The organism is Vreelandella salicampi, assembly GCF_013415105.1.
Taxonomy (GTDB): Bacteria; Pseudomonadota; Gammaproteobacteria; order Pseudomonadales; family Halomonadaceae; genus Vreelandella; species Vreelandella salicampi.
This window is the reverse complement of record NZ_JACCDF010000010.1, coordinates 1-57,671: the sequence shown is the minus strand read 5'-3', so window position 1 is coordinate 57,671 and position 57,671 is coordinate 1. Positions and strand designations below refer to the sequence as shown.

Below are 57,671 nucleotides of genomic sequence, written 5' to 3'. Positions count from 1 at the left end.
CTGCTCAAAAATAATGCTGGCGTCTAAGCGGGATAAGCCCAGACCGCCCACGCTCTCCGGCGCGTATAATGAGCAAAACCCCAACTCACCGGCCTTACGGATCACATCAACGGGGAAGATGGCTTCCTGATCCCACTCGGCAGCGTGAGGCTCTAACTCATTCTGGGCGAAAGAGCGTGCCATATCGGCAAAGGCGATTTGATCTTCGTTTAGCTCAAAATTCATGCGTATCTCCGCTTCTATCAGCCAGCGGCTGACAGGTTACTGTTATCGTTGTTGGCGTGCTAATTGACGTTTACGTTAACTTATTATTTTGCGCTTCTACAAGCAACGCCTTTGCATCTACAACCTTTGGCTAGGTGCCCAACAAAAAAAAGGCGCCGCAATGGCGCCAACACAATGGACAGACTAGCCAACTGATTTACTTAAAGTTTTTGTTATACATACGCGCCAGCTCACCGATGATCCCGCTACGGAAGCTCAACACGCAGACCACGAAGATGATCCCCAGGATGACACTCACCCAGTTACCCAAGGGCGACTGCCCGAGCACGTGCTGCAAGCTCACGACGATGCCCGCCCCGGTGATCGGCCCTAACAAGGTCCCGACACCGCCAAGTAGCGTCATCAAAATCACTTCGCCGGACATATGCCAATGTGCATCGGTCAATGAGGCGAGCTGAAACACCACGGTTTTGGTAGAACCCGCAAGCCCTGCTAGCGCGGCGGACAGCACAAAAGCCACCAGCTTGTACGCGTCGGTGTTATAGCCTAGAGACACAGCCCGCGGCTCGTTTTCACGAATCGCTTTCATCACCTGCCCATAAGGCGAATGCACCGTGCGCTGAATCACTGCGAAGCCAAATATAAAAATGGCAAACACAAAATAGTACATCGCGAGGCTATTACTGAGGTTGATGAAGCCAAAAAGCTCACCGCGAGGCACGCCGTGCAGGCCGTCCTCACCGCCGGTAAAAGGTGCCTGGATGTAGACAAAGTACACCAGCTGAGCGAGGGCCAAGGTCACCATCGCGAAGTAGATGCCTTGGCGACGAATCGATAGCACCCCAAATACCACCCCGACTACGGTAGCCACTAATGTCCCGGCAATAATCCCCAGCTCCGGCGTAAGCCCTGGATAGCTTGCCAGCAGGTAGCCGGTAATGTAGCCACCGGTTGCGAGAAATGCCGCATGCCCGAAGGAGAGCAAGCCCGCATAGCCCAATAACAGGTTGAACGCGCTGGCAAACAAGGCAAAACACAGCACCTTCATTAAAAATACCGGGTAGGCAACAAAAGGTGCCACAAGCCCAACCACCACTAAGGCAAGATAAAACAGGTTGCGGCGTATCTTGGCACGACGCTGGCGTTCCAACACAGCCGATGTTTTAGAAAATGCTTCTGACGGTGTTTGCGAAAGAGATTGAGAGTCAGCCATGGTTAAGCCTCCTTACCGAACAGCCCAACAGGGCGTAACAAGAGCACCAGAATCATCACTAAGAAGATCACGGTATTTGAGGCTTCCGGGTAATACACCTTAGTCAGACCTTCGATAATCCCCATGGACAAGCCGGTAATAATGGCGCCTAAAATTGACCCCATACCGCCAATGACGACCACCGCAAAGACCACAATCAAAAGGCTTGACCCCATAGTAGGGGAAACAGGATAAAGCGGCGCGGCTAGCACACCGGCAAACGCGGCTAACGCCACACCAAAACCGTACGTTAGCGTAATCAGAAGCGGAACGTTGACACCAAACGCCTGCATCAGCTGAGAGTTTTCAGTACCCGCGCGCAGGTAAGCCCCCAGTCGTGTGCGCTCGATCATAAACCAGGTAAACAGACACATCGCCAGTGCCGCGACAAGCACCCACGCACGGTAGGTCGGCAGGAACATGAAGCCTAAGTTCAAACCGCCCTGAAACACCTCAGGAGTTGGGTAGCGTGCGCCTGACACCCCAAAGAAATTGACCAGCGTACCTTCAAGAATGAGTGCCAACCCAAAGGTCAGCAGCAGACCATATAAGTGGTCAAGATGGGCAATACGGCGCAGTAAGTAACGCTCAAGCACCATACCGAAAGCCCCGACTACGAGCGGCACCAAAAGCAACGCCAGCCAGTAGTTGATGCCCAGATATTCCAAGCCTAACAGCGCGGCAAATGCCCCGAGCATGTACTGCGCCCCGTGGGCAAAGTTAATGATTTTAAGCAGGCCAAAGATAACCGCCAGGCCCAAGCTGAGCAGTGCATAAAAGGCGCCGTTTACCAGGCCCAGTGTTATCTGGCCCATAAACACCGCCAAGGGCACGCCAAATATCATCGTCATGTTATGACTCTCCTCGCCGTCAAGCAGGGGCAGTAAGGCCAACAGACCTTTACCGCCTCCCTTTTACTTATGACTTATGAATGGCTTTCCGGCTTAGTTCTGCACCAGGTCGCACTGGCTTTCAGACAGCGGACGGTAGGCTTCTTCGGCAGGAATGGTGCTCAGGATTTCGTACAGATCCCATTCACCCGTGGACTCTTCCGGCGTTTTCACCTGCGCTAGGTACATATCGTGGATCATACGACCGTCTTCACGGATCTGACCGTTACGGGCGAAGAAGTCATTGATCGGCTCTTCCGCCATCTGAGCGCGAACCACTTCAGGGTCATCGGTACCTGCCGCGTCTACCGCTTTGAGGTAGTGCATGGTGCTGGAGTAGATGCCCGCTTGCACCATGGTCGGGCGTGCGCCAACGCGGTCGAAGTAGCGATCTGACCATTCGCGCGCCTGGTCATCCATGTCCCAGTACCAGCCGGTGGTCAGCAGCAGGTTTTGCGTCGCCTGCAGCCCCAGTGCGTGCACGTCGTTAAGGAAGATCAACAGGCCGGCCAACTGCTGACCAGATTGCGTCAAGCCAAACTGGCTAGCGGTGGTGATGGCATTGACCGTATCCGAGCCGGCATTGGCAAGCCCCACGATCTTCGCGCCAGACCCTTGCGCCTGCAGAATGTAGGAAGAGAAGTCATTGGTGGGGAATGGGTGGCGAATCGTGCCCACAATCTCGCCGCCGTTTTCTTCCACTACCTTGGTCACATCACCTTCGAGTGCATGGCCAAATGCGTAGTCGGCGGTCAACATAAACCACGTATCACCGCCCTGCTCGACGACCGCTTTGGCGGTACCGTTAGCCAGCGGATACGTGTCATAGACGTAGTGTATGTGGTTCGGCGTGCAGTGCTCGTTGGTAATGCTAGAGGCTGCCGACCCCGACACGATGGCGAGACCGTCGTTTTCCTCAACCACCTTGGTGACCGCAATGGATACCGACGACGCCACTAGGCCGCCGATCATGTCGACGTTATCGCGGTCGATCCACGCACGTACGGTATTGGCGCCGACATCAGCGCTATTGCGATCATCGGCACTCAATACTTCGATGGGTGCGCCATTAACGCTGCCACCGAAATCTTCAATGGCCATTTGCATGGCTTCCAGACCGCCGGGGCCGGCAAGATCACGATACGTGCCCGACATATCGGCCAAGTAGCCAATACGCACTTCGTCATCGCTCATCTGTGCCTGAGCCGCGCTAACGGCGAATGTAGACGCTGCGGCAAGCGCGATGCTGGTGGTTAGTGTTTTTTTGATGAAAGTCATGCTCGTCTCCTACCCGTATGGGTATTTGTTGTTGTATTGCGACGCATTAAGCTGTTTTGCCGGATCGGCACGCCCTCTGCGCTCTTACGAATTGCGCTCTTACGAATTAGCTGCGTGGGCAGCTTTTTTACTTACAGCGCTAAACCCCTAACATGGAGTTGAGATGTTCACGCCGAGCTGGCAGTTGCGCCGCCGTAATCTCTTCAACGATTTGCCCGTGATCCATGACGTAATGGCGATCAGCTAGCGGGGCAGCAAAGCGAAAGTTCTGCTCCACCAATACGATGGTCATGCCGCGTTCTTTAAGCATCATCAGCACTTCACCGAGCTTCTGCACAATTACCGGCGCCAACCCTTCGGTGATTTCATCCAGCAACAAAATACGCGCGCCGGTGCGCAAAATACGCGCCATGGCCAGCATTTGCTGCTCACCACCGGAAAGACGGGTGCCCTGGCTTTTACGCCGCTCATAGAGGTTGGGAAACATGGCGTAAATTTCATCCAACGACATTCCGTCAGAACGCACCGTTGGCGGCAGTAGTAGGTTTTCGTGGACATCAAGGCTAGCGAAAATGCCGCGTTCTTCGGGGCAGTAGCCAATCCCTAAACGCGGGATATGGTGCGGCTTCATGCCGAGGGTTTCGTTGCCGTTGACCATGATCGAACCGGTACGACGCCCGACCATATTCATGATCGACTTAAGCGTGGTGCTACGCCCCGAGCCGTTGCGGCCCAGTAACGTCACCAACTCGCCGCGCTTCACATCAAAATCCACGCCGTGCAGGATATGCGACTCACCATAAAAGGCGTGCAGATCTTGCACCCGCAACATCTCTGCACTTTGCGGCCGCGTGGCGTCTAGCTGCTCTGGGGTTAATTGCTCGGCGGTATTCATGCTTGCGCTTCCTCTTCTTCAGCGGCGTCGCTGCCCATATAGGCTTCGCGCACTAGCGGGTTGCGCGAGACACTGTCGTAATCGCCTTCTGCCAATACTGAGCCGCGCGCTAGCACGGTAATGCGATCACACAAGCGACTCACCACACTCAGGTTATGTTCGACCATGAGTACCGTACGGCCCTTGGAGACGCGCTTAATCAATTCCACAATGCGATCCACATCTTCCGCGCCCATGCCCTGGGTCGGCTCGTCGAGCAGCATCATGATCGGGTCCAGCGCCAGCGTCGTCGCCACCTCTAACGCCCGCTTACGCCCATAAGGCATCTCGACCGTTAACGTATCGGCATACTCGCGCAGCCCAACTTCCTCTAGAAGCTCAAGCGCTCGCTCATTCAGGTGATCGAGGGTTTTTTCTGATTTCCAAAAATGAAACGACGTGCCTAATTCACGTTGTAGCGCGACGCGTACGTTTTCGAGCGCCGTCATGTGAGCAAACACCGCCGAGATCTGAAAAGAGCGCACCAACCCCATCCGTGCAATCTCGTTGGATTTCATGTTGGTGATGGGTTTGCCACGATAAAGAATTTCGCCACGTGTCGGCGGCAAAAATTTAGTGAGCAGATTGAATACCGTTGTTTTACCGGCACCGTTAGGGCCGATAAGGGCATGGATATGCCCTTCCTGCACCTGAAGGTTGACGTCATCTACCGCGGTGAAGCCACGGAATTCTTTTGTCAGCCCTCGGGTTTCGAGGACAAAGGCTCCACGAGCGTCTGTCTCACGAGCTTCGTCTGCACTCATAAAGTAACAAGCCTCTTTGTTGTTATTGTGCTGACTTTTCACCGACCGAGAGTTATTCGCATGTCGGCGCTCAGCCCTTACCTGAACGTAAGGTGTAGGTGCAAACTAGCAACGCTTGAGGGGGTGTGACAATTAGAACTTTGGTCTATCTAAATGATAAAGCGCATTGATAAGTCGCTCTATAGATTTAAAAATCAGAGAGTTACCGACTTTCAACGCAAGTCAACCTTACATGATTAGCACTTTACGTTAACGTGAACTTGTTTTAGCCTCGTTGACAATGTTCCATAGGGACATCTCCCCTATCGCGAGAAACATCATTATGTGCAAAACCTACTCTATTAGCGAACTGGCCAACGAATTTGACGTCACCACTCGCAGCATTCGCTTTTATGAAGACCAAGAGCTTCTGCACCCCTCGCGGCGCGGGCAAACACGTGTCTACAGCAGCAAGGACCGCGTGCGGCTTAAATTAACGCTTCGTGGCAAGCGCTTGGGTTTTTCTCTGGCGGAAATCCGCGAGCTGTTTGAGCTATGGGATGAGACGCGCAGCGGTAGTGAAAAACAGCTGCATCTCATGCTGAGCAAAATAGGTGAACGCCGCGCCGCCTTAGAGCAGCAGATGAAAGACATCACCATGGTGCAGCTAGAACTAGAGAGTGCCGAAATTCGTTGCCGCCAAGCACTCGAGGAGCTTCACCAAAAACTAGAAGAGGAAGAGCGCTCAATGGATAAAACCAAAACAGCCAGCACGAAACGCTCCTCCAGCTCCGCCACCATGCATTAACACGCCTATCAACCAACAATCTTCGCAAAGGTGATTGACCATGTTTACCCACTACTCAGAACTCAACTACGGCCTGGACGATGAACTCAACATGCTGCGTGAGCAGGTCAACGCCTTTGCTCGCGACGAGATCGCCCCGCGCGCCGCTGAAATCGACGAAAAAAACGAATTTCCCAATGACCTGTGGCAGAAATTCGGCGACATGGGCCTGTTGGGCATTACCGTCTCAGAAGAGGATGGCGGCAGCGGTATGGGGTATCTCGCCCACTGCATCGCCATGGAAGAGATCTCCCGGGCCAGCGCGTCTGTCGCGCTGTCTTACGGCGCGCACTCTAACCTTTGCGTTAATCAGCTAAAGATCAACGCAAGCCCTGAGCAGAAGAGCAAGTACCTGCCCAAGTTAATTAGCGGCGAGCACGTCGGTGCGCTGGCGATGTCAGAACCAGGCGCTGGGTCGGACGTTGTTTCCATGCAGCTGCGAGCGCGTAAAGAGGGCGACAAGTACATCCTCAACGGCAACAAAATGTGGATCACCAACGGCCCGGATGCCGATGTTCTGGTGGTTTACGCCAAAACCGACCCGGACGCCGGCTCAAAAGGCATTACCGCGTTCATCATTGAAAAAGGCATGCCGGGCTTCTCCACCGCGCAAAAACTCGACAAGCTGGGCATGCGCGGCTCCAACACGTGTGAGCTGGTGTTCCAGGATTGCGAAGTCCCCGCGGAAAACGTGTTGGGCGACGTCGGCAAAGGCGTGCGCGTTTTGATGAGTGGCTTGGATTACGAGCGCACCGTGCTAGCGGCAGGTCCCATTGGCATTATGCAGGCCGCCATGGACGTCGTATTGCCCTACATTCACGAACGCAAGCAGTTCAACCAGTCAATTGGCGAATTCCAGCTGGTGCAGGGCAAAATCGCCGATATGTACACCACCATGAACGCCTGCCGCGCTTACCTCTACGCGGTAGCTGGCGCCTGTGACCGCGGCCAAACCTCGCGCAAAGACGCTGCCGGCGTCATCCTCTACTGTGCCGAAAAAGCCACTCAAGTGGCGCTCGATGCCATTCAGCTGCTGGGCGGCAACGGCTATATCAACGAGTACCCCACCGGACGCTTGTTGCGCGACGCCAAACTTTACGAAATCGGCGCCGGCACCAGCGAGATTCGCCGTATGCTGATTGGCCGCGAACTCTTCAATGAGTCCAAGTAAGGGTGTCACGATGAGTACGCTAACCACACAAGTGAATCCCAGAAGCGACGTTTTTCAGGCCAACGAAAAAGCGATGCGCGGCGAAGTGATGAAACTTCGCGAACTCACCGCCGCCATCAGCCAGGGCGGCGGTGAGAAAGCGCGCACCCGGCACGAGTCGCGCGGCAAGCTTTTTGTCCGCGACCGCATTGATCACCTGATCGACGAAGGCTCGCCTTTCTTGGAGTTTTCCGCGCTGGCCGCGCACAACGTTTACGAATCTGACGTGCCTGCTGCGGGCGTGGTCACGGGCATTGGTCGCGTCTCCGGCGTGGAGTGCGTGATTGTCGCCAATGACGCCACCGTCAAGGGTGGCACCTACTTCCCGATGACGGTGAAAAAGCACATCCGCGCCCAAGACATCGCCCGCAAGCACCGCTTGCCGTGTATTTACCTGGTCGATTCGGGCGGCGCCTTTTTGCCGCGCCAGGATGAAGTCTTCCCCGACCGCGACCACTTCGGGCGCATCTTCTACAACCAAGCGACGATGTCTGCCGAAGGCATCCCGCAGATCGCCGTGGTAATGGGCTCCTGTACCGCCGGCGGCGCCTACGTGCCGGCCATGGCGGACGAGTCGATCATCGTCAAAGAGCAAGGCACGATTTTCCTCGGCGGCCCGCCGTTGGTAAAAGCCGCCACCGGTGAATCCATCAGCGCGGAAGATCTCGGTGGCGCCGACGTTCACGCCAAAAAAAGCGGTGTGGCCGATCATTACGCCGAAAACGATGCCCACGCCCTGCAACTGGCACGCGCGTGCGTCTCACGCCTGAATTGGCAAAAGCGCGGCGAGCTCAACATGCAGGCGCCCAAACCGCCCAAGCTCGATCCCAGTGAGCTTTACGGCATCGTCGGCACCGATCTGAAAAAGCCCTATGACGTGCGCGAAGTCATCGCCCGCACGGTCGATGACTCCGACTTTGACGAATTCAAACGCTACTACGGCGATACGCTGGTCACCGGCTTTGCCCATATTCACGGCTACCCGGTGGGTATCGTTGCCAACAATGGCGTGCTGTTTTCCGAATCCGCCGTCAAAGGCGCGCACTTTATTGAGCTTTGCGCTCAGCGCAAAATCCCGCTGATCTTTTTGCAAAACATCACCGGCTTTATGGTCGGCTCCAAGTACGAGCACGAAGGCATCGCCAAGCACGGCGCCAAACTGGTCACTGCGGTGGCCTGCGCCAAGGTACCCAAGTTCACCGTGCTGATCGGCGGCAGCTTCGGCGCCGGCAACTACGGCATGTGCGGTCGCGCCTATGACCCGAACCTATTATTTATGTGGCCCAACGCGCGTATTTCCGTAATGGGCGGCGAACAGGCGGCGGGTGTCCTCGCTCAGGTCAAACGCGAACAGATCGAGCGCGAAGGCCGCGAGTGGAGTCAAGCGGACGAGGAAGCCTTCAAACAGCCCACGCGCGAGCAGTACGAGCACCAAGGCCACCCCTACTACGCCAGCGCACGACTGTGGGATGACGGTGTGATCGATCCGGCCCAAACCCGCGACGTGTTGGGGCTTTCGCTTGCCGCCGCGATGAATGCCGAAATCGAAGAGACACGCTTCGGCGTGTTCCGGATGTAAGGAGCAAACCATGGCTTTCTCATCTCTTGGCATCGATGCCAACGGCGTTGCTTGGCTGACGCTCAACCGCCCGGACGTTCACAACGCCTTCGACGACCACTTGATTGCCGAGCTCAACGCCCACCTCGATGAGCTGCACACCTTGGCAAACCAGGGCGAGGTGCGCGCGGTGGTACTGGGCTCGGAAGGCAAAAGCTTCTCAGCGGGGGCGGACCTTAACTGGATGAAGCGTATGGTCGATTACGACCTCGATGATAACCTCGCCGATTCACGCAAGCTGGCAAAACTCATGCACGGGCTCGACAGCCTGCCCTGCCCCAGTGTTTGCCGCGTCCAGGGTGCGGCTTTTGGTGGCGCGGTAGGGCTGGCGGCATGCTGCGATGTCGTGGTCGCCTCCGAGAAGGCCAAGTTCTGCCTCTCAGAGGTCAAGATCGGCTTATCCCCTGCCGTCATCAGTCCTTACGTGCAGCGCGCCCTTGGCGAGCGTCAAATGCGCCGTTACTCGCTGACCGCTGAAGTTATGGACGCCCCCACTGCCTTGGCGCTTGGCCTCGCGCACCAAGTCGTCGCAGCGGAAGAGCTCGACGTTGCGGTTGACGCAATGCTGACCACGTTACTGGGAGGCTCCCCGCAGGCCCAACGCGCCACCAAGGCACTGCTGGCCAGTGTCGCCAAAGCGCCCGACGCTGAGGCCACCCGTGAGCATACTTGCCAGGTGATTGCGCGCCTGCGGGTAAGCGACGAGGGGCAAGAGGGCTTGGCCAGCTTTTTCGACAAACGCCGCCCGGCCTGGACGGAACAAGGCTGGGCTGCACACAACAACAACGCCACGGAGCCCCGTTCATGACCACTAAAGTGAACAAGTTCGACACCCTACTGATCGCCAACCGTGGCGAAATCGCTTGCCGCGTTATGCGCACCGCTCGCCGCATGGGGCTGAAAACTGTCGCGGTCTATTCGGACGCCGACGCCAACGCCCGCCACGTGCGCGAAGCCGATGAAGCCGTGCGCTTGGGGCCGGCCGCCGCGCGGGAGAGCTATCTAAAAGTCGATGCCGTGATTGAAGCGGCCAAACGTACCGGCAGCGGCGCGATTCACCCCGGTTACGGCTTTCTTTCCGAAAACGGCGCTTTCGTCAACGCCCTTGATGCGGCGGGCATTACCTTTGTCGGCCCGCCCGCCTCGGCAATCGCCGCGATGGGCGACAAGTCCTCTGCCAAAGCGCGGATGCACAACGCTGGCGTACCGCTGGTACCGGGCTACCACGGCGACGATCAGGATGACGACTTACTGCGCGCCGAAGCCGATAAAATCGGCTACCCGGTGATGCTCAAAGCCAGCGCCGGTGGTGGCGGTAAAGGCATGCGCGTGGTCGAATCCACCGAGGCCTTCCAAGCCGCGCTCGACGGCTGCCGTCGCGAGTCCAAAGCGGCCTTTGGCGATGACCGTATGCTGATCGAGAAGTACCTCGTTCAGCCGCGTCACGTCGAAGTGCAAGTCTTCTGCGATTCTCACGGCAACGGCGTTTATCTCTTCGAGCGCGACTGCTCGGTACAGCGCCGCCACCAAAAAGTCCTCGAAGAAGCACCCGCGCCGGGCATGACGCCCGAGCTGCGCCGCGAAATGGGCGAAGCGGCCGTTCGCGCTGCCCAAGAGATCCACTATGTGGGCGCGGGTACGGTCGAGTTCCTGTTGGATGCCGACGGCTCGTTCTACTTTATGGAGATGAACACGCGCCTACAGGTCGAACACCCGGTCACCGAAATGATCACCGGGCAAGATCTGGTCGAGTGGCAGCTGCGTGTGGCCATGGGCGAGCCGCTTCCGCTGAACCAGGAAGCGCTTACCATCACTGGTCACAGCTTTGAGGCGCGTCTTTATGCCGAAGACCCCGAGCAAGACTTCCTGCCCGCTACCGGTACACTTGAACGCTTCGCGCTGGATTTGGCCGGCGCTGGCTTAACGCCCGACCAAGTGCGTTTGGATAGCGGGGTCGAAAGCGGTGATGTGGTCTCCATGCACTACGACCCCATGCTCGCCAAATTGATTGTTCACGGCGTCGACCGCGATGCGGCGCTCGCTACCCTCAACCGCGCGCTGGCCGCGCTGGATGTGCAGGGCGTGGTGACCAACCGGGCGTTCTTGCAGCGCTTGGCCACACACCCCGGCTTCAAAAACCTTGAACTCGACACGCGTTTTATCGAACGCAACGAAGCGACCCTGTTTGCACCCAAAGTGTACCGCCTGGAAGAGTATGCCAGCGCGGCGCTGATTGGCCTTGGCCAGCTCGCCCGCGAATGCGAAAGCGACTCGCCTTGGGACCGTCACGACGGTTTCCGCCTGAACGCCCCGCACACCATTCGCATTGCCCTTTGCGATCCGGCACGCGTACAGGAGGTCGATAGCGACGCCGTAGTCGTCGTGGAAGGCACCCGCGAGAGTGACGCCGACCCGTGGAACTTAACGCTTCACGGCGGCAACGTGGATGGAGAGACCCTGACCGCCCGGCTTCAGCAGCTCGATGGCGACGCGGTCGCGGTCACGCTCAACGGCCATCGTCGTCGCCTGCAGGCGCGCCGCGACGGCCACGTGGTGGTGCTGTCTGACCCGGCGGGCGAAACGCGGCTATTCTGGCGGCGCATCGATGCCATCGACCACGGCCACCACGAGGCGGAATCCACGCTCACCGCGCCAATGCACGGCACTGTGGTAACGCTTCTGGTCGCCCCGGAACAGCGCGTCGAAAAAGGCATGCCGCTGATGGTGATGGAAGCGATGAAGATGGAGCACACCATGACCGCGCCTGCAGATGGCTTTGTTGAGACATTCCACTTCGCCGCTGGCGATACCGTTGGCCAGGGCGATGTGCTCTTGGACTTCGCCGCCGACGCGTAAGGAGATCAACCATGACACTGCCCTCTTCCGTACGGCTTTTTGAAATGTCACCGCGTGACGGGCTGCAAAACGAGCCCGGCACGCCGGTGCCCACGCGTACCAAAATCGAGCTGATCGAGCGCCTGGCAAAAGCCGGTATGTCCCACATCGAAGCGGCGAGTTTTGTCTCGCCCAAGTGGGTGCCGCAAATGGGCGATGCCAGCGAGGTCATGACCGGCATCAGCCGCCACTCTGGCGTGGTGTACTCCGCACTCACCCCCAACCTAAAGGGCCTGGAAAACGCCCTAGAAGCCAAGGCGGATGAAGTCGCGGTGTTCGGTGCGGCCTCGGAGGCGTTTTCGCAGAAAAACATCAACTGCTCGGTGAGCGAATCGCTTGAGCGATTTGAACCGGTACTAGCGCGCGCCCGCGGCGCCGGTTTACGTGTGCGTGGCTACGTTTCCTGCGTGCTCGGCTGCCCCTACGAAGGCGAGATTGCCCCAACCAAGGTCGCAGCCGTGGCTAAAGCGCTGTATGACATGGGCTGCTATGAAATCTCCCTGGGCGATACCATCGGCGTAGGGACGCCACTGGCCGCCAAGCGCATGATAGACGCCGTAAGCCGCGAGGTACCCATGGAATGTTTAGCGGCGCATTTTCACGATACTTACGGGCAGGCGCTGGCCAATCTCTACGCCGTGCTGGAAGAGGGGGTAAGCGTGATCGACGCCTCGACCGCTGGTCTTGGCGGCTGCCCTTACGCCAAAGGCGCCTCGGGCAACGTCGCCACTGAAGACGTGCTTTATCTGCTCAAAGGGCTAGGCATTGAGACGGGTATCGACCTACAAGCCGTCATCGATACCGGCTACTGGATCACCGCCGAACTTGGCCGCACGCCGAGTTCCAAGGTCGCGTTAGCCATAGGCTGCCGCCAGTAGGCAGAGCCCGAGAAGATACAGCGACCATAATAAAAAACGACGCAACGAACGTTAGGCGGACAACAGCAGCTTTCTAAGACAGCATTACGAAGACAACAATACGTTGGAGAGACACTCATGGCTTCACAACCACACGCGCCCATTCTACCCAGCTATACCAGCAGCACGGCGGATAAACCGCTGCTGGGTATGACCATCGGCGATAAGTTCGACGAGATTGTCGCCCAATACCCGGATAACGACGCCCTGATCGTACTACACCAGGACATCCACTGGACCTATCAGCAGCTACAGGAAGAGGTTAACCGTGTGGCGCGTGGCCTACTCGCGCTGGGCGTACAAGCTGGCGACCGCGTGGCTATTTGGGCGCCCAACTGCAGCGAGTGGACGCTCACCCAGTTCGCTACCGCCAAGATCGGCGCGATTCTGGTCAACATCAACCCGGCTTACCGTACCCATGAGCTTGAGTACGCGTTGAATCAATCCGGCGCGCGTTTTTTGATCACCGCCGATAGTTTCAAATCCTCTGACTACCGCGGCATGCTCGTTGAGCTCGCGCCGGAGCTTAAAGCCAGCGCCGAAGGTAAGCTGAAATCGAAAAAGCTGCCGGAGCTTGAAGGGGTGATCAACTTAAGCACCGAGAAGTACGACGGCATGTGGCGCTGGCAGGACCTGCTCGATCAGGCCAACCAGATTAGCCAAACCGACGTGGACGACCTGCAAGCCACGCTGCAGTTCGACGACCCGATCAACATTCAGTACACCTCAGGCACCACGGGCTTCCCTAAAGGCGCGACACTTTCGCACCACAACATTCTCAACAACGGCTTTTTTGTCGCCGAAAGCATGGGCTTCACCAGCGAAGACCGCCTTGTCATTCCGGTGCCGCTTTACCACTGCTTCGGCATGGTGATGGGCAATCTTGGCTGTGTGACCCACGGCGCGGCAATGATTTATCCCGGCGAGGGTTTTGACCCAGAATCGGTGCTAAAGGCCGTTCACTCGCAACGCGCGACCGCCCTTTACGGCGTGCCGACCATGTTTATCGCCGAGCTCGATCACCCGGATTTCTCAAGCTTGGATCTTTCTAGCCTGCGCACCGGCATCATGGCCGGCTCTATTTGCCCGGCGGAGGTCATGAGGCAGGTCATCGATAAGATGAACATGAAAGGCGTACAGATTGCCTACGGCATGACCGAAACCAGCCCGGTTTCAACGCAGACTGGCGCTGACGACAGCATCGATAAACGCGTTTCTACCGTGGGGCGTACGCAGCCTCACTTGGAAAGCAAAATTGTCGACCCGGGTAGCGGCGGTATTCTTCCGCGTGGCGAAATTGGCGAGCTCTGCACCCGCGGCTATAGCGTGATGCTCAAGTACTGGAACAACGAAAAGGCGACCGAGGAAGCCATCGATGAAGCGGGCTGGATGCACACCGGCGATTTGGCCACCATGGACGACGAAGGCTACGTGCAAATCGTTGGCCGCATCAAAGACATGGTGATTCGCGGCGGCGAGAACGTCTATCCCAAAGAGATTGAGGAGTTCCTCTACACCCACCCTGGCGTATCGGAAGTGCAGGTTACCGGCGTGCCGGACAAGAAATACGGCGAAGAGTTGATTGCCTGGGTCAAGCTGAACGGCAAGCAAGACGTAACCGACGAAGAGCTGCGCGAGTTCTGCAAAGGCAAGATTACCCACTTCAAAATCCCGCGCTACTTCAAGTTTGTCGATGAATTCCCGATGACGGTGACCGGCAAAATTCAGAAGTTCAAGATGCGCGAAATCTCTATCGAAGAGCTAGGGCTTGAGAAGTGACAACGCTTTCTCATCACTACCAGCAACATTTAAGCGTGGAGGAAGTGCTCGGCCGGGTAGCCGAGCACTTCCCTTCTGGCCCCACGTTTTTTGAGCTTGCCCCGCTTGATCAACTGCACATTGGCGGGGTTAAGGCGTCTGCCCGGCTGATCGGCCTGCTCAATGCCGAAACCCACCCACGCGTGCTGGATATCGGCGCCGGTGCTGGCGGGCTGATGCGCCAGGCAGCCGAGTTAGGGTTTGTGCTGGTGGGGCTGGATATTACTCACGGGTTTAATCGCTTAAACCAAGGGCTTTCTGAGCTTTCCGGATTAGAAAAGCGGGCACAGTGCGTCACCGGCGATGCCACCCACCTGCCTTTCGCCACTGCCAGCGTGGACGCGGTGCTGTTCCAACACAGTTTTCTCAACATGCCCGACGGCCCGGCGGTGCTGCGTGAGTGTCGTCGAGTGTTACGTCCCGAAGGCCGTTTGGTCATGCATGAAGTTGTCAGCGGTCCCAACGCGCTCGCGATGCGCTATCCGGTGCCTTGGGCCTCAGATGCCGCTCACTCGCACTTGGAAAGTGCCGCCTCGCTCAAAGCACAGCTGCACGAGGCAGGGTTTTACCTGAATCACTTTAACGATTGGAGCGAAGATGCGCTTGCCTGGCGAAAGCACCAGCGCGAGAAAGAGACGCAAACCCAGCGCCAAGCGCTGCTCTCTCCGCAACTGGTATTTGGCGAGCGCTTTCTCACCATGGGCAAAAACCTGGTGGCCAACTTGGCGGATGAGGCAATTAAAGTGGTCGAAATCGAAGCGAGTTGCTAGGCTGATATTCTGGTAATCAAATAAAGCGTCCTAATTTATTGGATTGTCGCTGTGCGTCACCCGGTACGCACTTGGAGCCATCAACGTGAAACGCATCGCTACCAGCCTATTTTGTTGTCTCTTGCCGCTAAGCGCGAGCCATGCAAACGATGATGAATACGACAGCTACCCAGCGTCGCCATTAGCGTACACCGCCCCCGACAGCGAGCTGCTCCAACTGGAAAACGGTGTGATTCTCGAAGGCAGTGACCTCAGTGGGCTAGATGCGTATTCGTCGGGGTTTCGCATCACCGCCGGCTTTACGCCTTGGTACTTACCCCAGATTGATATCGGTGCCGAAATTGCCTATCGAGAAAGCGACGAAGTTCCTATCGCATCGGGCGTCGATTCGATGCTTATGAATACCATGAGTCTAGGCGGTGCCTTAGTCGCAGGCATGCGCATGGGCACCTTTAGCATTTATGCGAAATCAGGCTTAACGGAGTGGCGCGGTGAAACCCACTCCCCGAAAGGCGTTGATGACAGCGGCACGTCAATGCTGCATGGGGTCGGCGCCAGCGTTCGGGTGAATCGTCTGATCAGTCGGCTAGAGTATGAACGCATCGACGCACCAACGCTTAGCCACTTAAACCAGCTAAGTGCTTCCCTGCACTTACCTTTTTAAATTAAGCGTTAACTGACACGTTACCCGGTATTGCGCAGCCCGGCGGCAATCCCTGCCATGGTCACCATTAGCGCACGGGAAAGATCGGCACTGATCGCCCCATCGGCATCGCGATTACGCTGCAAAAGCTCCGCCTGTAACCCATGCAGTGGATCGATATAAGGGTTGCGTACATCGATCGCCTGGCGAATCAACGGGGTGTTCTCCAAAAGCGCTTCCTGCTGCAACACTTCTAACACGGCTCCTTCCAGGCTCTCGAAACGCTCGCGCAGCTTTTTGCCCAGCGCTTTAAGTGACGGCTCATCCACCAAACGGTGCTCGTAATAGGCCGCAATGCCCACATCCGCCTTGGCCAGCAGCATCTCCAGCATATCCAAATATGTGCCAAAGAAAGGCCACTGATTGCGCATCTCTTGCAGTACTTCGCGTCCGCCGGGCTGCTCCAAACGCCGGGAAAAAGCCTCCCCGCTGCCCAACCACGCCGGCAGCATCAGGCGAATCTGCGTCCAGGCAAAAATCCAAGGGATGGCCCTTAAGGTTTCCACACCGCCGTCTTGGCGGCGCTTGGTCGGCCGCGAGCCCAGGGGCAACCTCCCCAGCACGCCTTCCGGCGTAACCGAGCGAAAATAGGGCACAAAGTCGGGGTCTTCGCGCACCACTTTGACGTAGGCGGCATGGGCGATGTCCGCAAGCTGATCCATCTCTTCACGCCAGTGTGGCTCGGGTGCCGGCGGCGGCAGCAGCGTCGCTTCGAGCACCGCACAGGCATAAATCTCCATCGAGCGCAGCGCGATATCGGGCTGACCAAACTTAAAACGAATCATCTCGCCCTGCTCGGTCACCCGCAGGCTGCCGTTTACCGAGCCCGGTGGCTGAGAAAGAATCGCAGCGTGTGCTGGGCCGCCACCGCGTCCGACCGTGCCACCGCGACCGTGAAAGAGTGTCAAATCCACGCCATGCTGTTCGCAGACGTTGACCAACGCTTCTTGAGCACGATACTGCGCCCAAGCCGCGGCAAGTTGCCCGGCGTCTTTGGCTGAGTCCGAATAACCGATCATCACTTCCTGACGATCACTAATGAGCGCTCGATAACCAGGTAGCGACAGTAGCTGGTCAATCACACCGCTGGCGTGGTCAAGGTCATTGAGGGTTTCAAACAATGGTGCAATGGGCAGGGCGACATTTCCGCCGACCTCCTTCATCAGCAGGGCAACAGTGAGCACATCAGAGGGCTCTGCCGCCATGGAAATAATATAGGTGCCGAGCGCTTCGCAATGCTCTTGGGCGATGACCTTGAACGTATCTAACGCCTCGCGAGACTCGGCGGAGCATTCCCAGCGACGCGGAATCAACGGCCGCTGTGAATCAAGCTCATCAAGCAAAAAGCGCTGACGCTGCGCTTCATCCCACTGCTGGTAGTGACCAAGCCCCAACGCCTCGGTGAGCTCCTCCATCACCTGCGCGTGGCGGCTCGCCTCCTGGCGCAAATCAAGCTTGGTGAGGGTGACGCCAAACACCGCGACCCGGCGCAAGGTATCCAATAACGCGCCGTTTGCGATGGTATCGAGCCCAACATCGCACAGCGAGCGATAGCAAGCTAAAAGCGGCGCGTAGAGTTGATCGCGGGTTTCGATAATCGGACCACCCTCGAAGCTACGCCCTTCGAGTCGGGCCTTGGCCCAATCGCGGGTGGCTTCAACGCGGGCCAACAACCGCTTTAATAGCTCTCGGTAAGGCTCGGGCACGTCGCCCACGTCGGCTTTAAGTGCGCTATTGGCTTTCCACATCGAGAGCTCGGTTTTAAGCTGCTCCAAGTCGCGCAGATAAAGATCCGCCGCCATCCAGCGGCCTAACAGCAACACTTCACTGGTGACCTTGGCGGTAACGTTGGGGTTGCCATCGCGATCCCCACCCATCCATGAAGCAAAGCGAATCGGCGCGGCATCCAGCGGCAGGCGCTCGCCAGCGGTTTCCACCAGCAGGTTATCCAGATCACGATGGAAATCGGGCACCGCTCGCCATAGCGAGTTTTCGATTACGGCAAAGCCCCACTTGGCTTCATCCACCGGCGTGGGGCGCTCGTGACGGATTTCATCGGTGTGCCATGCCTGGCTGATCAGCTCTTCCAAACGCCCTTCGGCGCGCGTGCCGCGCTCGGGGTAATCCTCCGAGTTTTCGATAGCGGTCAAGCAATCATCAATGGCATCGTATTTTTGAATCAGCGTGCGACGAATGACTTCGGTCGGGTGTGCGGTAAGCACTAATTCCACGCGCATAGTGGCGAGTGTTTCCACCAGTTTGCGCGGCGAATTGCCGGCCTGCTTAGCGCGGGAAAGCAGATCACCTAGCGCTGGTTGGGTGCCGGGCTTGTAATCCTCTACGTGACGAAAGCGGGCGCGATAGTGCTGCTCGGCAATATTGGCCAGGTTCAAAAACTGATTGAACGCACGGGTAACGGGCAAAAGATCGCGCTCGGGTAGCTCGCGCAAATACTCGATCAGCTCGCGTTGGTGCAGCGAATCCCCCTGGCGCCCCTGCTTGGCGTGAGCACGGATCGCTTCGATTTTATCCACGAAGGATTGCCCTAAATCATCGGCGATGGTTCGGCCTAAGCTATCGCCGAGAATGCGCACATTATCGCGCAGCGACTCATGTAAATCGTGACTCATGACGTGGCCTCCTTGCAGGGGTCTCGTTATATAGTAAAAAAATTAAGCGTCGTTACATTCTTGGGCTTTGGCGGCTTGCCAATGGGCTTCCATCTCATCGAGCGACGCATCTGAAAGTGTTCGGCCTTCCGCTGCCAACCCACACTCGACATGGTGAAAGCGACGCTCAAACTTGCTATTAGTGGTACGCAAGCACTGCTCGGGGTCGGCGTTTAGCGTGCGGGCTAAATTGGTCACGGCAAACAACAAATCGCCCACTTCGTCTTGCGCGTGGCGCTGATCGCCGGCTTCAAGTGCAGCTTCCACCTCATCAATCTCTTCACGAATTTTGGCCAGCACACCACGCGCATCCGGCCAATCAAACCCGACACGCGCGGCGCGTTTCGAGAGCTTGGCAGCGCGCGAAAGCGCTGGCAGTGTGCGCGGCACGTCATCTAACACCGAAGTCGGATTGGCAGTCCTGGCGTCACGCTCCTCGGCTTTTAGCGCTTCCCAACGGTGCTTGACCTGCTGGGTTTGAACCTCATCGGCACTAACGCCGGGCGGGCGCCGCGATGCTAACGACCCATCCGGGAAAACATGCGGGTGGCGGCGCAACATCTTTTGCACCAGCGTATCGACGATATCGCCAAAGTCAAAGCGCCGCTCCTCAGCGCCAAATTGGGCGTAATAAACCACCTGAAAGAGTAAATCCCCTAGCTCGCCGGGAAGCTCATCAAAAGCACGCCGCTCAATGGCATCAGCGACTTCATACGCCTCTTCTAGCGTGTGCGGCACGATGCTGTCCCAGTCTTGCTTGATGTCCCACGGGCAACCTTGGTCAACGTCGCGCAACACCTGCATCAGCGTGAGCATATCCTCCAGCTGGTAACGCATTATGCGCCTCCTTTGCGAGCACTTTTTTCCGGATCGGCATTGCGTAACCGACGCACTTCGGTGACGTTGGGGAGCTGCTGAATCCGCGAGAATAGCCGTCCGAGTGCTTCCAACCCATCGACTTCCAGTGTGATGCGCAGGCGGGCAATGCCTTCGTCGGTATCGGTAAGCGTGTTGACGGCCAGCACGTTGACTTTCTCATTGCCCAGCAGACCGGTGACATCGCGCAAGAGTCCCGAACGGTCCCAGGCTTGAATTTCGATGGTCACCGGGTAGCGGGTATGCGCCCGCTCGCCCCACTCGACTTCGATAATGCGTTGCGGCTCATCGCCGCGCAATTGCAAAATATTGGGGCAGTCTTCACGGTGCACCGTCACCCCACGCCCTTGGGTGATAAACCCAACGATGGGCTCTCCGGGGACTGGGCGGCAGCAGTTGGCCATGCTGGTTTTCAAGTTGCCCACGCCCAATACGGTAATATCGCTTTTGGTTGCCTTGCTCGACTGGCGCTTGGGCTTGGCCAGCAAGCGGTCGAGCTGCTCCTGGTCGTCGGTTTCGCCAAACAGGTGCTGCGCTTGGTTCAACACCTGACCGATGCGCAGATCCCCGGCACCAAGTGCGGCGTACATGTCCTCCGCGCTAATGTAATTGACTGCCGCCGCTAGGCGTTTACGGTCAAGCCCTTCGACATCCAGGCGCTTCATCTCGCGCTCAAAGAGCGCCTGCCCCTCTTCGACATTTTGATCCCGCGCTTGGTGTTTAAACCAGGCTTGAATCTTGGCCCGCGCGCGGGACGTGCGCACATAGCCAAGGCTGGGGTTGATCCAGTCGCGGCTCGGCCCACCTTTGCTCGCGGTGAGAATTTCGACCTGCTGCCCGGTTTTGAGCTTGTAGGTCAGCGGCACGATACGGCCGTTGATCTTGGCTCCACGGCAGCGGTGGCCAATTTCGGTGTGCACGCGATAGGCAAAGTCGATGGGCGTGGCGATCCGTGGCAGGTCAATGACATGCCCATCCGGGGTGAACACGTAGATACGATCCGGCGCTACGTCGCTTGAAAGGCCTTCGCGTAGGTCGCCAAAGTCGCCCACCTCATCCTGCCACTCCAATACTTGGCGCAGCCAGGCAATTTTTTCTTCGTAACTGCGGCTTTTGGCGTTGGTATCGTGGCCTTTATAGCGCCAGTGGGCACACACCCCAAGCTCGGCTTCATCGTGCATGGCAAAGGTGCGAATCTGGATTTCCAGCACCTTGTTTTCAGGCCCGATCACCGCCGTGTGCAGCGACTGATAGCCATTACGCTTGGGGTTGGCAATGTAATCATCGAACTCGGTAGGCACGTGGTGCCAGCGCGAATGCACAATCCCCAGCACGGTATAGCAATCGGTGACTTCCGGCACCAGCACGCGAACGGCGCGGATATCGTGGACCTGGGAAAAATCGATTTTCTTGCGCTTCATTTTGCGCCAGATGGAGTAAATGTGCTTGGCACGACCGCTCACGTCGTAGTGATGAATGTGCTGCGCTTCCATCAACTGTTTGAGCGTTTCCACCACGTCGTGGATGTAGCGGTCGCGGTCAAGACGCTTCTCCGCGAGGAGCTTAGCGATGGTTTTATAATCGTCTTCATGCAGGTAACGAAAGGCCAAATCCTCAAGCTCCCACTTGATTTGACCAATCCCTAACCGGTGCGCCAGTGGCGCATAGATATCAACGACTTCCCGCGCGACCTGCAGGCATTTTTCCAGCGGCGCGTCTTTGACCTGGCGTAGCGCGCAGGTGCGTTCGGCGATCTTGATCAGCGCCACGCGCACATCATCGACCATGTTCACCAGCATTTTGCGCAGGTTTTCCTGCTGGTTATGCTGACTCATGGCGTGATTGGGCGCATACGGATGACTTATCGCGGCCATCTGTAGCACGCCATCAATTAATCCCGCGACTTCAGCGCCAAAGCGTTTGGTCACGGCGTCTAAGCTTAGCCGCTCCTCGCGCACGGCGCGGTAGAGCACTGCCGCTTCCAGTGCTGCCTGATCCAACTTGAGCTCGCCGAGAATATCGGCCATTTCCAGGCCCATACGAAAGCTCGAGCCGGGGTCGAGCCAGGCGCGGTGGCCACGCTCGGCATCAGTCTCAAGCGACTGCGCCAGCTCACAGGCTTGCGCCATGCGATCAGGGTCGCGTAGGCGCACATCCTCTTGCAGACGCGCTAGCCACTGCGGAATGTCTACCCAACCGCTCGGGGTGAGCGGCTGGTCTTCTCGCACTTTGACCATGATAGTTACTCACCTTTCTCGGGCCGTCTTGTCAGTGACGCACCCTACAAAAATAGCTCAAATGGACGCGACTTTCGGCTTAACGGCGAACATCTCAACCACGTGTATGTTTCCATTGCTTACACCGATGGCTCCAAGAGCATCAGTGTTTCCATGTGCGCGGTATGTACGAACATATCCGCCACGACAACGCGTGTTATACGGTAACCCCCATGCATAAGGTGTGCCGCATCGCGCGCTAGTGTGGCTGGGTCACAGGAAACATAGGCAATACGCGGACGCTGATGGGTTTTAGCGGATAGCTTGGCTAACGCCTGGCAGACGCTCTCTGCCCCGCCGCGAGGCGGGTCGAGAATAACCGCATCGGCCGGTATCACTTTCAGCAGGGCATTAACGCTCTCGCGCGAATTCAGGTCAGCTTGCTGGCCATTTACCGGCAGCTGGTGGCGGTGGGCATTGGCGGCGAGTCGAGCCACCATCGCGGGGTTGCCTTCCACCGCATGCACCTTGGCACCGGTGGCGGCTATCGGCAGGCTGAAGTTACCAATCCCGGAATACAGATCCAGCAGCTGTTGCCCTTTTTGTGGGGCGAGCCACTGTATCACTTGCGCCACCATCTGCTGGTTCACGTCGGCGTTGACCTGAAGGAAATCGCCCGGGGAAAATTCCAAGGTTAGTGGCTCAAACCCAGCCAGCGTGAGGGTATCGTTAAGCACCGGCGGCGCACCAAACCAGTGCGCTTCGGGCGCACCCGCCTGGCTTTTTGCCTTCGCCAGCTTATCACTATCAATCCTTTCACGATCAATGCTGTCATGCCCAACGTTGTCTCGCCCTGAGCGCATTCCTAGTGCTACCCCCTGCTCTTGAGCAAAGGACTTCCAGCGCTCGGCGTCTTGCGGCTGCTCTTTGAGCTGCCTGACGACGACCACGCAAGTGTCGGGCGTGGCCAGCAGCTCAATGTGGCCTATATCGCGGGGCGACTTGAGCGAGCCCAGTAAATCGCGCAGGGGGGCGATTAACGCTTGCAGCTCGGGCACCAGCACGCAGCAACTCGCGATATCCACCAGGCGATGGCTGCGCTGAGCGCGAAAGCCCATCAATACCTGACCTTCGCGATCCACGTTTACCCCTAAACGCGCGCGACGGCGATAAGCGTCACTGTCGCTTTTGAGCGTGTCGATATCGCCTTGCCAGGTAAGCCCTTGGCGAGAGAGAAGCTCACGCACCACCTCACGCTTGTGTTCGCGCTGCGCGGGCACGCTCAGGTGCTGTAAATCACAACCGCCGCAGTGGCCAAAGTGGGGGCACGGAGGCGTTACTCTATCGGCGGCAGTGGAGAGCCGCTCGCGTATGTGCGCCTCGTCAAAGCGTTTGCGCGTCACATGCGTGGCGATTTCGATGCGCTCGCCCGGCAACGCCTGGTCAACAAATACCGCCTTGCCCGAGGGCAAATGCCCTACACCCCGGCCATCGTGAGCGAGGCGTTCAATAATAAGCACCTGCTCGCTGGAGGTTTCCGCTTTAGGCGCCTGTTTGGCACTCTCTTGGCGTGCCAAGCCCGACTTATTGGAGGCGGGACGTGGTGGGCGCCGCTTGCCCAACATGGCCATCTATTCCTCCACCTCTGGGGCAAACAGACCCGTAGAGAGATAACGATCCCCCCGGTCGCAAACGATAAACACGATGGTCGCATTCTCGGTCTGCTCAGCGAGACGCAAGGCCCCAGCAAGACTTCCGCCAGAGGAAACGCCGGCCAAAATGCCCTCTTCGCGCGCCAGGCGCCGCATGTGCGCTTCGGCTTCTTCCTGGCCGATGTCCAGCGTGACATCCACCCTTGGCGACTCGAAAATGGCCGGAAGGTACTCTTCAGGCCAGCGGCGAATCCCGGGGATGCTCGCACCATCGGCAGGTTGCAGACCGACAATCTGAATATCGGGGTTCTGCTCTTTGAGATAGCGCGATACGCCCATAATAGTGCCTGTCGTGCCCATGGAACTGACAAAGTGGGTCACTTCGCCACCGGTTTGATGCCAAACTTCTGGGCCGGTCGTGCGGTAATGCGCAAGCGGGTTATCGGGGTTGGCAAACTGATCGAGCGGTTTGCCTTCTCCGCGGGCGATCATCGCATCGGCGATATCGCGCGCCTCTTCCATGCCGCCCTCTTTACTCGCCGCCACCAACTTCGCGCCGTAAGCCGCCATGGCTTGTTTGCGCTCGGCTGAGGCGTTTTCCGGCATCACCAGCACCATGTTGTAGCCTTTGATCGCCGCCGCCATGGCAAGCGCGATACCGGTATTACCCGAGGTCGCTTCTATCAACGTATCGCCAGGGACGATATCGCCGCGCGCTTCGGCTTCAACAAGCATGGAAAGAGCTGGACGGTCTTTCACCGAGCCGGCGGGGTTATTGCCTTCAAGCTTGGCCAACAGCGTATTGTTGCGCCCCGCCGTGATACGCTTTAAGCGCACTAGCGGTGTATTGCCCACCACGTCTTCAAGCGTGGGATAGCGTGTGGAATCGTTCATCATGCGTTCCTTATCATTACCGTTATGCGGCATTATATCGGCGCAAGCCAAGGCTTTATAGGCAACCTTTTTGAATCACCGGGCGTTTTTCATGTCTTTGAATAGTCGACTTCTCTTCGCGTTGATGGGCATACCGCTGTGCGTCTACGCGGCAATGGCCGTTCTCCTGGTGGCGAACAGCGACCAAACCTCACGCCAAGCGCTCAAAGCGCGCCTACAAGATAGCAGTGAACTTATCGCCCCAAGTCTTAGCCAAGCCCTGGCAGCGGACAATCCTGAGGTATTGACGCAGCTGACCCAGCGCCTGCTTGAGCAAAATAATTTACGCGCCGTGGCCCTTTATGACGCCGACGGCGAGCGTTTGATGTCCCTTGGTCATACGATGCCCCCCTCGCCTGCTACACAAGTCCCTAATGAATTTCAGTTAAATACCGATGCCACTGTTTGGCAACTCCGCCAGCCATTGCCTGCAGAAGATAACTCCCCGCGTCCCGGCTGGCTTGAGGCTGAGGTGGATACACGCACGCTAACACTTGGGCACTATCGCTGGATTGCGATATTAAGCCTGGTGGGCCTGCTGCTGGGTATTACGCTGTTTTTATTAGCGTTTGCTATCAGCCGCTTTGCCACGCGCCCGCTAGAGGAAGCAAATCTCGCCTTATATCGCCTATCCCGCGGCGATTTCCGCCTTCATCTTGCCCCCGAATCGACAAGCGAACATCAACAGTTAGCCGACAACATCAATACGCTGGCTCAGACCATGCAACGCGCTCAACATGAGATGCAGTCGCAAATTGAGCATGCCACGAGCGAGTTGCAAGAGTCGATGGAGACCATTGAAGAGCAGAATATTGAGCTCGATATGGCGCACCGCAATGCATTGCGCGCCAACGCAGTCAAATCGGAATTTTTGGCCAATATGAGCCATGAAATTCGTACCCCGCTTAACGGGATTATTGGCTTTTGCCGTTTGCTCGGTCGCTCCAAGCTTGACCCACGCCAGCAAGAATGGTTGCAGCATGTGCACCGCGCTTGTGGCAACTTGTTGATGTTGGTCAATGACGTGTTGGACTTCTCCAAGCTGGAAGCCAACCGCCTAACGCTTGAAGAAGCGGATATCGACATGGTCACCTTGGTCGATGAAGTGATAGGCCTCCACGCGCCGGAAGCGCAACGCAAAGAGTTGCAGCTGATCGCAATGGTATACGACGATGTCCCCACGCCGCTACGCGGGGATCCGCTACGCTTGCACCAGGTACTGAGCAACCTGCTTAGCAACGCGATTAAATTCACCCATGACGGTGATGTCGTTGTGCGGGTGATGCTGGATAGCGACGTTGCCGCTCAGCATAACAGGGCTCGGGCGATGCTGCGCATCAGCGTCAGTGACACCGGTATCGGTTTAAGCCATAAGCAACAAAAGCAGCTCTTTCGGGCGTTTACTCAGGCTGAGCCAAGTCACTCACGAGAATTTGGCGGCAGTGGTTTGGGGCTTACGATTTGCCAGCAGCTTATTCAGCGCATGGGTGGTGAAATCAGCGTCGAAAGCGAGCCGGGGGAAGGCGCTACGTTCGCTTTCACCCTGCCACTGCTCGCCCCCAACGCGAAAGAAAGACCCGTGGAGCTAACGCTGCCCGATCCTACCATTTGCCTGCATGAGCCACATGCGCCAACACGCTTTGTGCTGACCCATTTAATCGAACGCTGGGGCGGAAAGTCTCGCCCCTTGAGCGCGCTGGAAGCTAGCCAGCTTCTCATTATTGGCGCCACTCACGAAGAACTTTACGGGCCTGGCATTAACACACTACAAGCCACGATTGAGGCAGCGCCGTGCCCGGTATTGGTGCTAGCTAACGTTGCCAGTCTCGATGTACCCCGGCTTACCTACCCCCACGGCGGCGAGCTGATCGCTAAACCTACCACCCGCGCCACACTGGCTAGCGCGCTAAAACGCCAACTACTCAAAACACCGCAGGCAACGCTTTCAGCGCCCTCAAAGACGCACGAGAAACCACACCATCTTCATATGCTGGTGGTCGATGATACGGCCTCCAACCGAGAGCTCCTCAAGGCGCTGTTAGAGCGCGACAGCATTGCTGTCACCACTGCTGAAAGCGGGCAGCAGGCACTAACGCTTGCCAAAAGCGCCCCTAAACCCTTTGATATGGTGTTGATGGATATCCGTATGCCCGGGATGGATGGGGTACAAACAACCCAAGCGCTGCGCCGGTTAGGTGGACGATGGGCATCTTGTCCGGTGATTGCCGTCACCGCCCATGCGCTTAACAACGAACGCCAACAGTGGCTTAACGAAGGGCTCGATGACGTACTCGTAAAACCTATCGACGAGGCGAAGTTGCATCAGCTGTTGCAGCGTTTTCTAGGCGTGACAATCGAAACACCGACCGCCCAGGCTGTCACCTCCAGACCCGCTCATACGCCAGAGACGCTTGCGATAGTAGATTTAACGCTGGGGGAGCGGCTGGCGGGCGGAAGTCTAGCACGGGCGCATACTCAGTTAATCGCCCTGATCGATAGCCTTGACGCCAGTGAAGCGCAGATTCGCCAAGCGGTGAATGCTCAAGATGAAACGGCACTGCTTGATGCCGTTCATCACCTTAACGGCGCCAGCCGCTACTGTGGCGCGCCAGAACTTGCCTTATTAGTGGAAACCTTAGAGACACGCCTGCGCACGCGTGGGATGGCACAAGCCCAAGCGCTGGTGGACGACTTATACGCGTCGATGCAACGTCTACGGGATGAGCGTCAGCGCTTAACGAATGATTAGCTCGCCCCTATTAAGCTTGCTCTAACACCACAAAAGCGACGGCGTATTCGGCTTCATCGCTAAGGCTAACATGGCTTTTGCCCACACCCACGGCGGCGGCACGCTGCGCCGCTACGCCATGTAACTGAAAGAAAGGCTTGCCTAGCGTATCGTTGAGAACTTCAATCTCGCCCCACTGTATGCCCTGGCGAAGCCCCAGCCCCAAGGCTTTGACAAAAGCCTCCTTGGCGGCAAAACGCTTGGCAAGAAATGCCGCCGGCTGAGGATGCTCAACAAAGCGGCGCTGCTCATTCGGGCCTAAAATTCGCGCCGCAAAGCGTTTGCCGTGGCGCGTCATCGCCGTTTCAAAGCGCGCCACCCGTGCGATATCGGAGCCAATGCCGACAATCATGCGTGCCCACAGCAGCCGTTGTGGTGTCCGCTATCTTCATCATGATCGTGATCATGGTCGTGAGCGTCGAGGGCAGCCATTAGCCCCGCCTCTTGCCCGGCGACAATGAGTCGCTTCATCTCGGCCACGGCCTCTTTCAAGCCGGCAAACAGCGCGCGGGCGATAATCGCATGGCCAATATTGAGCTCATTCAGGCCGGGGATAGCCGCAATCGCCTCGGCGTTGTGATAATGCAGGCCGTGGCCGGCATTAACCACCAGCCCTGCTTCATTGGCCAGTGTCGCGGCTTGAGTCAAGCGGTGATACGCCGCGTTGGCAGCATCGCTCCCTGGCCGCGCCTCGGCAAACGCGCCGGTATGCAACTCAATCGTTGGGGCCTTAGCACGCACGGCTGCCTCAATTTGTTCCTCGTCCGGGTCAATAAAAAGCGACACGTCGCAGCCCACTGTGGCCAGACGCTGGCAAGCCTCTGCAATGGCATCAAAACCGCCGACCACATCCAAGCCGCCTTCGGTAGTTAGCTCTTCGCGCTTTTCCGGCACTAAGCACACATGCGCCGGGCGAATTTCCTCGGCAAGGGCCAGCATCTCTTCGGTGACGGCCATCTCCAGATTCATACGTGTATTGAGCACCTCGGCAAGCAGGCGCACATCACGAGGCTGAATATGGCGGCGATCTTCACGTAGGTGCACGGTAATACCGTCAGCGCCGGCCTCTTCAGCCAGGAGGGCTGCTTGAACCGGGTCGGGATGACGTGTGCCACGCGCTTGGCGCAGCGTCGCAATGTGGTCGATATTAACGCCTAACAAAATACGCGGAGGATGCATAACGTCTCCAAAAAATGAAATATGCCAGAAAAGGCTAAGAAGGGGGTAAAGAGCCGGTTGAAGTAGGCGCTGATACGTGACGCCGCCGAGCTAAATCTAACATTAAGCGCCGCGAGCGTAGCTCTTGTGACCCTAGCATCGGCGCCAAGGCCGCCCGCATCACCGCTTTTAGTGCGTTAGCAAGGCCCGGCTGGTGCCAACTACCCTGCTCAATATAGCGTAGGGTGCGCCCTTCCCATCCGCGTTGAGCGGGAACGAAAGCGCGGTTTAGCGCATCAAATTGATAGCGCGCATGTGGGTCAAGCGCGAAATCGTTGGGTGTGGTAAAACGCGGTGTCGCACCAAGGGCCTCTAGCAGTGCCCACTCGTAGCGGCGCAGCGCAAGCGCCCGCTCGGCGGGGAGCGGCAATGCGTCCATCAGCGCGGTATAGAACGCAAAGGTTTCATCTGCCGGCATTTCTAATGGCAGCAACCGTGTAGCAATTTCATTGGCATACAAGCCGCACAGCAGCCCCTCACCCACGAGCAGAGCCGTATGCCCCCGCGACTCCATCAACATCAGTCGCTTGAGCTCGCGCTCGCCGCGCCAGGTAACAAACAGTGGGGTAAACGGCTGAAGCCGCTGGCGCGACTTAGAACCGGGCCGCTGCACGCCATGGGCAACGGCACGCACGCGGCCATGGTTGATCGTCAGCAGATCGACCAGCGCGCTTGTTTCGCGGTAGGGGCGCCGATGAAGCAAAAACGCCGGCTCGGGGGTCATAAAGCTCTCAATGAGAAACGTCGCTTAGTCGAGATCGTAGCCTAAGCTTTTCAGGGCGCGCTCATCGTCCGACCAGCCACGCTTCACCTTAACCCACAGGTTCAACATCACTTTGGTACCTAGTACGCGCTCGATATCCAGGCGCGCTTCACGGCCAATGTTTTTGATCCGCTCGCCGTTGTCGCCAATCAAGATGACTTTCTGCCCCTGGCGTTCGACCAGAATCAGCGCGCTAATATGGGTGACTCGCTCGGTTTCACGGAACTCTTCAATCTCGACGGTCACCTGATACGGCAATTCATCACCCAGCTGGCGCATGATTTTTTCCCGTACCAGTTCTGCCGCCATAAAGCGCAGGCTTTTGTCCGTGATTTGGTCTTCGGGAAAGAAGTGCACACTCTCGGGCAGGTATTTCGCTACTTCTTCTTCAAGGGTATCCACTTGCGTGCCGTGCTTGGCGGAAATCGGCACAATGGCCGCGAAGTCGCGGCGCGCGCCCACCTCTGACAGCCACGGCAACAGCGTCGCTTTATCCTGCAAACGGTCAACTTTATTGACCGCCAAAATAACCGGCGCTTTGACATGCTCTAAACGCTTTAATACCGCTTGATCTTCATCGCTCCAGCGAGTGCGATCAATGATAAACACGACACAATCAACGTCACGCAGCGCTTGCGTGGCGGCCTGATTCATAAAGTGATTGATCGCTTTATTGCGATCTTTCGACATGATGTGCATGCCCGGGGTATCGACATAGATAAACTGCGCATCACCGTCGGTTTTAATGCCCATCACCTGATGGCGCGTGGTCTGCGGACGCCGGGAAGTAATCGAGACTTTCTGCCCCAAAATACGGTTCATCAACGTCGATTTGCCAACGTTGGGGCGCCCAACGATCGCCACGAATCCGCACGTTTGGCTCATTGGGTTTCTCCACTTTCTTCAGATGAGGGTTCTAAATAGCTAAGCGCTTGGGTAGCCGCCTGCTGTTCCGCATGACGTCGACTTGGCCCTTTGCCGGTTGTGTGCTGATCAAGCAAGTCAATATGGCAGTCGACAGTAAAGGTCTGCGCGTGGGCCTCACCTTTTACCGTTACCACTTCATAGCGTGGAAGCGCTGCCTGGCGCGATTGCAAAAATTCTTGCAGGCGGGTTTTGGGGTCTTTTTGCGTGTCTTGCAGGGAAATGTTTGCCAATCGCTGGGTATACCAGGCGAGCACACGCTCACGCACGGCATCCATTCCCGCATCCAAGTAGATAGCACCAATGACGGCTTCAACGGCGTCAGCCAGAATAGATTCGCGCCGATGCCCGCCACTTTTCATCTCGCCAGACCCTAATCGCAAGCACTCTCCAAACGCCATCTCACGAGCCAACTCAGCGAGCGTCTGCCCCTTCACCAAACGGGCTCTCAAGCGCGAGAGCTGCCCTTCTCGGGCTTGAGGAAAGCGTTCAAACAGCGCTTCAGCAATCACGAAGTTGACAATTGAGTCACCCAAAAATTCCAAGCGCTCATTATTGCGGCCACCATAGCTGCGGTGAGTCATGGCCAGCTCTAACAGCGAAACATCGTTAAACTCATAGCCGATACGTCGGCAAAAAGCGTTCAAGGGATTACTCACGGGGCTCCTACGTCATTGACGATTAACATGGGGATTACAGCCATTTTTGCACTTTATTATCAATCACGTATTACTCAATGCGCCGCATGCTGGTAAAGCTGGGGAAACCGCCATCCCAGTGCATCCACACAGCGAAGGCACGGCCAACGATATTCTCTTCCGGGACGAACCCCCAGTAGCGGCTATCGTTGGAGTGGTCGCGGTTGTCTCCCATGGTGAAATAATGACCTTCGGGTACCACAACAGTGCGAAGCTGGGGCCCTGGATCGCGCGGATTATTATAAATCCGATGCTCAGCATCCCCCATCTCCTCCGCCAACAATAGCTGTTGAGGTGATGCCTCGGGGGCTTCTTCTAGCAGCACCTTGGGTACCGCTTCGCCATTGATATAAAGCTGTTTGCCTTCATAGCGAATGCGATCACCCGGTAAGCCAACAACGCGCTTAATAAAGTTAACCGAAGGCTCTTCGGGGAAGCGGAATACCATCACATCACCCCGCTCAGGCTCAGAGACATCCAGTATCTCGGTATGCGCTACCGGCAGCCGCAAGCCGTAGGCAAATTTGTTGACCAGAATAAAATCCCCCACTTCTAATGTCGGGCGCATGGAGCCGGAGGGGATTTGAAAGGGCTCAACGATAAAGCTGCGCACTACTAGCACCACTAGCAGTACCGGAAAAAAAGAGCGCGCGTAGTCAACCGGCCAAGGCTCTTTAAGCAGCTTTTCACGGCTTTGGGGGTCAAGCCCCTCTATCGTGTCCGCTTCCGCCTTTTCAGCACGCTCGCGGCGACGGCGACGCCAGATAAGCGCATCTAGCAGATAAACAATGCCGGATAGCGCCACGGCGATGACCAGAAGTAGTGAAAAATCCATGGTGGGGTCTCGTCCCTAGTCGTTGACCTTGAGCACGGCAAGGAAGGCATCCTGGGGAATTTCAACACGCCCCACCTGCTTCATCCGTTTTTTACCGGCTTTTTGCTTTTCAAGTAGTTTCTTTTTACGCGTGATATCGCCGCCGTAACACTTCGCTGTCACGTTTTTACGCAGTGCTTTGACAGTGGAGCGCGCCACCACTTGCCCACCAATGGCCGCCTGGATCGCCACATCGAACATCTGACGCGGGATCAGTTCTTTCATTTTTTCTACCAGAATACGTCCACGTGAATGGGCGTGATCTCGGTGAATAATCACGGCAAGCGCATCCACTTTATCGCCATTAATCATCACGTCGAGGCGCACCAGTTTGGCCGCTTCAAAGCGCTCAAAATTATACTCTAAGGACGCATAACCCTTAGAGATCGACTTCAACCGGTCAAAAAAGTCCATCACGACTTCAGACATCGGCAGCTCATAGGTGAGCTGAATTTGGTTACCCAAAAACTGCATATCCAGCTGAGTACCGCGGCGTTGCTCGCACTCGGCGATGACGTTGCCGACAAATTCCTGCGGCACCAAAATGCTAGCGCGCACTACCGGTTCGCGCATTTCCTCAACGTCGGCTAAATCCGGCAATTTTGAGGGGTTGGAGACGTATTTAACGTCGCCATTTTTCATCGCCAACTCGTAAACCACCGTAGGGGCTGTGGTCAGCAAGTCGAGATCATATTCGCGCTCTAAGCGCTCCTGGATGATCTCCATGTGAAGTGTGCCCAAAAAGCCGACGCGGAAACCAAAGCCGAGTGCATCGGAGTTTTCCGGCTCGTACTCCAGCGAGGCGTCGTTTAGGGCCAGTTTCTCCAGTGCATCACGGAAGTCTTCGTAATCATCGGCGCTAACCGGGAACATGCCCGCATAAACCTGCGGCTTTACCTTTTTGAACCCCGGCAGGCGCTCGACATCCGGTGTTTTGGCATGGGTGATGGTATCGCCGACGGGGGCGCCATGAATGTCTTTTATGCCGGCGACCAAAAAGCCTACTTCGCCAGCGCGCAGAATATTGGTTTGTTTGCGCAGTGGGGTAAAAATCCCCACTTCCGTCGCGCCCCAGTCGCGTCCGGTGGATTTAATCTGAACTTTATCACCTTTGCGCAAGGTGCCATCAAACAAGCGAATTAGCGATACCACGCCTAGGTAGTTATCGAACCAGGAGTCGATAATCAGCGCTTGTAGCGGCGCATCGGGATCGCCTTTGGGCGGTGGGATATCACGCACTAAACGCTCTAAGAGCGCATCAATACCAATCCCGCTTTTAGCCGATACCTGACAGGCATCGGTCGCGTCAATGCCGATAATTTCTTCGACTTCTTGAGCGACGCGGTCCGGGTCAGCTTGTGGAAGATCAATCTTATTGAGTACCGGTAACACTTCAAGCCCTTGCTCGACGGCTGTATAGCAGTTGGCCACCGATTGAGCTTCCACCCCTTGTGCAGCATCTACGACCAACAACGCCCCTTCACAGGCATAAAGTGAACGCGACACTTCGTATGAAAAATCAACATGTCCGGGTGTATCGATAAAGTTAAGCTGGTAAACCTTTCCATCTGGCGCCGTATAGTCCAGCGTTACCGACTGCGCTTTGATGGTAATACCACGCTCGCGCTCGATATCCATCGAGTCGAGCACCTGCTCTTTAAGCTCACGCTCGGTAAGCCCACCACACGTTTGAATCAACCGATCCGAAAGCGTGGATTTGCCATGGTCGATATGTGCGATGATGGAGAAGTTACGTATATGGCTGATTTTATTAACATCTTCACTATTTGACATGTATTAAAATCCGATATGTGTACGCACCCATGTGCAAATAGGTAGACATACCCATTGAGCGCTAAAAAATAAATTGGGATGCATTGTACACCGCCCCAGCTTGGCTGTCGTCAGGTGCCAGCGCCTTGCTTAATCCTAATCTGCACTGCATGTGCTGGCCCCATGGTAAAGTTAGCATGCATCCATTTAAGGCCCGCCTGGCCCATAACGCTCAGAAGCTGATATGAAACGACTGACTGAAGACGAAACGACTCTCTGGACCGCCTTGTTCGAGCAGTCTGGCGACGCCATGGTGGTGCTAAGGCAGGATGGCAGCGTGTACCGGGCGAATCAGCGTTATGCTGACATGCTCGGCTATACCCTTGAAGAGATGAAAGACCTTTACGTGTGGGACTGGGATACCCTATTCAGCAAGCAAGAGCTGCAGGAAATGCTTCTGAACGTCGATAATTCAAGTGAGCATTTTGATACCCGTCACCGCCGAAAGAACGGCACCATTATTGATGCTGAGCTCAGCAACAATGGGGCACTTTATAAGAATGAGAACCTTATTTTCTGCATTGTCAGAGATACTACGGAACGCAAGTCGACCGAAGAGCGACTCCGGCGAAAGGAAGAACTGCTTCAACGCATTTCTTCCCAAGTGCCCGGAGCGCTTTACCAGTACCGTATGGCACCGGACGGCGCGCGCAGTTTTCCCTTTTTCAGTGAAGGAATCGCCGAACTGGGCGGCCTGACACAGGAACAGCTGTCCGGTACAGGCACGGACCACATCATGTCCCACGTACTTCCCGAGGATGCCGCTAATATCGAGGCCAATATTCAGAAGACCGCCCGATCCCTGACATACGCTTACTCGGAATTTCGTATCCTCCATACTGACGGGTCAATCCGCTGGATTGAGAGCCGATCTACGCCCCATAAAGAGCCGGATGGCTCCACAATATGGACCGGGATACTGCTAGATGTCACGCAGCGCAAAATGGCCGAAGAGCGAGTGAAAACGATGGCTATCACCGACGGTCTCACTGGCATTAACAACCGCCTGGAATTTAACCGCCTGCTGGAACAAGAGATCGAACGTTCTTCACGCTACCATATGCCATTTTCACTGATTATGTACGACTTGGATCACTTTAAGCAGGTCAATGATCGCTTCGGCCATAATGCCGGTGACGATGTCTTAAATACGGTTACCCGTCTGGTCAATGACAACATCCGCAGCATCGACATCCATGGGCGTTGGGGTGGTGAAGAGTTCATGGTAATACTACCGCAGACTTGCCTAGAGGCAGCGAGGGACGTCGCCGAGAAGTTGCGCAGAGCAATCGCCACGTATCATTTTAACCAGGTCGGCACCGTGACCGCTAGCTTCGGCGTGACGGAATTTATCCCTCGCGATGATTCAAAACTTATGGCCCAACGAGCCGATGACGCGCTCTATCGGGCAAAATCTTTAGGCAGGAACCGCGTCGAAGTGTAGATGACTCAAGCGTGAACAGTCCCTAATAAAAACAGCACCGGCTGTGCTCCGGTGCTGTTAACGAGGATTTAGCTCTTGTGGCGAGCGTTGTAAATCGTTTCGTCGAGTTCGCCTTCACTCTTGCCGACCAGAGTGGTGACCATGAGATCGCCTGCCACGTTCACACTGGTACGCGCCATATCCAGGATACGATCAATACCGGCAATCACTGCAATCGCTTCCAACGGCAAACCGATCTGGGCCATCACGATGGACAGCATGATCAGACCGGCACCGGGGACACCGGCTGTCCCGATGGACGCCAAGGTGCCGGTAAGAATAATCATCCCATAATCCATCAGGCTGAGATCAACGCCAAGCAACTGGGCAATAAATACCGCCACCACGCCTTGATAGATAGCGGTACCGTCCATGTTGATGGTAGCGCCCACCGGCAATACGAAACCGGCCACGCCTTCCGATACACCCAGATTCTTCTGAGCACAGCGCAGAGAAACCGGCAGCGTGCCCGAGGATGAAGCCGACGAATAGGCAACGACCAAAGCATCGAGAATCCCTTGTAAGTAGCGCACTGGATTAAGCCGGCCAATCAATGACAGCAAGCCGGTATAAACCACCAAGACATGCAACACGCTGGCCAAATAAGCCACCCCGATGACCTTGGCCAACGGCAGCAATACTTCGAGCCCATAACTACCGGAAACATGCGCGATGAGGCCGAACACGCCGAATGGCGCGAGCGCCATGACGAAGCTTGTCAGCTTGTACATGGCCTCGGCGAAGCTTTCGAACACACGAATGACTGGTTCGCCCTTCTCCCCGATTAACGTCAAGGAGATGCCTAAACCAATGGCGAAAACGATGATTTGGAGAATATTTCCCTTGGCGAGAGCATCAATCGGGTTCTGCGGCACAAGCCCCACCAGGATTTCAACGAGACTCGGCGCTTCACTGGCTTGCACATCAGACTCGAAACTCATCTCCAGCCCCACACCAGGCTGGAAAATTAGCGAGGCGAGTAAACCAATGGAAATAGCAAAAGCGGTAGTGATGAGATAAAGCCCGATGGTGCGAACACCGATGCGCCCCATTTTCTGCGGATCGCGCATAGCCGTGATGCCTACCACCAAGGTGGAGAATACCAAGGGCACGATCAGCATCTTTATGGCACTTATGAAGATATCGCCAATAGGTTTGAAGATACTGGCATTTTCGCCCATCAAGGCACCTGCCAGGATACCCAGCAAAAGGCCAGCGAGAATTTTTTGCCACAAAGGAATGCGCCGCCACAGGTTACCGTTGGCGTTTTCTGGATGTTTCGTCACGTAGCCACTCCTTCCTGTAACTATGTTTTATTTAGGTCATTTTACTGAAAGTGAGCGATTATACAGAAAAATATAAATTGAACGTACTGTATGACCGCATTCAAGCGTTAATTGCCTGAGCCTCACAAAAAACGCTTTTGCTCCACCTTAGAGGCGGGTCAAAAGTGTTGGCCCATACGGCAAGCAGCCCGGCAAAAATGCCGGGCTGCTTGAGGAGTTTATTGAGAATAGACGGAACCTACTGCAGACGCAGCGCTACGAAAAGCGAGCGCCCATCGCGGTAGATCCGCAGCGGAATAGCGCGATCAGTCGGCAGCTGCTCAACGACATCTACCAGCTCTTGGGCGGAAGAAACACTTTTCTGATCAATACTGACCAAGATATCCCCGGGGCGAATACCCGCCTGCGCCGCGACGCTCTGCGGCTCAACGTTGGTCACCTCAACCCCGCCTTGGATATTGAGCTGTTCACGTATAGCGTCGTCAACTTCACGTACCGCAACACCCAGACGCACCTGGCTGTTGTCGGACTGGCTAGTGCTGGCTTGTTCACTGTTGGGCCAGCGACCCAGCTCGACCTGCTCACTGATCTCGCGGCCGTCACGTAGCACACGCAGATCCACTTCATCACCCGGAGCCACTCGGCCAATCAGACGCGGCAACGTGCTTGAACGCTCGACGTCTTCGCCATTAACCTCAAGAATCACATCACCGGCTTCTAGGCCGCCACGTGCCGCAGGGCCTTCCGGATCAAGGTCAGCGATCAGCGCGCCAGCCGGGGTTTCCATGCCAAACGATTCCGCCAAGTCACGCGACACTGGCTGAATCATCACACCTAGCCAGCCACGGTTAACATGCCCATCATCACGCAGCTGATCCGCCACATCCATCGCTACGTTGATAGGAATCGCGAAAGAGAGTCCCATAAACCCACCACTACGGGTGAAGATTTGCGAATTAATCCCGACAACTTCGCCATCCAAATTGAAAAGCGGCCCCCCAGAGTTACCCGGGTTGATTGCCACATCCGTTTGAATAAAGGGAACGTAAGCATCCCGTGGCAGTGTGCGGTTAATCGCACTGACGATCCCCGCAGTAACGGAGTGGTCAAAACCAAATGGTGAGCCAATCGCTGCTACCCACTCGCCGACGTTCAATTCATCCGAATCACCGAGGTTAAGCGTAGGAAGGCCACTGGCATCAACTTTTAACAGCGCGATGTCGGTTTGCGGATCACTGCCGACAATCTCAGCCTCTAACTCACGGCGATCATTAAAGCGCACCAATATCTCGTCGGCATCTTCGACAACATGCGCGTTGGTCAATACATAGCCATCTTCACTGATTACAAAACCGGAGCCCAACGATTGCCGTTCTTCGCTCCGACCTTGCCCTGGGCCTTGGCCACCACCAGGCGGAACCGGGAAGCGGTCACCAAAGAAGTGACGAAAAATCTCGGGGATGTCTTCTTCCCCAAAGCCGTGGAAAGAGGAGCCACCTCGGCTGGGTACCGTTCGGCTAGTGGAAATATTCACCACGCCTGGCGCGGCATCTTCAACAAGTGTCGTAAAATCAGGCAACTGCTGCGCTTGGGCATGGCCACTGAAAACCAATACTGCAACCAAGCAGAGCCACAACGTCGAGGGGAAAATCAGGCGCTTCATGTAAGAGCTCCTAAAATCAGATGAGGCCAAAGCCGGCCGTGGATGAGACAACGAATACTCAGTACCCAAGAGTCATCGGTGCAAAGCGTCATGGGTATAAAGAGACAGAATTAATTGACCAGACGAGGTCGGAAGCGTTCCACATCACGTCGATTCATAAATTTAAGGGCGACGGTGACGGCTATCAAGGTGGCAAAAAAAAGCGCAGGTGCATTCCACCGTGAGGTCATTTCTACCGCCGATAGCAGCCCCACGCACGTCATCGCCGCCAACAAGGGAAGCGCATAAACCCAAAGCGCTAAACGCATTAATGAGCGCCGCGGCATGCGAATACGCACATGGCTTCCAAGCGGAAAAAGAACATCTAGTGCGAGTCGTTTTTTAGCCCCTAGGTCATTGACAACAGGCACATCCACTTGCCAGTGCCGGGAGCGCTTTAAAAGCCCCGCCCCACAACCGCCACCTTTTTGACAACGCTCACAACCAGCATCGGCTTGCACTTCAACACGCAAACCCGTTGCGCTATACCCCACCACCGTGGCATCACGATACAAATCCGCCGTGCTTAAAGCACAGGATGCTAGCGCCATGATGTTTACTCCGAGGGTTTATCAATGAGTTCAACAGTGCGGGCAACGCGAAGCAAGACCTGAGGTGGTACCTCACCAATCGCTACCACCTGAAGATCAGCATCTGAGCTTTGGCGGCGTTCAACCGCCACCGCCGAAACACCTAGTTTATGGACACCAGGCGAAAGGGATGACGCAGACAAAGGCTCAACAAACACGCTGATGGCAGCCAACCCATCGCTGTAAAGCTTCTGGGCGCGCCCATTGGCCAATGCCCGCGATACACCGGGCTGCAGCTGAAAACCTTTGGGCAGCCAATTCACTTGCCAGTCAACGCTGGGTTCTCTACCTGGGCGACCGATTTCCACATCGCCGCTAAAACGCTCCGGATCTTGTAGCTGTGTTACTTGAAATGTCTCTAAAATATCGCCACCGGTATCTCGCACTACATGCTTCAGTACAAGACCACTGGCAACATCCAGCCACCACTGATGCGAATAGCGATCTGTATCGCGTGGTTCAAAAGTGATTTTTACCGCTTCTCGCCCGGCGACCCGTTTATCGTCTTCAAGCAAGATGGTGTAGATACGGCTGAGGTGCGTTGCCCACTGGGCCGGGACGGAAGTCTCAACATCCGGCGCGTTTGTCCACCCCCAGTGGCCGACGCGGGCATGGCGTTCAATACTCATAGAAGGGCCATCCAAGTACTGGACTACCTGCTGGCGGACCCCATCTTGAATGCGATGTGAAAGGGCTAATGTACGCACTTCATTTGCGTCAATCGCAACGGCGCGCGCTTGGTAACTGTAACAGTGGCTAGCCCACAAACTCATGGTTAGCCAGTGTTGAACACTGGTCGGCGTTTGTTCCTCCAACGCTTCGCAGCTCAGCGTCTTTGCATTGGGCGCTGGCTCAGATGCTGATAGGGGATACGCCATCAACACCAAAGCGTGAAGCGCAAAGGTCAAAGTGATGGCGCGAACGTTACGAATCATCGGCTGTGGCATTATCTACGTACTGAATATCCATCAACGGCACACATCACCATGACGTGCATGTTATTTATGTTCGCTACTGCCCAAGCGATTCAGTTGAAATAGCCGAACGCATTAGCGGCAACCAGCTATCGCTGTTGCCATACGCCGCGCCATGGGCATGCTGCTCAAGATACGAGCGCAATAAGCGTGTTTGCTCAAGATCAAGTCCCGCATTTTGCACACTGTTTGTCGCATTAGGCGGTAACTGAGCGGCAGAGAAGCCACCCTCGCTAACATTCATAAGTCCACTATTAGACGACTGACCATTGAGTCGGAAAGGGGTAGGCTCAAACATCGGGATATCGTTGTTTGCGCCTCCCCCAACACGAGAAGGCTCTGACGAAGCCAAACTCACAGGCTGCACCTGCTGAGTAACGCTAGCCGAGGTCGATGGTGCATTATTTGCCACACTGGCAGAGCGATCAACAGATGAGCCGTTATCACCATCATCAAAGCCATTATTAAAGTATTGCACGCCGGTGATCACCATCAGCGACACAGCGGCGGCAACACCGGCGCCACGCGCGAAAGAGATCGTGGGCACTTTTTCTTTGGCCTGTAAGTCTGCTTTACCCTCTAACGAGGCATCCGCCAGCGGAGCAGGCTCTTCTTGCAAACGGGCCATGACCCCAGCGGAGAGGTCAACACTGACATCAACACCCTGCTCGCGTTGCATTAGGCTTCGCGCTAGATGGTAACGCCGCCAGGTATCGGCTGCGTCGACATCATTAGGAAGTGCCTTTAACACTCGGCGTAATTCAAGCTCATCGCTTTCTCCATCCATCATGGCTGAAAGCGACTCCCGCGTGTTTTGACTCATACTTCACACCCTCACACTGATTCAGAGAAGCTTGCTCGAAACATTAGTTGCTAACCGCTACATACCCTAGCGGCATTAGCTTGTAACGTTGAGTAGGCCCGCTTCTCTCCGGCCAAGACCTTATCGACATCATTTTCCTCATGATGTCGAAATGTCGCTACCTTTCAAGGCAGTCTGAACGGTATGACGTTGTATTTATCAGACAGTTCAACACGAACCCAAAACCCGGCTAAAAAAATGCGTTCATTCGTCACGACTATTGCGCGCCGTACTCACTAACGGACGAATATACTCATCGACAGCTTCCCTTGCGCGAAAAATACGTGAGCGCACGGTACCCACAGGGCACTGCATCACTTGCGCAATGTCTTCATACGCAAGGCCGTCAAACTCCCGCAGCGTAATAGCCGTGCGCAAATCATCGGGTAGCTTTTCAATGGCTTCGAACACGGCCGCCTCAAGTTGGTCTCTGGCAATGGCTGCCTCTGGCGACTCGCTATCCGCTAGCCGACCGCTTTGGTCGATAACCTCAGCATCCGCCACATCCATATCGCTCCCCGGAGGGCGTCTGCCGCGCGAGACAAGATGATTCTTCGCCGTGTTAATCGCAATCCGGTACATCCAGGTATAAAACGCGCTCTCCGAGCGAAAATTCGCCAGGGCACGGTAGGCTTTGATGAAAGCCTCTTGCGCAACATCCTGCACTTCAGCGTGATCGTGCACATAACGACCAATTAAGCCTATGATTTTGTGCTGATACTTCTTTACTAAGAGGTCAAACGCGCTGTTATCACCTTTTTGGGCACGCTCAACAAGCTGCTGATCGGTTTCACGGGTGCCCATTCACACGCCCCCTCCTACTCGTCTGACAGAGACCATACCTAGATCGATTTCGTCCCCATTTTGTGTGGGCATTAACAGCAAGCAGCATAGCGTCCCTTGGGAGTTTGGTTAGTCTAAAAACAGTGTTACGCGTTCTGCCCGGGGCATCAAGCGCTTATACACCTACAAAAACAAAGCAAAAACTGCGAAAACGACATTTTGCGTGATCCAGTAGTTCCGTAACAATTGATTTTTACTGCCTTAGCGAGCGATAGTAGGCGCTACTTTTCGACCACTGCGCAAGCACAGGAAACACGATGTCAGAACAGCAGGTGAACAACCTTAACGTCCTCGCCCAGGATGTTCTTATTACCCCCGACGCGCTAAAAAAAACCGTCCCCCTTACCGAAAAAGCTGAACACTCGGTGATTGAAGGTCGCCAAACCATCCAAAATATCCTTGATGGTAAAGATCCTCGCCTCTTGGTGGTAGTAGGCCCGTGCTCCATCCATGATGTGGATGCCGCTATGGATTACGCCCGCCGCCTGCGTGAACTCGCCGATAACGTCAGCGACAGTCTATATATCGTGATGCGCGTCTACTTTGAAAAGCCACGCACCACGGTTGGGTGGAAAGGCTTAATCAACGACCCGCACTTAAATGGCTCATTTGAGATCGAAGAGGGCTTACACATCGCGCGTAAGCTACTGGTGGATCTCGCCGAACTCGGGTTGCCGCTTGCCACCGAAGCGCTTGACCCGATTTCACCCCAGTACATCCAAGATTGCATTAGCTGGTCAGCGGTCGGTGCACGCACCACCGAGTCACAAACTCACCGTGAAATGGCCTCAGGGCTTTCTGGCCCGGTTGGGTTTAAAAACGGCACCGATGGCAGCCTGGATGTTGCGATTAACGCACTGCAATCCGTTGCCAGCCCGCACAATTTCTTGGGCATTAACCACGAAGGCCAAGTCGCGATCATCCGCACGCGAGGGAATGGCTATGGCCACGTGGTACTGCGTGGCGGCAATGGCAAGCCCAACTACGACAGTGTCAGCGTGGCGCTAGCAGAGCAAGAGCTGAAAAAAGCCGACCTGTCTCCTAACATTATGATCGACTGCTCTCACGCCAATTCCAATAAAGACCCGGCATTGCAGCCGCTGGTACTGGAAAACGTGACCAACCAGATTCTAGACGGCAACCGCTCGATTATTGGCTTAATGGTCGAGTCCAATATCGGCTGGGGTAACCAGAAAGTGCCGGAAGACATCAGTCAGCTTAAGTACGGCGTTTCCATTACCGACGCCTGTATCGATTGGGATGCTACTGTCGAGGCCTTTACCAGCATGAACGAGAAGTTGGCGGATACATTGGCAAAACGCATCGCCAAATAAATCCTAACAACAAGTCAGCTCTCAGCGATTTCGCGCCGAAAAGGCGGCAATGCGTCCAGCAACGCCTTCCCGTAGCGGCGCGTTAACACACGGCGGTCGAGTAGCGTAATGCGGCCGCTGTCGCTCTCCTTGCGAATTAAGCGCCCGCATGCCTGCACGAGCTTGATGGAAGCATCCGGCACGCTAATACGCATAAACGGATTGCCGCCCTGACTTTCGATCCATTCCGCTAGTGTCGCTTCCACTGGGTCATCGGGAACCGCAAACGGCAGCCGGGTAATCACCACATGCGTGAGATACTCCCCTGGCAGATCAATGCCTTCGGCAAAGCTTGCCAAGCCAAATATCACGCTCCCTTCGCCGCGGTCCACCGCTGCCCTGTGTCGCTCCAAAAGCTCACGCTTGGGCAGCGCATCTTGCGCCAGCACACGCGCTTTCACCGCGTCGGGTAAAGCCTTCTCTACCGCGCGTAGCTGCGCACGGGAAGAAAACAGCACCAATGCCGCCTCACGATCAGCAAGCTCAATCACAAAATCAATGATTGCTTGCTCGTGGGCCTCTCTGTTACTGGGGTCCGTCGCCGCTTGAGGCACGCTGAGCACTGCATTCGCGTAGTCAAACGGGCTAGGCAATGCTTGGTAACGGTAGCGCCCAGCGAGCCCGGCACGCTCTTGCAGGCGCTCAAAACGCCCTAGCGCGGTTAACGTGGCAGAGGTAACGACTGCTCCGTGACAGCGCCCCCACAAATGCTTGGCCAGCGTATGCGCTGCCGATACCGGACTTGCCGAGAACTCCACTTCGGGCTCGCCACCCACGCGGCTCAAGGTAACCCAGCGCGCGCAAGGCGGCGCATCGCTGGGATCGACAGCACTGACCGCCTCCCAAAGCGCGAAGGCTTCCAGTGCGCGCCCGTGTAGCAGTGCCACCAGCGGTAACCAGCTTTCCGCTTGCTCACGGTCTAACCCTGTCTGCTTATCCGGATCGAGGCTTTCGCGCAGAATATCGGCAATACTTTCAAGGCTGCGCGATAGCTCAGCAAACATTTTCATTAGCTGCCCTGCTTGCTCACGCAAGGCCTCAGGTGTCTGCCCTTTGGCAAACCGCGTTTGCTTGAACGCCTCCTCGTCACCTAACCCATTGGGTCGCTCAGCGAGCTGATGCCCGAGAGTAAACACTTCCTGAAGCGTCGGTTCTAACGCCTGAAGCATCTCGGGAAGCTTAGTGAGTAGCTGACGGACCGTCGGTTGTATCGCCAACGCTTGGTGCAGCTCGGTCAAGCTGTTTTTCAGTGTTTTAAGCCAACGCAAACAACCATGAACGGCAAAACGGTGCGCAAAGTGCGAAAGCGCCTTATCCGGCAGGTGATGGCCTTCGTCAAAGACGAAAATACAATCGGCGGGATCGGGGAGGATCGCACCACCACCAAGCGCAAGGTCAGCCAGCACCAGGTCGTGGTTTGCCACGATCACATCGGCTTCTTCAAGCTCTCGGCGCGAGCGGAAAAACGCGCAGGCACCAAAATGACCGCAGCGCCGGCCCGTACACTGGCGGTGATCCACGGTTAAACGGCGCCAGGTCGCATCCTCGATTGTGGTTGGCCAGCTATCGCGATCCCCTTCCCACTCACCTTGGCCATAAGCCGTGGCCATATCGCTAGCAAGCTGAGAGAAATCGCTGCTGGTGGCGATCAGCTCCTGCTCGAAAAGTGACATGGTGGGATTGGGCTCGCTACCTTCCAGCGCTTGGTCCAGACGCTCTACACACACATAGCGACCACGCCCCTTCGCTAACGCATAACGAAACGCAATGCCGCTATGCTGCGCCAATGTAGGCAGATCGTGGCCTAACACTTGCTCTTGCAGTGCAATGGTGGCGGTTGAAACCACCAAACGCTTGCCCTGGGCCTTGGCAATCGGCAAGGCGGCAAGCAAATAGGCCAAGGTTTTTCCCGTACCCGTTCCGGCTTCCAGCACGCAAACGTGGGTGTCGTTCTGTCGTTTGCCCTCGTCATCCATGACGATTCCGCCAAGCGTTCGGGCAATCTCGGCAATCATCAGACGCTGACCATAACGCGGCGTCAGATTGAGTCGTTCGACGACTTGGCGGTAGGCGTTTTGGATATCACCTTTTAGCGCATCATCGAGCATGGTGCTTAGAGCAAGCCTTCCGGCGGATGTTCACACGGCAGCTTGTCGCCAATATAGCGCTCGATTTCCGGCAGCGAGAAAGCATCTTCTTCGCCGACGAAGCTGATCGATACGCCTTTCGCGCCAGCGCGCCCGGTACGACCAATACGGTGAACATAATCTTCCGGATCTTCCGGTAGCGTGTAGTTGATCACATGGCTTACGTCATCAATGTGGATACCACGACCGGCAACATCGGTAGCCACCAGCACTTGGATTTCGCCTTCGCGGAAGCGCTCCAGTGTGGTAATCCGCTGGCTCTGCGGTACGTCGCCCGAAAGCATCGCTGCACTGATACCAGCTTTCTTAAGCAGATCATCCAGCTTACGAACGAGATCTCGGCGGTTGCCAAACACCATCACTCGTTCAAAGCTCTCCTGCTCCAACAATTTCACTAACAGGCGCTGTTTGTCGTCGTCAGAGACTAAATAGACGCGCTGATCGATATCCGCTTGGTTCTCAACGGTCACCTCGATCTCGACATGGGCCGGGTCAAGCGTCCATTGACTGGCGAGATTGAGAATATCGTCGTTAAACGTGGCCGAAAACAGGAACGTCTGGCGTTCCTCTTTTTTCGGCGTGTAGCGAATAATGCGCTTCACATCGGGAATAAAACCCATCGATAGCATGCGATCAGCTTCATCCAGCACCAATACTTCCACTTCGTTCAAGTCGATATCGCGTTTTTGGTGAAAGTCGAGCAACCGTCCTGGGGTGGCCACCAAGATGTCGATCTTCTTACCCAGACTATCGCGCTGCTTCTGGTAATCCATGCCGCCGACAACGCTTGCCACATTGAGCTTGCTGAAACGCGCAAGCGCCTTGGCATCTTTCTCAATTTGCAGCGCAAGCTCTCTTGTCGGGGCGATAATCAGCGCCCGCGGGGCGCCTTGCTTTTGACCATCGGGCGTGGGCTCTTCGAGAAAGTACGCCAACATGGAAATCAAAAACGCCGCAGTTTTACCCGTGCCCGTCTGCGCCTTACCCACGATATCGCCGCCGAGAAGCGTATGACGCAGCGCTTCCGCCTGAATCGGCGTGCAGTATTCAAAGCCTTGGGCATGAATTGCACGCATCAGCGGCAGCGGCAGATCGAAATCGTGAAAACGCCACTTACCCGCCACGGCGGGGACCTGAAACTGGCGAAGATCCCAGTTTGACTGGCGACGACGCGGTTTACGACGACGACGCTTGGGCTTGCGGTTCTGGGCCGATGCGGGGGTTTGTTCCGGCTCGCTCATAGGCTATGTATTCGTCCGTTACGGTGAATGTTTATCATGACAAAGGCCGTATTGTACCAGGGCTTCGCGCTTAGGGCGCCCTTCCTTGCTTTCTTCTCATGTGTCAATTCTCATGTGTCAAACAGACGAGACTGATAGAATACGCTTTAACGCAATAAACGCACTGTATTGAGATCGCGATATGACACGTAGAAAAAAGAGCCGCTCATTGGCGGACAAAGTCACCATCCGTACCGGCCGTCGTAAAGATTACAAAAAGTGGCGCCATGACAACCCTGAACAGGTGGCACCATCGCGTCGCTTTGTGGCGAAAAAACAACAGCAACGCAAGCTTCAGGCTACACGCAAGATGGCACGCCAAGAAAGCGGTCAACCGATTTCCATCCACCCTGATAAGCAGGCTAAGAAAGAGGATTCATAATGCGGTTGGTCTCGTTCAATATCAATGGCATTCGCGCGCGCCTACATCAGCTACAAGCGCTGATCGATCACCACCAGCCGGATGTCATTGGTTTGCAGGAAACCAAGGTACAAGACAGCGAGTTTCCGCTAGAAGCCGTGGAAGCGATGGGGTACCACGTTTTTTATTATGGCCAGAAAGGCCACTACGGTGTCGCCCTCCTCTGCCGCCAGGCACCGGAAACCGTGTTCTACGGATTTCCCGACGATGAGGAAAACGCCCAACGCCGCATGATCGGTGCGCGCTTGCGCAGCGAAGACGGTGAAGCAGTCACGGTGTGGAACGGCTACTTCCCCCAGGGAGAAAACGTCACGCATCCTACTAAGTTCCCGCACAAGGAGCGCTTTTACACCCAACTTTCTCAGCTTCTGCACGACTATCATCGCCCCGACGAACTCGTCGCCGTGATGGGTGATTTCAATATCTCGCCGGAAGACCAGGATATCGGCATCGGCGAGGCGAACCGCAAGCGCTGGTTGCGTGAAGGCAAAACCAGCTTTCAACCCGTTGAGCGCGAGTGGTTAACGGGCATTAAAGGTTGGGGGCTGAAGGACAGCTATCGCGTTTGTCATCCCACGCGCGATGACCGTTTCAGCTGGTTTGATTACCGCTCAAAAGGCTTTGACCGTGACCCCAAGCGCGGGCTTCGCATCGATTATATTTTGGTCACCGAGCCGTTAGCGCGCCTAACGCGTGAAGCCGATATCGACTATGAATTGCGCGCGATGGAAAAACCCTCCGATCACGCACCAACATGGTCAACCTTTGACCTCACTCTGACGGCGGCAAACGCAGGCTAGCGAGCCACTGCTGCGCCTTTTCATCGCCTAACGCCACGGCACGTTCAAAAGCCGTCGCCGCTATATCATTGCGGCCCCAGGCGTAGGCATGCTGCCCTAGCAAACGCCACTCGTCGGCGGCACGTGTTAGCTGCGCTAAGGCGTGCTGGCTGGCGAGTGCCTGCTTGATATCGCGCGCCTGCAGCCAGCTCTGGGCCACTATGCGCAGCGCCATTTCGCTATAAACGACGCGCCCGGACGCCAGAGCTGCCTCCAGATACTCGGCCGCGCGAGCGGGCGTGCCGGCCAGCCGGTGCAGCGAGACAAGCTGCCAGAAATCGTCTGCGGTGGTGAAAATTTCCAGCTGCCAAGCGGTATCCCATAGCGCCGCAGCTACCTTTAGCTCGCCTGCGCGCTGGGCGAGGCGAGAAGCCCGACGCCATTGAGCCGGAGCCGGTGATTCGCCAAGGGTGGTTAAGAGCCCGTCAAGCGCGCGCTCCGGCTGATCGGCGTTAACATAGACCACCAGCGCCAGCTCGCGTTGTTCGTCGCTACTAACCGGCTCACTTATCCCTTCTAGTCGCTCGGCGGCGGCTTGCCACTGTTTATCCTGGGCAAGCCAACGCACGAGCCGCCACCGCTCTGCTTTTGTATCGGGTTCACTTTTTCCATCGTCCGCATTCACCCAACGGGAGAGCAAATCAACCGCTCTTTGTCGCTGGCCCGCCGCGCGGCGTAGCTTAGCCTCTTGCATAAGCCAGCGCTTTGTCGTTTCTGCGTCATTGATATTTGGACGCGCTGCCGCTAACTGGTCTGCTGCTGCTGCATAACGCTCGACGCTTGATAGCGCGCTCGCCGCCAATTGACGATACAGCGCACTGGCGAAGCGATCCGTCGTGTTGCCGCCTGCAAAAAACTGTGCTTGCGCTAGCGCACGTTCAATCACCGCGTCGTACTGCTGCGCCTCCAAACGCTCCTCCACCGCATTGAGATCGGTTATCACATCTCGCGGCAACGCCGGGCTCGCCCAAACAGGGACACTGTATAACAATAAAATACCTATCAAACAGGCGCGCGCTCGGTTCATCATGCGTATTACCTCAGCTTAAACTCGATGCGCTGGGTGGCACGCCTGCGCTGCCCGTTAGGCTCAAATTGCCATTGCGCAATTGCCTCGCGGGCGGCGCGGTCAAATACGCGCCGCGGCTGCGCTCGAGTGACTTCGATAGAGGATGCTTTAACGCCACCATCGCGGCGAATAATAAAGCGCACCTCGACAAATCCTTCAAGACCACGCCGCTGCGCCCGAGAGGGATATATCGGATTAACCCGGTTGGCGGGTGAGACTTGGCCTACGCTCACCGGCTCATTTGATGTGGTCTCGGCCGCGACTTCTTGACTAGACGCTTCCCCCTGGCCGACATCTTGCGATGCCGAAGCGCTCTCCTCACTCACTTGCTCACGGGGCGCCTCCTCTGGAGCGGGCTTGGGTGTTGGCTCGGGTTCAGGTGTTGGCTCGGGTGCCACATCCAGCTCCGGAAGGCGACTATTAAGTTCAACAGGGGGCTCGGGGGTATCGGGAACCTCAAGCGCCGGCATGGCGATCTGACTCTCGGCGATGGGAGAAAGAGACGGCGCCGGAGGGGGTGGCGTTTCAGCCACTGGCGCCTCAGGCTGTGTGGCTGGCGCCTGCGCGGCGGGCGCGGGTGGCTCTACCAGCGTCATGGTCATTTCTTGCATCAACTCGGGCTTGGCCTCCGGGGGCGCAACCAGCAGTGCTAGCAGCCACAAAAGCCCCAGCGCCAGAAACATTCCCGACAGCAGCGACAGTCCACTACGGATCATCGCTCGCCTCGGCTAGCCGCCACCGCCACCTGATCGACGCCAGCGCTCTGTAGTCGGTCCATGACTTCGATCAACACGCCGGTAGTCGCATCGCGATCGGCTTGAATAACAACCGATCCCTCACCGGTCACGATCTCGGCCACCGTCTGTCCAACGCGATGCAGGTCAACCGGTCGACCATCGACCCAGACCGCTCCCTCCGGCGTGACCGCCACTAGCACTTGTGCATCGGGCCGAGGGCTTGCGGCACTGGACTCTGGGCGTTCAATTTCCACGCCGCTTTCTTTAATAAAGCTGGTCGTGACGATAAAGAAAATCAGCATGATGAACACCACATCCAGCATCGGCGTGAGGTTAACCTCGGTGCTTTCGGCGGTGGACTCCATGGAACGGCGTCTACGCATGATCATCCTCCAGCGCTTTTGCCAAACGGTCGTGCAGGCGCTGATCTTCGCGCCGAATCACATGCTCAAGACGACTGATAAATAGCAACCCGACGACAGCAATCGCCATGCCAGTCAGCGTTGGTAGCGTGGCACGGGCTACACCATCGGCCATCGCACGCGCCTGATGGGTATCGCTAAGCGTTAGGCTATCAAACACGGTGATCATGCCGGTTACGGTGCCCAAAAGCCCCAACAGCGGACACAGTGCGACTAGCAATTTGAGCCATGGCAATGGGCGGCGCAGACGGGCAACGAGCTCTTGCGCCCAGACATCGCGCAGCGTATGAGCACTCCAGCTGCGATGATCCCGGCGCGCGGCCCAGCGGCGCACCAGCCGCCGACGCGCTATCCGCCAGGTGATGCGGTAGAACCACCAGCGCTCAATAGCCAGCGCAAACACCACCACCGCCACCACCCCAAGCAGCACCAGGACTGGGCCGCCAGCGTCTATCAACCTCTCAACCGGCGCAGGTTGAAGGGTCTCAAACCAAGGTGGCAGGGCGAGCATGGTCAGCCTCCGCATTTAACAGGGTTTCGTTTGAATCAAGATGATCCGCCAAGGCGGCACTGGCCTGCCCTTCGATCACCTGGGTAAGCGTTCGGCTACGACTTGATAGCGCCGTTTGTGCAAACAGCAGCGGCACCGCCGTTACCAAACCCAACACCGTGGTCACCAGCGCTTGGCTAATTCCGCCCGCCATCAGCTGCGGATCACCAGTGCCAAATACAGTGATCGACTGAAAGGTTACAATCATGCCGGTGACGGTACCTAGAAGACCCAATAGCGGCGCAATCGCAGCCAGCAGCTTCACCAGCGGCTGCCCACGCTCAATACGCGGGAGCTCTGCCAACACGGCCTCATCTAGACGCGCTTCCAGCGCCTCAGGTGCCAAGTGTTTATCCAGCCCCGCAAAGCGTAGCAACACGCGGCCGAGGGGGTTATCTGCCGTTAAGGTGTCAGGCTGACGGCGTTGGCGGCGTACTTTCATGCTAACCCCTAGCAGGTAGAGATATTGCACAAGCGCTACCAGCAAACCAAGACCGCCCAACGCCACCACGATATAACCGACATAGCCCCCTTGGTGAAAACGCTCTATCAGCGAGGGACGCTGCTGTAGCGCTGCGAAAACACTCCCCTGGGTCGGATCAACCGCCATCATGCGGTTATCTCCCGCCGAGAAAGGCGCTAGCCACTTTTTTACTTCCGCGGGGGTATCAGCCTGCAGCGCCAAATGATCCGGATCGTTACCGGGCTGAAGTAGCGCTTGAGGGGTAAACGCGGCAAAATCCCCGAGCCGGATGATATCCCGCTCGATCACCTCACCACTGGCATCCGCCACCGGCAGCGACATCTTCTGCGCTTGCCCACTGGCTGCTGCAAGGGCAGCAAGGCTATCCACCACGGTTTCAACGTGCTGGCGCTCCAATACATCGGCCTCTTCCAACCGGGGGGGTAAGGGGATATCACCCAATGCGAGCCAGCTGTCTTCTCCCAGTGCATTGCGAACTTCACTGGCATGGCGTTTAAGTTCATTTAAGAGAGCCGCTATAGCGTCATCTTGCTCGCCCTGGCGGGCGTACAAGCGCGCCTCAACCATGGCCTGCGCGCTCTCTTGAACGCGCAGCGCCTGCTGCTTCTGCTCGGCCACCTTATGCGCTTCGCGTGCCTGCTCAAGTTCGCGCGCTAGCACCTCCTCGCTCTCCAACAGACGCATGAGCCTCTGCTGATCGCGCAGCTGCGCTGCTTCGCGCGCCTGTCGAAGTGATATCACTTCATCACTGTCTACTTGATCCTGAGGCGATGTCCGATTCTCCGGCTGAGCATGAAGGGTAGCGTTAATCGAGAGTCCCAACACCAGCACCAGCAGCATTTTCGTTACACGAGATGTTTTATTCACGTTCACTGCTCGCCTCCCGATTCGCTTTCAGCCGCTGAGGCGCTAGCGGATTGACCGGAAACGGTGACGGAAAGCGGCAATGCCAATAACGCCGGGGCACGCTGATCATTGGCCATGCGTAGGCCATTGCGAACTTCACGCCGTGCCGACTCGTCCAATGACTGCCAGCGCGACTCCTCGGCCAGCCAAACACCGCCCTCTCGCCCATCGGGACTCAAGTAATAGAAGCCAATGCGCCCAATACGCAGAAAATCAACTTCACGCTCGCCACTCTCGGCAGCCAGACGTCCACGCCAAGTATCCACCTCGCGCCCATATGCGAGTTCTTGACGCCACACGCCCAATAACTCACTGATGCGCTCAACACTTTCAAGCCCCTCACTTTCGGTTGAAGCGACACGCGCCCTCCGCTCGTTTTGCAAAAACGGTAAATCGCGATCAATCCACTGCGTTAGCTGACGCGTCATGTCGGCTTCTATTTGTGGTATCGCCGCACGTGTTTCTTCCAGCGTATCGAGCGCATTCGACATACGCTGCTGGCGGCTTGCTTGCGTATTCAAACGCGTGCTTAGCGCACTATTTTCCCGCGTCAACAGACGCGTTTCGCGTTCAAGCTGGCGCAGCTCTTCCAACGTAGCGCGAGTCTGTTCGTCGGCTGCATCAATCTGGGTTTGTAACGCTGCTTGAACTTGCTGTGCTTTCACACCTTCGAGGACAATATCCTCGTTCGCCATTAAGGGTGCGCTGAGTACGCTACACGTAATAGCTGTGCTCGATAGCGCTACGCAAAGCCTACTGATCACGTCCACTCTCCGCCCCGATGTCAAAGTAAAGAAATTATCAAAGGCGGGCCGGTAGCTAACATTAGCTACCGGCCATATAATAACGCCTTAGATTCGATAACGATTTTCGTTTATCGCTACAGAATACCATTCTCTGTATAAATGACAATATTTACCATTAGCGCTACTTTATCATTGGCACCATGGGCAGCGTTAAAACGCCCAGTCTTCGTCCTCCGTGGCCACTGCCTTACCGATCACGTAGCTGGAACCGCTGCCAGAGAAGAAGTCGTGGTTCTCATCGGCACCCGGTGACAGCGCGGCCATGATGGTGGCGTCGACATCGGTGGTGCTCTTGGGGAATAGCGGCTCGAAGCCGAGGTTCATCAGTGCCTTGTTGGCGTTATAGTGCAGGAATTTCTTTACGTCCTCGGTCAAGCCAACTTCATCGTAGAGTGACTGCGTGTAGCGCACTTCATTCTCGTAAAGCTCAAACATCAGATCGAAGGCGAACGCTTTGATTTCCTCTTGGCGCTCTGCACTGGCTTCCTGGTACCGCTGCTGGAACTTGTACCCGATATAATAGCCATGCACCGCTTCGTCCCGAATGATCAACCGGATCAGGTCAGCGGTGTTGGTGAGTTTGGCGTGGCTAGACCAGTGCATCGGCAGATAGAACCCGGAGTAAAACAGGAAGCTCTCCAAGAACACGCTGGCAATCTGCTGCTTCATTACGTCATCAGCGTCGTAACGTTCGAGGATGAGGTTAGCCTTCTTCTGCAGCAACGGGTTCTCTTCGCTCCAGCGGAAAGCATCATCGACCTCCCGGGTGGAGCACAGCGTGGAGAAAATCGAGCTGTAGGACCGGGCGTGTACCGACTCCATAAAGGCGATATTAGTGTAGACCGCCTCCTCGTGAGGCGTCCTGGCACTCTTCATCAGCGTCGGGGCGCCGACGCTGCCCTGGATCGTATCGAGCAGGGTAAGCCCGGTGAAAACGCGGATTGTCAGCTGCTTCTCGGCGGCGGTCAGCGTCTGCCACGACGGTACATCGTTAGACAGGGGAATCTTCTCGGGTAGCCAGAAGTTGCTGGTCAGGCGGTTCCACACTTCGAGGTCTTTTTCATCCTCAAGGCGGTTCCAGTTAATGGCGTTAACTCTTGATAACACTGGGTATATCCTCCTTACAAGCTGCAGGACACACAGCCTTCGACTTCGGTACCTTCCAGCGCACTTTGGCGCAAGCGGATGTAATAGAGCGTCTTGATGCCTTTCCTCCAGGCATAAATCTGCGCCTTATTGATGTCACGCGTGGTGGCGGTATCAGGGAAGAACAGCGTCAGCGACAGCCCTTGGTCGACGTGTTGCGTGGCCGCAGCGTAGGTATCGATGATCTTCTCGGGGCCGATCTCGTAGGCGTCCTTGAAGAACTCAGCGTTTTCGTCGTCAAGAAACGGCGCCGGGTAATAGACGCGGCCCAGCTTGCCCTCTTTGCGGACTTCTATCTTGGCGGCGACCGGGTGGATGCTGGCCGTGGCGTTGTTGATGTAGCTGATCGAGCCGGTGGGCGGCACGGCCTGGAGGTAGCGGTTGTAGAGGCCATCAGCCTGTACATATTGCTTCAAAGTGTGCCAATCATCCGCAGTGGGTAGGCGAATCCCGCTCTTATCAAACAGGTTGCGAACGCGCTCTGTCTTGGGCTCCCACATCTGATCGGTATACTTATCAAAGAAACTGCCATCGGCGTAGCTTGAGGTCTCGAACCCTTCAAATGATCGGCCACGCGCTTTAGCCAGTTTGTTGGACGCTTTCAGCGTGTAGTACGCCATGCAATAGAAGTACATATTGGTGAAGTCGATGCCTTCTTCACTGCCGTACTCGATGTGCTCGCGGGCCAAGTAGCCATGCAGGTTCATCTGCCCCAGGCCAATGGCGTGCGCCTTGTCGTTGCCGTTGACAATGGACGGCACGCTCTCCAGGTGGCTCATCTCAGAGACAGCAGTCAGGCCTTGGACTGCTGTATCAACCACTTTCTCAAGGTTACCGCTGTCCATCACGTTGGCGATATTCAAACTGCCCAGGTTGCAGGAGATATCCTCACCGGGTTCTTTGACGCTGAGATCAGGGTGGTAGGTCGTTGGCTTGTTGACCTGGAGAATTTCGGTGCAGAGATTGCTCATGTTGACCCGCCCCTCGATAGGGTTGGCCCGATTGACCGTGTCCTCGAACATCACATAAGGGTAGCCCGACTCGAACTGAAGCTCGGCCACCGTCTGAAAGAAGGCGCGAGCATTGATCTTGGTCTTGCGAATGCGCGAGTCATCGACCATTTCCGCGTACTTTTCCGTGACGCTGATATCGGCAAATGGCACGCCGTAAACGCGCTCGACATCATACGGCGAGAACAGGTACATATCGTCGTTATTGCGAGCTAGTTCAAAGGTGACATCGGGGATGGTCACGCCCAACGACAGCGTCTTGATGCGGATTTTCTCGTCAGCGTTTTCCCGCTTGGTGTCAAGAAAGCGCATGATATCGGGGTGGTGAGCGTTGAGGTAAACGGCTCCAGCCCCCTGACGGGCACCCAGCTGGTTGGCATAAGAGAAGGCGTCTTCAAGCAGCTTCATAATCGGTACGATGCCGGAAGATTGGTTCTCAATGTGCTTGATCGGGGCGCCGACCTCGCGGATGTTACTGAGCACAAAGGCCACACCACCGCCGCGTTTGGAAAGCTGCAGCGCTGAGTTAATCGAGCGACCAATGGACTCCATGTTGTCCTCAATACGCAGCAGGAAGCAGGAGACGTGCTCGCCGCGTTGTTTCTTACCGCAGTTGAGGAACGTCGGGGTCGCTGGCTGGAAGCGGCCGGTTAGCATCTCGTCGACGAGAGCGCTGGCCAGCGTCTGGTCGCCATTCGCCAAGGTCATGGCCACCATGCAGACGCGGTCCTCGAAGCGTTCCAAATAACGCCGGCCGTCGAAGGTCTTCAGCGTGTAGCTGGTGTAATACTTAAAGGCACCGAGGAACGTAGGGAAACGAAATTTATAGGCATACGCCTGCTTGAACAGCTCTTTGATGAACTCGAAGCCGTACTGCTCGAGCACCTCGGTTTCGTAATAGTCATTCTCGACGAGGTAATCGAGCTTCTCTTCCAGCGAGTGGAAGAACACGGTGTTTTGATTAACGTGCTGCAGGAAGTATTGGCGAGCGGCCTCTTTGTCCTTGTGCAACTGTAGCTTACCCTCGTCATCGTAGAGGTTAAGCATAGCGTTAAGGGAGTGGTAATCAGACACGATCTAGCTCCTGGTGAAGGATGGCAACGTCTTCTGGCGTGCCAAGTAGCTCGAAGCAATGGAGAAGCGGAACCTGGCATTTGCGGGCCACGATGTGGGCGCCCAGGCAGTAGGCGGTACCAAAATTGGTATTACCGGCCCCGACCACGCCGCGGAGGTGGCGGCGGTTACGTTCGTCGTTGAGGAAATGGATCACCGGCTTGGGTACCGCACCCTTGACCTCACCACCGCCGTAGGTGGGAAAAATCAGCACATAGGGCTCGGTGGTTACCGGTAGGGGTTCCCCAGACTCGAACGGGATGCGTTTAGCATCCCGTTGGAGCTTCTCGACCAAGCGCCGGGTATTTCCGGACTTCGTGGAGAAGTAGACGATCTGGGTCATAAGGCTTTGATGCGGTCCGGTTGGAAGCCTGACCAGTGGTCGTCACCGGCCACGACGACGGGGAGTTGGCGGTAACCTAGCTGCTTTAACTCTTCTCTTGCTGACGGCTTTTCATCTATATCGATAACGGTATAAATAATTCCCTGCTTATCCAGCGCCCGGTAGGTGGCAGAACACTGAACACACGCTGACGCGCTATAGACGGTAATAGACATAACTCCCCCTAAACATGAAAACGCCGACTCCCGGCGACGGGTAGGCACAATATGTAGTATTAACTTGCGACTCACAACGCAACACACCATATATATAGTGCCCACTATTTTCAATAGCACACCATATGGTATTGAGATGAGTTTTTCTCATCATCAGCGCAAGCAACCCTTAATATCCGCTATGACCTGCAAACAGGCGTTCGAGCACAGGGAAAGATGGATAACCAAATGGCTTAGACGACCATTCACCCATAAAAAAAGCCGCCTGCGTTAGCAGGCGGCTTTTGGCTAAACCCTTGCTTTTAGGCAAAGATTATCGCGAGGAAATCACACAAAGGTTACGCTTTCGCTGCTTGATAGCGGCTCTCAACGTCATCCCAGTTGATCACATTGAAGAAAGCTTCAATGTAGTCCGGGCGCTTATTTTGGAACTTCAGATAGTAGGCGTGCTCCCAAACGTCCAGTCCCAGCACCGGTGTATTACCTTCCATCAGTGGGCTGTTTTGGTTGAGAGTGTTTTCGACCACCAGCTTTTTCTCAGGCGTGACGGAGAGCCATGCCCAACCACTGCCGAAACGACCCAACGCCGCTTTCTTAAATGCGTCCTTGAACGAATCAAACCCGCCAAGCTCAGCATCAATCGCTTTAGCCACATCGCCGTGCGGCTGACCACCACCATTGGGTGACATCATCTGCCAAAACATGGAGTGGTTAGCATGGCCGCCACCGTTATTGATCACAGCCTGACGCTTCTCTTCCGGAACGCGGTCCAGGTTCGCAATCAACTCTTCAACTGGAACGTCTTCAAGGCCTGTGCCTTCCAGCGCAGCGTTTAGGTTGTTGACGTAAGTGTTGTGGTGACGCGAATGGTGAATTTCCATTGTCATCGCATCGATGTGCGGCTCAAGTGCATCGTATGCATATGGAAGCTCTGGAAGTGTATGTGCCATATTAATCATCTCCTTGAGTGGCTAATGTTACGTTTAAACGATCTTAGCTATTATCTCAGCTACGATCTCTATCGCTACTAACTAGGTGTGGTCACCGTAGCGGGATTTCAACCAGCACCCGATGATTTCTCAGCTTTTGCCCAAGCATTTTAGTCAACTATTGACACTTTACCTAATTTGCCGGATATAAAAAAGCCGGCTTATTTCTCAAGCCGGCTTTAAAGAGTTTCATCGATTCAATCAGTTACAGCTTTTTCTCAAGCTCAGGCAGCGCCTCGAACAGGTCCGCCACCAGGCCATAATCGGCGATCTGGAAGATCGGGGCTTCTTCGTCTTTGTTGATCGCTACAATCACCTTGGCGTCTTTCATCCCCGCCAGATGTTGGATGGCGCCACTGATGCCCACTGCGATGTAGAGGTCGGGAGCAACAATCTTTCCAGTCTGGCCGACCTGCATGTCGTTGGGCGCAAAGCCAGCGTCCACCGCAGCGCGCGAGGCGCCGATGGCGGCACCGAGTTTGTCGGCAATGCCATTAAGTAGCTTGAAGTTCTCTTCATTGCCCATGCCGCGGCCGC

The 57,671-nt window shown here is 56.1% G+C and carries 52 protein-coding genes (1 of these 52 running past the window's edge); 14 read left to right on the top strand and 38 right to left on the bottom strand.

All coding sequences use genetic code 11. The features are described 5' to 3' along the window. From HZS81_RS11845 to HZS81_RS11820, 6 genes are all read right to left on the bottom strand, one after another. Nucleotides 1-225 carry the 5' end (the start) of an acyl-CoA dehydrogenase family protein gene (locus tag HZS81_RS11845; protein WP_179930773.1) on the bottom strand. It extends 930 nt beyond the left edge of the window, so the window shows 225 of its 1,155 coding nt (coding positions 1-225); it begins with the start codon at nt 223-225; its stop codon lies off the left edge, out of view. Nucleotides 226-421: 196 nt separating this feature from the next. Continuing rightward, complete coding sequence (locus HZS81_RS11840; RefSeq protein WP_179930772.1) at nt 422-1,438, bottom strand: branched-chain amino acid ABC transporter permease; 1,017 nt, start codon at nt 1,436-1,438, stop codon at nt 422-424. Between the two features lie 2 nt (nt 1,439-1,440). Next, nucleotides 1,441-2,328 (bottom strand): branched-chain amino acid ABC transporter permease, encoded by an 888-nt coding sequence (locus tag HZS81_RS11835; RefSeq protein ID WP_179930771.1) that lies wholly within the window; start codon nt 2,326-2,328, stop codon nt 1,441-1,443. Nucleotides 2,329-2,421: 93 nt separating this feature from the next. After that, entirely contained in the window at nt 2,422-3,645 is a 1,224-nt protein-coding gene (locus tag HZS81_RS11830; RefSeq protein ID WP_179930770.1) for an ABC transporter substrate-binding protein, read from the bottom strand. A gap of 139 nt (nt 3,646-3,784) precedes the next feature. After that, a complete protein-coding gene (locus HZS81_RS11825; RefSeq protein ID WP_206679551.1) occupies nt 3,785-4,540 on the bottom strand; it encodes an ABC transporter ATP-binding protein in 756 nt (251 codons plus the stop codon). Then, the gene (locus tag HZS81_RS11820; protein WP_179930769.1) at nt 4,537-5,343 is read right to left on the bottom strand and encodes an ABC transporter ATP-binding protein; all 807 of its coding nucleotides are present in this window, start codon (nt 5,341-5,343) and stop codon (nt 4,537-4,539) included. The genes HZS81_RS11825 and HZS81_RS11820 overlap by 4 nt, the downstream gene beginning before the upstream one ends. Before the next feature lie 322 nt (nt 5,344-5,665). On the opposite strand from HZS81_RS11820, the gene HZS81_RS11815 reads away from it, so the two are divergent. From HZS81_RS11815 to HZS81_RS11775, 9 genes are all read left to right on the top strand, one after another. After that, nucleotides 5,666-6,130: a MerR family transcriptional regulator gene (locus tag HZS81_RS11815; RefSeq protein ID WP_179930768.1), complete on the top strand. Its 465-nt coding sequence runs from the start codon at nt 5,666-5,668 to the stop codon at nt 6,128-6,130. Nucleotides 6,131-6,170: 40 nt separating this feature from the next. Continuing rightward, nucleotides 6,171-7,340, top strand: a complete 1,170-nt coding sequence (locus HZS81_RS11810) for an isovaleryl-CoA dehydrogenase (protein WP_179930767.1) — start codon at nt 6,171-6,173, stop codon at nt 7,338-7,340. Nucleotides 7,341-7,350: 10 nt separating this feature from the next. Continuing rightward, on the top strand, nt 7,351-8,958 hold the full coding sequence (locus HZS81_RS11805; RefSeq protein WP_179930766.1) for a carboxyl transferase domain-containing protein: 1,608 nt from the start codon (nt 7,351-7,353) through the stop codon (nt 8,956-8,958). A 10-nt stretch (nt 8,959-8,968) separates the two neighbouring features. Further along, nucleotides 8,969-9,805, top strand: a complete 837-nt coding sequence (locus HZS81_RS11800; RefSeq protein WP_179930765.1) for an enoyl-CoA hydratase/isomerase family protein — start codon at nt 8,969-8,971, stop codon at nt 9,803-9,805. Next, nucleotides 9,802-11,853, top strand: coding sequence for an acetyl/propionyl/methylcrotonyl-CoA carboxylase subunit alpha (locus HZS81_RS11795; protein WP_179930764.1), 2,052 nt, complete (start codon nt 9,802-9,804; stop codon nt 11,851-11,853). Before HZS81_RS11800 ends, HZS81_RS11795 begins: the two co-directional genes overlap by 4 nt. Nucleotides 11,854-11,864: 11 nt before the next feature. Further along, the gene (locus tag HZS81_RS11790; RefSeq protein ID WP_179930763.1) at nt 11,865-12,770 is read left to right on the top strand and encodes a hydroxymethylglutaryl-CoA lyase; all 906 of its coding nucleotides are present in this window, start codon (nt 11,865-11,867) and stop codon (nt 12,768-12,770) included. Between the two features lie 117 nt (nt 12,771-12,887). Next, entirely contained in the window at nt 12,888-14,588 is a 1,701-nt protein-coding gene (locus tag HZS81_RS11785; protein WP_179930762.1) for an AMP-binding protein, read from the top strand. Then, nucleotides 14,585-15,397 carry a methyltransferase domain-containing protein gene (locus tag HZS81_RS11780; RefSeq protein WP_179930761.1) on the top strand — a complete coding sequence of 271 codons (813 nt, stop codon included), beginning with the start codon at nt 14,585-14,587 and terminating at the stop codon, nt 15,395-15,397. The genes HZS81_RS11785 and HZS81_RS11780 overlap by 4 nt, the downstream gene beginning before the upstream one ends. A gap of 85 nt (nt 15,398-15,482) precedes the next feature. Beyond that, nucleotides 15,483-16,061 (top strand): hypothetical protein, encoded by a 579-nt coding sequence (locus HZS81_RS11775; RefSeq protein WP_338401855.1) that lies wholly within the window; start codon nt 15,483-15,485, stop codon nt 16,059-16,061. A gap of 20 nt (nt 16,062-16,081) precedes the next feature. On the opposite strand, the gene ppc is transcribed toward HZS81_RS11775, so the two are convergent. From ppc to cysM, 5 genes are all read right to left on the bottom strand, one after another. After that, entirely contained in the window at nt 16,082-18,730 is a 2,649-nt protein-coding gene (ppc, locus tag HZS81_RS11770; RefSeq protein ID WP_179930760.1) for a phosphoenolpyruvate carboxylase, read from the bottom strand. Nucleotides 18,731-18,772: 42 nt separating this feature from the next. Next, entirely contained in the window at nt 18,773-19,606 is an 834-nt protein-coding gene (mazG, locus tag HZS81_RS11765) for a nucleoside triphosphate pyrophosphohydrolase (protein WP_179930759.1), read from the bottom strand. Beyond that, nucleotides 19,606-21,882, bottom strand: a complete 2,277-nt coding sequence (gene relA, locus HZS81_RS11760; RefSeq protein ID WP_179930758.1) for a GTP diphosphokinase — start codon at nt 21,880-21,882, stop codon at nt 19,606-19,608. Before relA ends, mazG begins: the two co-directional genes overlap by 1 nt. A 119-nt stretch (nt 21,883-22,001) precedes the next feature. Then, a complete protein-coding gene (gene rlmD / locus HZS81_RS11755; RefSeq protein ID WP_179930757.1) occupies nt 22,002-23,492 on the bottom strand; it encodes a 23S rRNA (uracil(1939)-C(5))-methyltransferase RlmD in 1,491 nt (496 codons plus the stop codon). Next, nucleotides 23,493-24,407, bottom strand: coding sequence for a cysteine synthase CysM (gene cysM, locus HZS81_RS11750; protein WP_179930868.1), 915 nt, complete (start codon nt 24,405-24,407; stop codon nt 23,493-23,495). A gap of 91 nt (nt 24,408-24,498) precedes the next feature. Between cysM and HZS81_RS11745 the strand changes: the two genes are divergently transcribed. After that, a complete protein-coding gene (locus HZS81_RS11745) occupies nt 24,499-27,195 on the top strand; it encodes an ATP-binding protein (RefSeq protein ID WP_179930756.1) in 2,697 nt (898 codons plus the stop codon). A 10-nt stretch (nt 27,196-27,205) separates the two neighbouring features. Here the strand turns inward: HZS81_RS11745 and acpS are convergent, their stop codons facing one another. From acpS to lepA, 7 genes are all read right to left on the bottom strand, one after another. After that, a complete protein-coding gene (gene acpS / locus HZS81_RS11740) occupies nt 27,206-27,586 on the bottom strand; it encodes a holo-ACP synthase (RefSeq protein WP_179930755.1) in 381 nt (126 codons plus the stop codon). After that, a complete protein-coding gene (gene pdxJ / locus HZS81_RS11735; protein ID WP_179930754.1) occupies nt 27,583-28,413 on the bottom strand; it encodes a pyridoxine 5'-phosphate synthase in 831 nt (276 codons plus the stop codon). The genes acpS and pdxJ overlap by 4 nt, the downstream gene beginning before the upstream one ends. A gap of 34 nt (nt 28,414-28,447) precedes the next feature. Further along, nucleotides 28,448-29,176, bottom strand: coding sequence for a DNA repair protein RecO (gene recO / locus HZS81_RS11730; RefSeq protein ID WP_179930753.1), 729 nt, complete (start codon nt 29,174-29,176; stop codon nt 28,448-28,450). A gap of 24 nt (nt 29,177-29,200) precedes the next feature. Further along, nucleotides 29,201-30,100 carry a GTPase Era gene (gene era, locus HZS81_RS11725; RefSeq protein ID WP_179930752.1) on the bottom strand — a complete coding sequence of 300 codons (900 nt, stop codon included), beginning with the start codon at nt 30,098-30,100 and terminating at the stop codon, nt 29,201-29,203. Next, the gene (rnc, locus tag HZS81_RS11720) at nt 30,097-30,798 is read right to left on the bottom strand and encodes a ribonuclease III (protein ID WP_179930751.1); all 702 of its coding nucleotides are present in this window, start codon (nt 30,796-30,798) and stop codon (nt 30,097-30,099) included. Before rnc ends, era begins: the two co-directional genes overlap by 4 nt. A gap of 70 nt (nt 30,799-30,868) precedes the next feature. Next, entirely contained in the window at nt 30,869-31,672 is an 804-nt protein-coding gene (gene lepB / locus HZS81_RS11715) for a signal peptidase I (protein ID WP_179930750.1), read from the bottom strand. 15 nt (nt 31,673-31,687) lie between these two features. Next, the gene (gene lepA, locus HZS81_RS11710) at nt 31,688-33,505 is read right to left on the bottom strand and encodes a translation elongation factor 4 (protein WP_179930749.1); all 1,818 of its coding nucleotides are present in this window, start codon (nt 33,503-33,505) and stop codon (nt 31,688-31,690) included. A 223-nt stretch (nt 33,506-33,728) separates the two neighbouring features. Here lepA and HZS81_RS11705 point away from each other — a divergent pair, with 223 nt between their 5' ends. Further along, nucleotides 33,729-34,988, top strand: coding sequence for a sensor domain-containing diguanylate cyclase (locus HZS81_RS11705; RefSeq protein ID WP_179930748.1), 1,260 nt, complete (start codon nt 33,729-33,731; stop codon nt 34,986-34,988). A 68-nt stretch (nt 34,989-35,056) separates the two neighbouring features. On the opposite strand, the gene HZS81_RS11700 is transcribed toward HZS81_RS11705, so the two are convergent. The 6 genes from HZS81_RS11700 to rpoE form a co-directional block, all read right to left on the bottom strand. After that, nucleotides 35,057-36,313 carry a cation:dicarboxylate symporter family transporter gene (locus HZS81_RS11700; protein ID WP_179930747.1) on the bottom strand — a complete coding sequence of 419 codons (1,257 nt, stop codon included), beginning with the start codon at nt 36,311-36,313 and terminating at the stop codon, nt 35,057-35,059. Between the two features lie 238 nt (nt 36,314-36,551). Then, the gene (locus HZS81_RS11695; RefSeq protein ID WP_179930746.1) at nt 36,552-37,976 is read right to left on the bottom strand and encodes a DegQ family serine endoprotease; all 1,425 of its coding nucleotides are present in this window, start codon (nt 37,974-37,976) and stop codon (nt 36,552-36,554) included. A gap of 110 nt (nt 37,977-38,086) precedes the next feature. Further along, nucleotides 38,087-38,566 (bottom strand): SoxR reducing system RseC family protein, encoded by a 480-nt coding sequence (locus HZS81_RS11690; protein WP_179930745.1) that lies wholly within the window; start codon nt 38,564-38,566, stop codon nt 38,087-38,089. A gap of 5 nt (nt 38,567-38,571) precedes the next feature. Then, nucleotides 38,572-39,540, bottom strand: coding sequence for a MucB/RseB C-terminal domain-containing protein (locus HZS81_RS11685; RefSeq protein ID WP_179930744.1), 969 nt, complete (start codon nt 39,538-39,540; stop codon nt 38,572-38,574). 76 nt (nt 39,541-39,616) lie between these two features. Continuing rightward, complete coding sequence (locus HZS81_RS11680; protein ID WP_179930743.1) at nt 39,617-40,402, bottom strand: sigma-E factor negative regulatory protein; 786 nt, start codon at nt 40,400-40,402, stop codon at nt 39,617-39,619. Between the two features lie 243 nt (nt 40,403-40,645). Then, on the bottom strand, nt 40,646-41,245 hold the full coding sequence (gene rpoE / locus HZS81_RS11675; RefSeq protein WP_179930742.1) for an RNA polymerase sigma factor RpoE: 600 nt from the start codon (nt 41,243-41,245) through the stop codon (nt 40,646-40,648). A 296-nt stretch (nt 41,246-41,541) separates the two neighbouring features. Here rpoE and HZS81_RS11670 point away from each other — a divergent pair, with 296 nt between their 5' ends. Next, nucleotides 41,542-42,618, top strand: a complete 1,077-nt coding sequence (locus HZS81_RS11670; RefSeq protein ID WP_179930741.1) for a 3-deoxy-7-phosphoheptulonate synthase — start codon at nt 41,542-41,544, stop codon at nt 42,616-42,618. 14 nt (nt 42,619-42,632) lie between these two features. On the opposite strand, the gene dinG is transcribed toward HZS81_RS11670, so the two are convergent. Continuing rightward, nucleotides 42,633-44,765 carry an ATP-dependent DNA helicase DinG gene (dinG, locus tag HZS81_RS11665; protein WP_179930740.1) on the bottom strand — a complete coding sequence of 711 codons (2,133 nt, stop codon included), beginning with the start codon at nt 44,763-44,765 and terminating at the stop codon, nt 42,633-42,635. Between the two features lie 5 nt (nt 44,766-44,770). Beyond that, the gene (gene rhlB, locus HZS81_RS11660; RefSeq protein ID WP_179930739.1) at nt 44,771-46,045 is read right to left on the bottom strand and encodes an ATP-dependent RNA helicase RhlB; all 1,275 of its coding nucleotides are present in this window, start codon (nt 46,043-46,045) and stop codon (nt 44,771-44,773) included. Nucleotides 46,046-46,226: 181 nt separating this feature from the next. On the opposite strand from rhlB, the gene HZS81_RS11655 reads away from it, so the two are divergent. Together HZS81_RS11655 and xthA are read left to right on the top strand one after the other, a co-directional pair. Next, complete coding sequence (locus tag HZS81_RS11655; protein WP_179930738.1) at nt 46,227-46,466, top strand: hypothetical protein; 240 nt, start codon at nt 46,227-46,229, stop codon at nt 46,464-46,466. After that, nucleotides 46,466-47,305 (top strand): exodeoxyribonuclease III, encoded by an 840-nt coding sequence (gene xthA, locus HZS81_RS11650; protein ID WP_179930737.1) that lies wholly within the window; start codon nt 46,466-46,468, stop codon nt 47,303-47,305. The genes HZS81_RS11655 and xthA overlap by 1 nt, the downstream gene beginning before the upstream one ends. Here xthA and HZS81_RS11645 read toward each other — a convergent pair. From HZS81_RS11645 to HZS81_RS11590, 12 genes are all read right to left on the bottom strand, one after another. Continuing rightward, nucleotides 47,277-48,374, bottom strand: a complete 1,098-nt coding sequence (locus HZS81_RS11645) for a hypothetical protein (RefSeq protein ID WP_241697485.1) — start codon at nt 48,372-48,374, stop codon at nt 47,277-47,279. The genes xthA and HZS81_RS11645 overlap by 29 nt on opposite strands. A gap of 5 nt (nt 48,375-48,379) precedes the next feature. Further along, a complete protein-coding gene (locus tag HZS81_RS11640) occupies nt 48,380-49,129 on the bottom strand; it encodes an energy transducer TonB (RefSeq protein ID WP_179930736.1) in 750 nt (249 codons plus the stop codon). Further along, nucleotides 49,126-49,533, bottom strand: coding sequence for an ExbD/TolR family protein (locus HZS81_RS11635; RefSeq protein ID WP_179930735.1), 408 nt, complete (start codon nt 49,531-49,533; stop codon nt 49,126-49,128). The genes HZS81_RS11640 and HZS81_RS11635 overlap by 4 nt, the downstream gene beginning before the upstream one ends. Further along, nucleotides 49,526-50,083 (bottom strand): MotA/TolQ/ExbB proton channel family protein, encoded by a 558-nt coding sequence (locus tag HZS81_RS11630; protein ID WP_179930734.1) that lies wholly within the window; start codon nt 50,081-50,083, stop codon nt 49,526-49,528. Before HZS81_RS11630 ends, HZS81_RS11635 begins: the two co-directional genes overlap by 8 nt. After that, nucleotides 50,058-51,473 carry a MotA/TolQ/ExbB proton channel family protein gene (locus tag HZS81_RS11625; protein ID WP_338401854.1) on the bottom strand — a complete coding sequence of 472 codons (1,416 nt, stop codon included), beginning with the start codon at nt 51,471-51,473 and terminating at the stop codon, nt 50,058-50,060. Before HZS81_RS11625 ends, HZS81_RS11630 begins: the two co-directional genes overlap by 26 nt. A gap of 2 nt (nt 51,474-51,475) precedes the next feature. Then, nucleotides 51,476-52,276 carry a DUF3450 domain-containing protein gene (locus HZS81_RS11620; RefSeq protein WP_338401853.1) on the bottom strand — a complete coding sequence of 267 codons (801 nt, stop codon included), beginning with the start codon at nt 52,274-52,276 and terminating at the stop codon, nt 51,476-51,478. Between the two features lie 192 nt (nt 52,277-52,468). Continuing rightward, nucleotides 52,469-53,434, bottom strand: coding sequence for a class 1b ribonucleoside-diphosphate reductase subunit beta (nrdF, locus tag HZS81_RS11615; protein ID WP_179930865.1), 966 nt, complete (start codon nt 53,432-53,434; stop codon nt 52,469-52,471). Between the two features lie 5 nt (nt 53,435-53,439). Then, nucleotides 53,440-55,548 carry a class 1b ribonucleoside-diphosphate reductase subunit alpha gene (gene nrdE, locus HZS81_RS11610; protein ID WP_338401851.1) on the bottom strand — a complete coding sequence of 703 codons (2,109 nt, stop codon included), beginning with the start codon at nt 55,546-55,548 and terminating at the stop codon, nt 53,440-53,442. Beyond that, entirely contained in the window at nt 55,541-55,930 is a 390-nt protein-coding gene (nrdI, locus tag HZS81_RS11605) for a class Ib ribonucleoside-diphosphate reductase assembly flavoprotein NrdI (RefSeq protein ID WP_179930732.1), read from the bottom strand. The genes nrdE and nrdI overlap by 8 nt, the downstream gene beginning before the upstream one ends. Further along, the gene (gene nrdH / locus HZS81_RS11600) at nt 55,927-56,145 is read right to left on the bottom strand and encodes a glutaredoxin-like protein NrdH (protein WP_179930731.1); all 219 of its coding nucleotides are present in this window, start codon (nt 56,143-56,145) and stop codon (nt 55,927-55,929) included. The genes nrdI and nrdH overlap by 4 nt, the downstream gene beginning before the upstream one ends. Nucleotides 56,146-56,483: 338 nt before the next feature. Continuing rightward, on the bottom strand, nt 56,484-57,095 hold the full coding sequence (locus HZS81_RS11595) for a superoxide dismutase (protein WP_179930730.1): 612 nt from the start codon (nt 57,093-57,095) through the stop codon (nt 56,484-56,486). A gap of 244 nt (nt 57,096-57,339) precedes the next feature. Then, nucleotides 57,340-57,671: FAD-binding protein (locus tag HZS81_RS11590; protein ID WP_206679550.1), on the bottom strand; the 332-nt coding region annotated here is incomplete at its 5' end.

Coding starts and splice junctions, on each gene's coding strand:
- HZS81_RS11840 (WP_179930772.1), bottom strand. CDS start 1,438: ATGGCTGACTCTCAATCTCTTTCGCAAACACCGTCAGAAGCATTTTCT.
- HZS81_RS11835 (WP_179930771.1), bottom strand. CDS start 2,328: ATGACGATGATATTTGGCGTGCCCTTGGCGGTGTTTATGGGCCAGATA.
- HZS81_RS11830 (WP_179930770.1), bottom strand. CDS start 3,645: ATGACTTTCATCAAAAAAACACTAACCACCAGCATCGCGCTTGCCGCA.
- HZS81_RS11825 (WP_206679551.1), bottom strand. CDS start 4,540: ATGAATACCGCCGAGCAATTAACCCCAGAGCAGCTAGACGCCACGCGG.
- HZS81_RS11820 (WP_179930769.1), bottom strand. CDS start 5,343: ATGAGTGCAGACGAAGCTCGTGAGACAGACGCTCGTGGAGCCTTTGTC.
- HZS81_RS11815 (WP_179930768.1), top strand. CDS start 5,666: ATGTGCAAAACCTACTCTATTAGCGAACTGGCCAACGAATTTGACGTC.
- HZS81_RS11810 (WP_179930767.1), top strand. CDS start 6,171: ATGTTTACCCACTACTCAGAACTCAACTACGGCCTGGACGATGAACTC.
- HZS81_RS11805 (WP_179930766.1), top strand. CDS start 7,351: ATGAGTACGCTAACCACACAAGTGAATCCCAGAAGCGACGTTTTTCAG.
- HZS81_RS11800 (WP_179930765.1), top strand. CDS start 8,969: ATGGCTTTCTCATCTCTTGGCATCGATGCCAACGGCGTTGCTTGGCTG.
- HZS81_RS11795 (WP_179930764.1), top strand. CDS start 9,802: ATGACCACTAAAGTGAACAAGTTCGACACCCTACTGATCGCCAACCGT.
- HZS81_RS11790 (WP_179930763.1), top strand. CDS start 11,865: ATGACACTGCCCTCTTCCGTACGGCTTTTTGAAATGTCACCGCGTGAC.
- HZS81_RS11785 (WP_179930762.1), top strand. CDS start 12,888: ATGGCTTCACAACCACACGCGCCCATTCTACCCAGCTATACCAGCAGC.
- ppc (WP_179930760.1), bottom strand. CDS start 18,730: ATGAGTCACGATTTACATGAGTCGCTGCGCGATAATGTGCGCATTCTC.
- mazG (WP_179930759.1), bottom strand. CDS start 19,606: ATGCGTTACCAGCTGGAGGATATGCTCACGCTGATGCAGGTGTTGCGC.
- relA (WP_179930758.1), bottom strand. CDS start 21,882: ATGGTCAAAGTGCGAGAAGACCAGCCGCTCACCCCGAGCGGTTGGGTA.
- rlmD (WP_179930757.1), bottom strand. CDS start 23,492: ATGGCCATGTTGGGCAAGCGGCGCCCACCACGTCCCGCCTCCAATAAG.
- cysM (WP_179930868.1), bottom strand. CDS start 24,407: ATGAACGATTCCACACGCTATCCCACGCTTGAAGACGTGGTGGGCAAT.
- HZS81_RS11745 (WP_179930756.1), top strand. CDS start 24,499: ATGTCTTTGAATAGTCGACTTCTCTTCGCGTTGATGGGCATACCGCTG.
- acpS (WP_179930755.1), bottom strand. CDS start 27,586: ATGATTGTCGGCATTGGCTCCGATATCGCACGGGTGGCGCGCTTTGAA.
- pdxJ (WP_179930754.1), bottom strand. CDS start 28,413: ATGCATCCTCCGCGTATTTTGTTAGGCGTTAATATCGACCACATTGCG.
- recO (WP_179930753.1), bottom strand. CDS start 29,176: ATGACCCCCGAGCCGGCGTTTTTGCTTCATCGGCGCCCCTACCGCGAA.
- era (WP_179930752.1), bottom strand. CDS start 30,100: ATGAGCCAAACGTGCGGATTCGTGGCGATCGTTGGGCGCCCCAACGTT.
- lepB (WP_179930750.1), bottom strand. CDS start 31,672: ATGGATTTTTCACTACTTCTGGTCATCGCCGTGGCGCTATCCGGCATT.
- lepA (WP_179930749.1), bottom strand. CDS start 33,505: ATGTCAAATAGTGAAGATGTTAATAAAATCAGCCATATACGTAACTTC.
- HZS81_RS11705 (WP_179930748.1), top strand. CDS start 33,729: ATGAAACGACTGACTGAAGACGAAACGACTCTCTGGACCGCCTTGTTC.
- HZS81_RS11695 (WP_179930746.1), bottom strand. CDS start 37,976: ATGAAGCGCCTGATTTTCCCCTCGACGTTGTGGCTCTGCTTGGTTGCA.
- HZS81_RS11690 (WP_179930745.1), bottom strand. CDS start 38,566: ATGGCGCTAGCATCCTGTGCTTTAAGCACGGCGGATTTGTATCGTGAT.
- HZS81_RS11685 (WP_179930744.1), bottom strand. CDS start 39,540: ATGATTCGTAACGTTCGCGCCATCACTTTGACCTTTGCGCTTCACGCT.
- HZS81_RS11680 (WP_179930743.1), bottom strand. CDS start 40,402: ATGAGTCAAAACACGCGGGAGTCGCTTTCAGCCATGATGGATGGAGAA.
- rpoE (WP_179930742.1), bottom strand. CDS start 41,245: ATGGGCACCCGTGAAACCGATCAGCAGCTTGTTGAGCGTGCCCAAAAA.
- HZS81_RS11670 (WP_179930741.1), top strand. CDS start 41,542: ATGTCAGAACAGCAGGTGAACAACCTTAACGTCCTCGCCCAGGATGTT.
- dinG (WP_179930740.1), bottom strand. CDS start 44,765: ATGCTCGATGATGCGCTAAAAGGTGATATCCAAAACGCCTACCGCCAA.
- rhlB (WP_179930739.1), bottom strand. CDS start 46,045: ATGAGCGAGCCGGAACAAACCCCCGCATCGGCCCAGAACCGCAAGCCC.
- HZS81_RS11655 (WP_179930738.1), top strand. CDS start 46,227: ATGACACGTAGAAAAAAGAGCCGCTCATTGGCGGACAAAGTCACCATC.
- xthA (WP_179930737.1), top strand. CDS start 46,466: ATGCGGTTGGTCTCGTTCAATATCAATGGCATTCGCGCGCGCCTACAT.
- HZS81_RS11645 (WP_241697485.1), bottom strand. CDS start 48,374: ATGATGAACCGAGCGCGCGCCTGTTTGATAGGTATTTTATTGTTATAC.
- HZS81_RS11640 (WP_179930736.1), bottom strand. CDS start 49,129: ATGATCCGTAGTGGACTGTCGCTGCTGTCGGGAATGTTTCTGGCGCTG.
- HZS81_RS11635 (WP_179930735.1), bottom strand. CDS start 49,533: ATGCGTAGACGCCGTTCCATGGAGTCCACCGCCGAAAGCACCGAGGTT.
- HZS81_RS11630 (WP_179930734.1), bottom strand. CDS start 50,083: ATGCTCGCCCTGCCACCTTGGTTTGAGACCCTTCAACCTGCGCCGGTT.
- nrdI (WP_179930732.1), bottom strand. CDS start 55,930: ATGACCCAGATCGTCTACTTCTCCACGAAGTCCGGAAATACCCGGCGC.
- nrdH (WP_179930731.1), bottom strand. CDS start 56,145: ATGTCTATTACCGTCTATAGCGCGTCAGCGTGTGTTCAGTGTTCTGCC.
- HZS81_RS11595 (WP_179930730.1), bottom strand. CDS start 57,095: ATGGCACATACACTTCCAGAGCTTCCATATGCATACGATGCACTTGAG.